The organism is Achromobacter sp. ISS7 (assembly GCF_056523125.1).
In genome coordinates this window covers 4052026-4107529 of the sequence record NZ_JAWRZD010000001.1, presented here as the reverse complement: position 1 = coordinate 4107529, position 55504 = coordinate 4052026, and the positions used below count along the sequence as shown (strand labels likewise).

53 protein-coding genes and 1 riboswitch are annotated in these 55504 nt (G+C 68.8%); of the genes, 23 read left to right on the top strand and 30 right to left on the bottom strand.

Going from position 1 to position 55504, the window contains the following annotated elements:
- Positions 1 to 11 precede the first annotated feature (11 nt).
- From AC1HFW_RS18495 to AC1HFW_RS18485, 3 genes are all read left to right on the top strand, one after another.
- Positions 12 to 926 (top strand): LysR family transcriptional regulator, encoded by a 915-nt coding sequence (locus tag AC1HFW_RS18495; protein ID WP_479284770.1) that lies wholly within the window; start codon positions 12 to 14, stop codon positions 924 to 926.
- A 159-nt stretch (positions 927 to 1085) separates the two neighbouring features.
- Complete coding sequence (locus AC1HFW_RS18490) at positions 1086 to 2075, top strand: Bug family tripartite tricarboxylate transporter substrate binding protein (RefSeq protein WP_479284769.1); 990 nt, start codon at positions 1086 to 1088, stop codon at positions 2073 to 2075.
- Positions 2076 to 2164: 89 nt separating this feature from the next.
- Complete coding sequence (locus AC1HFW_RS18485; protein WP_479284767.1) at positions 2165 to 3109, top strand: M14 family metallopeptidase; 945 nt, start codon at positions 2165 to 2167, stop codon at positions 3107 to 3109.
- A gap of 40 nt (positions 3110 to 3149) precedes the next feature.
- Here AC1HFW_RS18485 and AC1HFW_RS18480 read toward each other — a convergent pair whose 3' ends face one another.
- From AC1HFW_RS18480 to AC1HFW_RS18470, 3 genes are read right to left on the bottom strand one after another with little or no spacing between them, the layout of a single operon-like run.
- The gene (locus AC1HFW_RS18480; protein ID WP_006392592.1) at positions 3150 to 3671 is read right to left on the bottom strand and encodes a lipocalin family protein; all 522 of its coding nucleotides are present in this window, start codon (positions 3669 to 3671) and stop codon (positions 3150 to 3152) included.
- Between the two features lie 38 nt (positions 3672 to 3709).
- The gene (gshA, locus tag AC1HFW_RS18475) at positions 3710 to 5281 is read right to left on the bottom strand and encodes a glutamate--cysteine ligase (RefSeq protein ID WP_006392593.1); all 1572 of its coding nucleotides are present in this window, start codon (positions 5279 to 5281) and stop codon (positions 3710 to 3712) included.
- 32 nt (positions 5282 to 5313) lie between these two features.
- Complete coding sequence (locus AC1HFW_RS18470; RefSeq protein ID WP_479284764.1) at positions 5314 to 6207, bottom strand: lysophospholipase; 894 nt, start codon at positions 6205 to 6207, stop codon at positions 5314 to 5316.
- Positions 6208 to 6268: 61 nt separating this feature from the next.
- Between AC1HFW_RS18470 and AC1HFW_RS18465 the strand changes: the two genes are divergently transcribed.
- Positions 6269 to 6808, top strand: coding sequence for a hypothetical protein (locus AC1HFW_RS18465; protein WP_006392595.1), 540 nt, complete (start codon positions 6269 to 6271; stop codon positions 6806 to 6808).
- Here AC1HFW_RS18465 and AC1HFW_RS18460 read toward each other — a convergent pair.
- A complete protein-coding gene (locus AC1HFW_RS18460; protein WP_006392596.1) occupies positions 6798 to 7049 on the bottom strand; it encodes a helix-turn-helix domain-containing protein in 252 nt (83 codons plus the stop codon). The genes AC1HFW_RS18465 and AC1HFW_RS18460 overlap by 11 nt on opposite strands.
- A gap of 117 nt (positions 7050 to 7166) precedes the next feature.
- Between AC1HFW_RS18460 and AC1HFW_RS18455 the strand changes: the two genes are divergently transcribed.
- Positions 7167 to 8066, top strand: coding sequence for an AEC family transporter (locus AC1HFW_RS18455; RefSeq protein ID WP_479284761.1), 900 nt, complete (start codon positions 7167 to 7169; stop codon positions 8064 to 8066).
- 42 nt (positions 8067 to 8108) lie between these two features.
- On the opposite strand, the gene AC1HFW_RS18450 is transcribed toward AC1HFW_RS18455, so the two are convergent.
- The 6 genes from AC1HFW_RS18450 to AC1HFW_RS18425 all read right to left on the bottom strand — a co-directional run bounded on the left by AC1HFW_RS18450 (position 8109) and on the right by AC1HFW_RS18425 (position 13409).
- Positions 8109 to 8714 carry an SUKH-4 family immunity protein gene (locus tag AC1HFW_RS18450; protein WP_479284759.1) on the bottom strand — a complete coding sequence of 202 codons (606 nt, stop codon included), beginning with the start codon at positions 8712 to 8714 and terminating at the stop codon, positions 8109 to 8111.
- A 52-nt stretch (positions 8715 to 8766) separates the two neighbouring features.
- Positions 8767 to 9774 (bottom strand): Ldh family oxidoreductase, encoded by a 1008-nt coding sequence (locus AC1HFW_RS18445; protein WP_241069937.1) that lies wholly within the window; start codon positions 9772 to 9774, stop codon positions 8767 to 8769.
- A 30-nt stretch (positions 9775 to 9804) separates the two neighbouring features.
- Complete coding sequence (locus tag AC1HFW_RS18440) at positions 9805 to 10740, bottom strand: hydroxyacid dehydrogenase (RefSeq protein ID WP_061072592.1); 936 nt, start codon at positions 10738 to 10740, stop codon at positions 9805 to 9807.
- A gap of 13 nt (positions 10741 to 10753) precedes the next feature.
- Entirely contained in the window at positions 10754 to 11767 is a 1014-nt protein-coding gene (locus AC1HFW_RS18435) for a Bug family tripartite tricarboxylate transporter substrate binding protein (RefSeq protein ID WP_116520095.1), read from the bottom strand.
- A gap of 152 nt (positions 11768 to 11919) precedes the next feature.
- Positions 11920 to 13095 carry a UxaA family hydrolase gene (locus AC1HFW_RS18430; RefSeq protein ID WP_006392602.1) on the bottom strand — a complete coding sequence of 392 codons (1176 nt, stop codon included), beginning with the start codon at positions 13093 to 13095 and terminating at the stop codon, positions 11920 to 11922.
- Positions 13096 to 13127: 32 nt separating this feature from the next.
- A complete protein-coding gene (locus AC1HFW_RS18425; RefSeq protein ID WP_006392603.1) occupies positions 13128 to 13409 on the bottom strand; it encodes a UxaA family hydrolase in 282 nt (93 codons plus the stop codon).
- Positions 13410 to 13591: 182 nt separating this feature from the next.
- On the opposite strand from AC1HFW_RS18425, the gene AC1HFW_RS18420 reads away from it, so the two are divergent.
- The 4 genes from AC1HFW_RS18420 (at position 13592) to AC1HFW_RS18405 (ending at position 17742) form a co-directional block, all read left to right on the top strand.
- Positions 13592 to 14347, top strand: coding sequence for a GntR family transcriptional regulator (locus AC1HFW_RS18420; protein WP_479284756.1), 756 nt, complete (start codon positions 13592 to 13594; stop codon positions 14345 to 14347).
- Between the two features lie 91 nt (positions 14348 to 14438).
- Positions 14439 to 14520: riboswitch (SAM riboswitch) on the top strand.
- The gene (gene metX / locus AC1HFW_RS18415) at positions 14510 to 15781 is read left to right on the top strand and encodes a homoserine O-succinyltransferase MetX (RefSeq protein WP_035359932.1); all 1272 of its coding nucleotides are present in this window, start codon (positions 14510 to 14512) and stop codon (positions 15779 to 15781) included. (Overlaps the previous riboswitch by 11 nt.)
- Positions 15778 to 16392 (top strand): methionine biosynthesis protein MetW, encoded by a 615-nt coding sequence (gene metW / locus AC1HFW_RS18410; protein ID WP_006392606.1) that lies wholly within the window; start codon positions 15778 to 15780, stop codon positions 16390 to 16392. The genes metX and metW overlap by 4 nt, the downstream gene beginning before the upstream one ends.
- Positions 16393 to 16461: 69 nt before the next feature.
- Complete coding sequence (locus AC1HFW_RS18405) at positions 16462 to 17742, top strand: muropeptide transporter (protein WP_061074424.1); 1281 nt, start codon at positions 16462 to 16464, stop codon at positions 17740 to 17742.
- Positions 17743 to 17779: 37 nt separating this feature from the next.
- Here the strand turns inward: AC1HFW_RS18405 and AC1HFW_RS18400 are convergent, their stop codons facing one another.
- Positions 17780 to 18649 carry a universal stress protein gene (locus AC1HFW_RS18400; RefSeq protein WP_006392608.1) on the bottom strand — a complete coding sequence of 290 codons (870 nt, stop codon included), beginning with the start codon at positions 18647 to 18649 and terminating at the stop codon, positions 17780 to 17782.
- A 267-nt stretch (positions 18650 to 18916) separates the two neighbouring features.
- On the opposite strand from AC1HFW_RS18400, the gene AC1HFW_RS18395 reads away from it, so the two are divergent.
- Together AC1HFW_RS18395 and AC1HFW_RS18390 are read left to right on the top strand one after the other, a co-directional pair.
- Positions 18917 to 19555, top strand: a complete 639-nt coding sequence (locus tag AC1HFW_RS18395) for a trimeric intracellular cation channel family protein (protein WP_054433137.1) — start codon at positions 18917 to 18919, stop codon at positions 19553 to 19555.
- Positions 19556 to 19646: 91 nt separating this feature from the next.
- The gene (locus AC1HFW_RS18390; RefSeq protein WP_050813210.1) at positions 19647 to 20372 is read left to right on the top strand and encodes a GntR family transcriptional regulator; all 726 of its coding nucleotides are present in this window, start codon (positions 19647 to 19649) and stop codon (positions 20370 to 20372) included.
- 96 nt (positions 20373 to 20468) lie between these two features.
- Here AC1HFW_RS18390 and AC1HFW_RS18385 read toward each other — a convergent pair whose 3' ends face one another.
- The 4 genes from AC1HFW_RS18385 to AC1HFW_RS18370 are packed head-to-tail and all read right to left on the bottom strand — an operon-like array spanning position 20469 to position 23430.
- Positions 20469 to 21239: a LamB/YcsF family protein gene (locus AC1HFW_RS18385; RefSeq protein ID WP_479284752.1), complete on the bottom strand. Its 771-nt coding sequence runs from the start codon at positions 21237 to 21239 to the stop codon at positions 20469 to 20471.
- Positions 21236 to 22243: a 5-oxoprolinase subunit C family protein gene (locus AC1HFW_RS18380; protein ID WP_116520091.1), complete on the bottom strand. Its 1008-nt coding sequence runs from the start codon at positions 22241 to 22243 to the stop codon at positions 21236 to 21238. The genes AC1HFW_RS18385 and AC1HFW_RS18380 overlap by 4 nt, the downstream gene beginning before the upstream one ends.
- The gene (gene pxpB / locus AC1HFW_RS18375; protein WP_006392613.1) at positions 22240 to 22974 is read right to left on the bottom strand and encodes a 5-oxoprolinase subunit PxpB; all 735 of its coding nucleotides are present in this window, start codon (positions 22972 to 22974) and stop codon (positions 22240 to 22242) included. The genes AC1HFW_RS18380 and pxpB overlap by 4 nt, the downstream gene beginning before the upstream one ends.
- Before the next feature lie 24 nt (positions 22975 to 22998).
- Positions 22999 to 23430 carry a VOC family protein gene (locus tag AC1HFW_RS18370; protein WP_006392614.1) on the bottom strand — a complete coding sequence of 144 codons (432 nt, stop codon included), beginning with the start codon at positions 23428 to 23430 and terminating at the stop codon, positions 22999 to 23001.
- A gap of 141 nt (positions 23431 to 23571) precedes the next feature.
- Here AC1HFW_RS18370 and AC1HFW_RS18365 point away from each other — a divergent pair, with 141 nt between their 5' ends.
- From AC1HFW_RS18365 to AC1HFW_RS18355, 3 genes are all read left to right on the top strand, one after another.
- Positions 23572 to 24447 carry a LysR family transcriptional regulator gene (locus AC1HFW_RS18365; protein ID WP_479284748.1) on the top strand — a complete coding sequence of 292 codons (876 nt, stop codon included), beginning with the start codon at positions 23572 to 23574 and terminating at the stop codon, positions 24445 to 24447.
- 88 nt (positions 24448 to 24535) lie between these two features.
- Positions 24536 to 25108 carry an HD domain-containing protein gene (locus tag AC1HFW_RS18360; protein WP_479284747.1) on the top strand — a complete coding sequence of 191 codons (573 nt, stop codon included), beginning with the start codon at positions 24536 to 24538 and terminating at the stop codon, positions 25106 to 25108.
- A 320-nt stretch (positions 25109 to 25428) separates the two neighbouring features.
- Positions 25429 to 26346, top strand: a complete 918-nt coding sequence (locus AC1HFW_RS18355; protein ID WP_241075655.1) for a hypothetical protein — start codon at positions 25429 to 25431, stop codon at positions 26344 to 26346.
- A 174-nt stretch (positions 26347 to 26520) separates the two neighbouring features.
- Here the strand turns inward: AC1HFW_RS18355 and serA are convergent, their stop codons facing one another.
- The 9 genes from serA to phoB form a co-directional block, all read right to left on the bottom strand.
- On the bottom strand, positions 26521 to 27720 hold the full coding sequence (gene serA, locus AC1HFW_RS18350; RefSeq protein WP_006392621.1) for a phosphoglycerate dehydrogenase: 1200 nt from the start codon (positions 27718 to 27720) through the stop codon (positions 26521 to 26523).
- Positions 27721 to 27856: 136 nt separating this feature from the next.
- The gene (locus tag AC1HFW_RS18345; protein WP_479284744.1) at positions 27857 to 28330 is read right to left on the bottom strand and encodes a DUF411 domain-containing protein; all 474 of its coding nucleotides are present in this window, start codon (positions 28328 to 28330) and stop codon (positions 27857 to 27859) included.
- An 18-nt stretch (positions 28331 to 28348) separates the two neighbouring features.
- On the bottom strand, positions 28349 to 29320 hold the full coding sequence (locus tag AC1HFW_RS18340; RefSeq protein WP_479284742.1) for a copper resistance protein B: 972 nt from the start codon (positions 29318 to 29320) through the stop codon (positions 28349 to 28351).
- 18 nt (positions 29321 to 29338) lie between these two features.
- Positions 29339 to 31126: a copper resistance system multicopper oxidase gene (locus AC1HFW_RS18335; protein ID WP_479284740.1), complete on the bottom strand. Its 1788-nt coding sequence runs from the start codon at positions 31124 to 31126 to the stop codon at positions 29339 to 29341.
- 18 nt (positions 31127 to 31144) lie between these two features.
- Entirely contained in the window at positions 31145 to 31648 is a 504-nt protein-coding gene (locus AC1HFW_RS18330; RefSeq protein ID WP_035361194.1) for a cupredoxin domain-containing protein, read from the bottom strand.
- Between the two features lie 73 nt (positions 31649 to 31721).
- Positions 31722 to 33122 carry a heavy metal sensor histidine kinase gene (locus AC1HFW_RS18325; protein WP_479284738.1) on the bottom strand — a complete coding sequence of 467 codons (1401 nt, stop codon included), beginning with the start codon at positions 33120 to 33122 and terminating at the stop codon, positions 31722 to 31724.
- On the bottom strand, positions 33119 to 33805 hold the full coding sequence (locus tag AC1HFW_RS18320) for a heavy metal response regulator transcription factor (RefSeq protein ID WP_006392627.1): 687 nt from the start codon (positions 33803 to 33805) through the stop codon (positions 33119 to 33121). Before AC1HFW_RS18320 ends, AC1HFW_RS18325 begins: the two co-directional genes overlap by 4 nt.
- Before the next feature lie 64 nt (positions 33806 to 33869).
- Positions 33870 to 35177: a phosphate regulon sensor histidine kinase PhoR gene (gene phoR, locus AC1HFW_RS18315; RefSeq protein ID WP_006392628.1), complete on the bottom strand. Its 1308-nt coding sequence runs from the start codon at positions 35175 to 35177 to the stop codon at positions 33870 to 33872.
- A gap of 12 nt (positions 35178 to 35189) precedes the next feature.
- Positions 35190 to 35888 carry a phosphate regulon transcriptional regulator PhoB gene (phoB, locus tag AC1HFW_RS18310; RefSeq protein ID WP_006386862.1) on the bottom strand — a complete coding sequence of 233 codons (699 nt, stop codon included), beginning with the start codon at positions 35886 to 35888 and terminating at the stop codon, positions 35190 to 35192.
- Positions 35889 to 36049: 161 nt separating this feature from the next.
- On the opposite strand from phoB, the gene ubiE reads away from it, so the two are divergent.
- The 6 genes from ubiE to AC1HFW_RS18280 all read left to right on the top strand — a co-directional run bounded on the left by ubiE (position 36050) and on the right by AC1HFW_RS18280 (position 42041).
- Positions 36050 to 36826 (top strand): bifunctional demethylmenaquinone methyltransferase/2-methoxy-6-polyprenyl-1,4-benzoquinol methylase UbiE, encoded by a 777-nt coding sequence (gene ubiE, locus AC1HFW_RS18305; protein ID WP_006392629.1) that lies wholly within the window; start codon positions 36050 to 36052, stop codon positions 36824 to 36826.
- Between the two features lie 180 nt (positions 36827 to 37006).
- Positions 37007 to 38011 (top strand): Tim44 domain-containing protein, encoded by a 1005-nt coding sequence (locus AC1HFW_RS18300; protein WP_061072581.1) that lies wholly within the window; start codon positions 37007 to 37009, stop codon positions 38009 to 38011.
- A 195-nt stretch (positions 38012 to 38206) separates the two neighbouring features.
- Complete coding sequence (locus tag AC1HFW_RS18295) at positions 38207 to 38845, top strand: ubiquinone biosynthesis accessory factor UbiJ (protein WP_006392632.1); 639 nt, start codon at positions 38207 to 38209, stop codon at positions 38843 to 38845.
- 3 nt (positions 38846 to 38848) lie between these two features.
- Complete coding sequence (gene ubiB / locus AC1HFW_RS18290; protein WP_061072580.1) at positions 38849 to 40402, top strand: ubiquinone biosynthesis regulatory protein kinase UbiB; 1554 nt, start codon at positions 38849 to 38851, stop codon at positions 40400 to 40402.
- Between the two features lie 182 nt (positions 40403 to 40584).
- A complete protein-coding gene (locus AC1HFW_RS18285) occupies positions 40585 to 41463 on the top strand; it encodes a ferritin family protein (RefSeq protein ID WP_006392634.1) in 879 nt (292 codons plus the stop codon).
- Positions 41464 to 41552: 89 nt separating this feature from the next.
- The gene (locus tag AC1HFW_RS18280) at positions 41553 to 42041 is read left to right on the top strand and encodes an adenylyltransferase/cytidyltransferase family protein (protein ID WP_006392635.1); all 489 of its coding nucleotides are present in this window, start codon (positions 41553 to 41555) and stop codon (positions 42039 to 42041) included.
- Positions 42042 to 42053: 12 nt separating this feature from the next.
- Here the strand turns inward: AC1HFW_RS18280 and AC1HFW_RS18275 are convergent, their stop codons facing one another.
- From AC1HFW_RS18275 to AC1HFW_RS18250, 6 genes are all read right to left on the bottom strand, one after another.
- On the bottom strand, positions 42054 to 43385 hold the full coding sequence (locus tag AC1HFW_RS18275; RefSeq protein WP_035359935.1) for a TolC family outer membrane protein: 1332 nt from the start codon (positions 43383 to 43385) through the stop codon (positions 42054 to 42056).
- A 104-nt stretch (positions 43386 to 43489) separates the two neighbouring features.
- Complete coding sequence (locus AC1HFW_RS18270; RefSeq protein ID WP_006386870.1) at positions 43490 to 44170, bottom strand: protein-L-isoaspartate O-methyltransferase family protein; 681 nt, start codon at positions 44168 to 44170, stop codon at positions 43490 to 43492.
- Positions 44171 to 44395: 225 nt separating this feature from the next.
- Positions 44396 to 45238 carry a bifunctional hydroxymethylpyrimidine kinase/phosphomethylpyrimidine kinase gene (gene thiD, locus AC1HFW_RS18265; protein ID WP_006392637.1) on the bottom strand — a complete coding sequence of 281 codons (843 nt, stop codon included), beginning with the start codon at positions 45236 to 45238 and terminating at the stop codon, positions 44396 to 44398.
- A complete protein-coding gene (locus AC1HFW_RS18260; protein ID WP_006392638.1) occupies positions 45235 to 46044 on the bottom strand; it encodes a thiazole synthase in 810 nt (269 codons plus the stop codon). Before AC1HFW_RS18260 ends, thiD begins: the two co-directional genes overlap by 4 nt.
- 254 nt (positions 46045 to 46298) lie before the next feature.
- The gene (locus AC1HFW_RS18255) at positions 46299 to 47231 is read right to left on the bottom strand and encodes a cobalamin-binding protein (protein WP_479284732.1); all 933 of its coding nucleotides are present in this window, start codon (positions 47229 to 47231) and stop codon (positions 46299 to 46301) included.
- Positions 47232 to 47285: 54 nt separating this feature from the next.
- Positions 47286 to 49331: a TonB-dependent receptor gene (locus tag AC1HFW_RS18250; RefSeq protein WP_061072578.1), complete on the bottom strand. Its 2046-nt coding sequence runs from the start codon at positions 49329 to 49331 to the stop codon at positions 47286 to 47288.
- Between the two features lie 448 nt (positions 49332 to 49779).
- Between AC1HFW_RS18250 and metH the strand changes: the two genes are divergently transcribed.
- The 3 genes from metH (at position 49780) to AC1HFW_RS18235 (ending at position 55402) form a co-directional block, all read left to right on the top strand.
- Positions 49780 to 53553 carry a methionine synthase gene (gene metH, locus AC1HFW_RS18245; RefSeq protein ID WP_479284730.1) on the top strand — a complete coding sequence of 1258 codons (3774 nt, stop codon included), beginning with the start codon at positions 49780 to 49782 and terminating at the stop codon, positions 53551 to 53553.
- Positions 53554 to 53717: 164 nt separating this feature from the next.
- Positions 53718 to 54446 (top strand): FadR/GntR family transcriptional regulator, encoded by a 729-nt coding sequence (locus AC1HFW_RS18240; protein ID WP_479284728.1) that lies wholly within the window; start codon positions 53718 to 53720, stop codon positions 54444 to 54446.
- 89 nt (positions 54447 to 54535) lie between these two features.
- Positions 54536 to 55402, top strand: coding sequence for a substrate-binding periplasmic protein (locus tag AC1HFW_RS18235; protein ID WP_479284726.1), 867 nt, complete (start codon positions 54536 to 54538; stop codon positions 55400 to 55402).
- Positions 55403 to 55504 lie beyond the last annotated feature (102 nt).

Here is a 55504-nt window from a genome sequence, read left to right as displayed (position 1 = left end):
ACGGGCGCGCCATGGCCGACCTGAAACTGCTGGAAGACCTGATCGCGCTGGCGCAGAGCGGCAGTTTCGTGCGCGCCGCCGAGGCGCGGCACGTCACGCATCCGGCTTTCGGCCGCCGCATCCGCGCCCTCGAGGTCTGGGCCGGCGCGCCGCTGGTGGAGCGCCAGCGCGTGCCGGTGACGCTGACCGCCGAGGGCGAGGCGCTGCTCAAGACCGCCACCCAGGTGGTCGAGCAGATGGGGCTGGTGCGCCATCGCATCCGCAGTTCCGGCGCGGGCGGCGAGGCGGTGCTGCGCATCGCCACCGGCCGCAGCCTGTCGCGCACCGTGGTGGGCGACTGGATCGCGCGGCTGCGCCACCGCGCGCCGAAGGTGTTGGTCGAAGGCACCCAGCTGGAGATTTCCACCGGCAAGATGGAAGACATGGCGATGCGGCTGGAGCAGGGCAAGGTCGACCTGCTGTGCTGTTACGAGCACCCCGCGCTGTCGATGCAGCTCAACCCGGTGCGCTACCGCTACATGACCCTGGGCACCGACAAGCTGGTGCCGGTCAGCCAGGCCGACGGCCGTGGCCGCGCCCGCTACGTGCTGAGCGAGGGCGGCCAGGCGGTGCCGCTGATCACCTACGCCGGCGGCCTGTCGATGGAACGCATCCTGGGCGACCGGCTCGAATCCACGCCCTACGCGCTTACGCCGTTCGTGCGCATCGATTCGCTCGATGCCGCGCATGGCGCGGCGCTCAAGGGATTGGGCGTGGCCTGGTTGCCGTGGTCGATGGTGGCGGCCGACTGCCGCCGCGGCACGCTGGTGTCGCTGGGCGGGCGCAGCGACGAGATCGCCTTCGAGGTGCGGCTGTACCGCTCGCGGGCGCGGCTGGCCGATCTGGCCGAGGCGGCCTGGGAAGCCACCGCCAATCGCAAGGCCTGAGGCGCCGCGTCGCCGCCCGCACGGGCGGGTCGGGCGAGCTGAATTAGCACGGAAATGTGCCGACTCGGCACGTCATGCCGCCGGTCCACGCGCAGAATGTCTCCCGAAACTCGAACGAGACGGCGCCGCCGTCCGCCTCAGCACCCCAGGGAGAAATTCATGAAATTCGTTCCGCACGCCTTGCGCGGCGCGTCGGTCGCGCTCTGTGCCGCCGCCTCGTTGATCGCCGCGCCGGCCATCGCCGCCGGCTACCCCGACCACCCGGTCTCGTTGATCGTCGGCTATCCGGCCGGCGGCAGCGTCGACCTGACCGCGCGGCTGTTCGGCGAGGAGCTGGCCAAGCGCATCGGCCAGAGCGTGGTGGTCGAGAATGCCGGCGGCGCCGGCGGCACCATCGGCGCGCAGCGCGTGGCCCGCGCCACGCCCGACGGCTACACGCTGCTGCTGGGATCGACCAATGAAATGGTCGTCGCCCGCATGATCAACAATGCCGTCAAGTACGACGGCGCCAGGGACTTCACCGCCCTCGGCGTGATCGCCACGCAACCGATGGTGCTGGCGGCCAGCAAGAATTCCGGCGTGAAGACCGCCGCCGAATATCTGCAGAAGCTGCGCGCCACGGCGCCGGGCAGCTTCAATTACGGTTCGTCGGGCGTCGGCACCACGCTGCACCTGGCCGGCGAGATGATCAACCAGGAAACCAGTACGCGCGCCGAGCATGTCCCGTACCGGGGCGTGTCGCCGCTGGTGACCGACCTGATGAGCGGCCAGCTGGATTTCGGCATGCTGGTGCTGTCTTCGGGCCTGCCGCAAGTGCGCGCCGACAAGATCGTGGCGCTGGGCGTGACGCAGCCCAAGCGTTCGCCGGTGGCGCCGGACATTCCCGCGCTGGCCGAGACCCCGGGCTTCGAGGCGGTCGACCTCAGCATCACGTTCTCGCTGTATGGCCCGGCCGGCCTGCCGGAGCCGGTGGCCGCCAAGCTGCGCGAGGCGCTGGCGGATACGCTCAAGTCGGAACAGTTCCGCGCCAAGATGCTGGAAGCCGGCGGCGTGCTGGCGCAGCCGGGCCTGGATCCGGTGGCCTCGCAGGCCGCCGAGACGCGCAAGTACGGCGCGCTGGTCAAGGCGGCCAAGATCGAGGCGCAGTAAGCGCGATTCCTTCCCGTGCCGGCGGCCGCCCTGGAGCGGCCGCCGGCACATCCAGACCGACCCATCACCGCATCAACGCAGGCTATTCCATGGATTTCACGCTTCCCGTTCCCGACCTGGCCGCCGAGCGCCTGGGCAATACCGACACGCCGGGCGTCTGGCACTTCGACTCGGGCGTGCCCGGCCGCACGCTGATGCTGTCCGCGCTGGTGCACGGCAACGAGCTGTGCGGCGCCTGGGCCCTGAAGGACCTGCTGGCGGCGGGCCTGCGGCCGCGCCGCGGCGGGCTGACGCTGGCGTTCTGCAACCTGCCGGCCTTCGACCGCTTCGACCTGGCGCGCCATGACGCGTCGCGTTTCGTCGACGAAGACATGAACCGCGTCTGGAGCGCCGAGCGCCTGGACTCGCCCACCAGCAGCGACCGCCAGCGGGCGGCGCAATTGCGCCCGTGGGTCGAGCGCGCCGACTGGCTGCTGGACCTGCACTCGATGCACGAGCCCGGCGCGCCGCTGCTGCTGACCGGCGTCCTGCCGCGCAACATCGCCCTGGCGCGGCGCCTGAAGGCGCCGCAACACGTGATCGTGGACGCCGGCCACAAGGACGGCGTGCGCATGCGCGACTTCGCGCAGTTCGGCGATGCGGCGCGCGACACGGCCTGCGCGCTGCTGATCGAATGCGGTTTCCACGGCGACCCGGCGGCGCGCGACGTCGCGCGCGACATGGTGGCGCGCATGCTGGTCGCCTCGGACGTGGTGGATGCCGCCGACCTCCCGGCCGGCTGGCTGCGGCCCGACGCCACCGCGCAGCGCGTGCTGGAAGTGACCGACGCGGTGGTGGCGCCGTCGATGGACGTCACCTTCTCGCAGCCCTGGCAAGGCCTGGAGACGCTGGAGAAGGCGGGATCGGTGATCGGCTGGGCCGACGGCCGGGCGATCGTGTCGCCCTATGACCGCTGCACGCTGGTGATGCCGTCGCTGCGCCAGCTCAAGCCGGGCGTGACGGTGGTGCGATTGGCGCGCGACTACGCGGGTTGAATGCCGCGGGCCGCGCCGCGGGACCGGCCATGCCGCTACATCACTTCTGCGGCGTGTAGCGCAATTCGTCGAGCTGGTAACCCTGCGCCGTCGCGGCGGCCAGGGCGCGGTCCAGGTCTTCCTTGGGCAGTTGCGGCGAGCGCGACAGGATCCACAGGTACTTGCGGTCGGGGGTGCCGACCACCGCCCAGCGGTAGTCCGGATCCAGCCCGATCACCCAGTAGTCGCCCTTGATGGGCTTGAAGAACGAGACCTCGAGCTTGGCGTTGTTGCTGCCCTCGACCACCGTGGCGGTGCCCGAGGCCGAGTCGATGTCGCCGTCCTTGGTGCGGCAGCGATTGTTCACGCCGACGGTGCCGTCGGGGTGCAGGGTGTACTCGGCGGTGGTGTCGCCAACGCAGTTGCGCTGGAAGAACATCGGGAAGTTGGCGATCTCGTACCACATGCCGGCATAGCGCTTCAGGTCGACCGACTCCACGGTTTGCATGGGCGGCGGCGCGGCGTGGGAGATCCCCGCCGCGCTGGCGGCCAGGGCCAGCAATAATGTTGCGATGCGGCGCATGGGGAAAGTCTCCTGATCCAAAACCCTAACGATACGCCTTATTTGCGCGGGGCCTTCAGCGCGGCGTGATAGCGGGCGACGTAGGTGTCGAAATCGACGTCGTCGGACTGCTCCAGGCGCAGCTGTTCGGCGCTGGAGTCGAGCGCGCCCTGGCGGTATTCGGCCGCCACGTCCGCCGGCAGCGGCTGGGCGCGCAGGGCCTGCGCATGCTCGCGGCTCTGGCGCAGCGAAAAGTCATGGAACGATTCGCCGCTGGCGGTCAGCGCGGCCAGCAGGCGCGCGGACGGCGTGGCATCGGGCTGGCCCAGCTTGGCGCGCTGCGCGGCCAGGCTGTCGGCATAGGCGCTGCCGCCCAGGGCCGAGTCGTACAAGGCCGCGTAGGGCGCGATCTGGTCCAGCAGTTCCTGGCCCCACTGCGCCAGGCCGATGGCCTTGCCGTCGCGGTCCAGTTGCAGGCCGGGCTTGCGGCCTTCCTTGACCACGGTGGAGAAGTTGTCGGCGCTGCGCTGACAGTAGCCGTTGGCGGGGAAGAAGGGGCTGTCGGAGGCGGCGCAGAACAGCAGGAAGGCGTCGACGAAACGGCTGGTGTCGGCGTCGATGCCCACCGGCGATTCGGGATTGATGTCCAGGCAGCGCACTTCCACGTACTGCACGCCGCGCTCGGCCAGCGCGGTGATCGGGCGTTCGCAACGGCCGGTGGCGCGCTTGGGGCGGATGCTCGAGTAATACTCGTTTTCGATCTGCAGCACGTTGGTGTTGAGCTGGATCCATTCGCCGTCGCGATGCGTGCCGAGCTTCTGGTAATCGGGCCACGGCTGCGTGACCGCGTCGTACAGGCGGCCGAGGAAGGTATCGAGATCGTTGTAGCAGAGCTTGAGCTGCGACTGGGCCTTGTTCTGGTAGCCCAGGTCGCTCATGCGCAGGCTGGTGGCGTAGGGCAGGTACAGGGTGTGCTGGCCCAGGTGCTGCAAGCCGTGCTCGCCATCGCGCAGGAAGTCGCGCGACAGCGCCGGCGCCGCGCCGAACAGGTACATCAGCAGCCAGGAATAGCGCGTGAAATTGCGGATCAGGCCGATGTAGCCGCGCGAGCGCCGATCCTGGTCGGTGCCGGGCTGGGTATCGAGCACCGACCACAGCGCCTCGGGCAGCGAGAAGTTGTAGTGGACGCCGGCGATGCACTGCATGGTCTTGCCGTAGCGCTCGGCCAGGCCGCGGCGATAGACGTGCTTGAGCATGCCGGTGTTGGAGGTGCCGTACCAGGCGATGGGAATGTCGGCCTCGCCCGGCAGGGTGGCCGGCATGGACTGGTTCCAGATCAGCTCGTGGTCCAGCACGCTGTAGACGTGGCGGTGGGTGGCGGTCAGCTCGGCCAGCAGGGCCTCGACGTTGTCGTGCGTGCCGGTGATCAGTTCGAGCAGCGATTCCGAATAGTCGGTGGTGACGTGTTCGTTGGTCAGCGCGGAGCCGAGCCCGGCCGGGTGCGGCGTGCGGGCCAGGATGCCTTGCTCGTCGACGCGCAGGCCTTCTTTCTCGATACCCCGCAGGGTCTGGGTCAGGAGCGAGCGGTTGGCCTCTAGGCGGGCGAGGCGTTGGGCGGCGGTATCAGTCACGGAATCTTCTCGATGGGGTCTGTCGCCGGATTTTACGGGGTGCTGGCCTCCTCTGCCGAGGGAGCCAGTACTGGGGACAGGGACAATTGCGCGGCGGTGCGCGCCAGCCACTCGTCCAGGTCGGCGTAGACCGGGTCGGCGATGGGGGCGGTTTCGTTGAAAATCTCGTGCCAGGCTGTGTCGTACCAGCGCAATGTCAGCAATTCGGCGGGCGCGCGCTGGGCGAACTGGCGGCTGCCCTCGGCCGCCACGATGGAGTCGTCGCCCGCCACCATCAGCAGGGTGCGACAGGCCAGCAGGTGGGCTTCCCGCAGGGAGTCGCGCCCGCCGTCGTCGACGAAACGGGCCAGCCGGCCGGTCATGCTGCGCCGCACCAGGGGGTCGGATCGATAGGCCTTGACCACCGCCCGGTCGTGCGAGATGCGGGCCGGCGCCAAGCCGTGGGGCACCCGCAAGTCGGGCGCGTGCAGGGACATCCAGGTCAGGGTGCGGCGCACCCATAGCGGCACGTTGACCACGAAGGGCGGCGAACTGAGCACCAGGGCGTCGATCGCGGCCAGCCGCCGCAAGGCGATCCGCACCGCCACCAGGGCGCCCAGGCTATGGCCCAGCAGGATCGGCGGGCGGCCATGGGCGGCGGTCCAGTCGGCCAGGCGGGCCACGGCGTCGGTCACCAGGTCTTCCTGGTGCGCCAGGGTGGCCGGCCGGCCGCCGGAGCGGCCGTGGCCGCGGTGGTCATGGGCGCCCACGGTCCAGCCGCGGGCGGTCAGCCAGCGCGCCAGCCGGTCATAGCGCCCGGCATGCTCGCTCAGGCCATGCAGCAGGTAGATGCCGGGCGTGCCGGGGCCGATGAGCGGCGGGGGCACATTCGGGGCGGCGGACCACACATAATTGGCCAGGGGCGTGCCGTCGGGCGCTGGGGTCATCGAAATCGGCGACAATTTGGGGCTGTCCTCGAAATGAAAAGACCGTGGAGTCTTTACGGTAATGACGATTTCATCGCTGTTTCGTTTCATGTTCAAGAAAGCCGGGCTGATTCTTGTGATGGCCCTGCTGGTCAGCGCCTGCTCGCCCCGTTACAACTGGCGCGAAGTGGACGTGGCGGACGGCCGGGTGCGGGCGGCGTTCCCGGACCGGGTGCAGACCGAGACCCGCGCGCTGCGGCTGGACACCCATACGCTGTCGTTCACCCTGGCCACGGCCACCGTGGGCGAAGCGGTGTTCGCGATCGGATCGGCGCCGCTGCCGCCGGAGATCGCGGCGGACCCCGTGGCCCGGCAGGCGCTGGGCATGGCGCTGATGCGCTCGCTGTACGTCAACATGCAGGCGCCGCCGCCCACCGAGTGGCCGCCCTATGGGCAGGACATCGACGTGCAGGGCAAGGCCATGGGCAAGCCCGGCTGGCTGCGGGCGCGGGTGTGGGTGACCGACACCATGCTGATCGAGGCGGTGGCGGCGGGCACCGAAGCCAGCCTGCCCGAGGAACGGGCCCGTGAATTCCTGAGGTCGGTCGTCGTCAAGCCGTGACCGAGTACAGCAGCCCCCGCCGGATCGCCACCGCCACCGCGGCGCGGCGGCCGCGCACCTGCAGCTTGCGGCAGGCGTTGCGCAGATGGAAATTGACGGTGCTTTCGCTGATGTCCAGAATGCGGGCGGTTTCCCAGCTGGTCTTGCCGGCGGCGCTCCAGTGCAGCGAAGCCGATTCGCGCGGCGACAGCCGGACGCTGAGCGGTGCAAGCGGGGCGACGAGAATGGGGTCGGCGGACATGGCGGCGGGGACGCGGGTTCCTGGCAAAAGACAACCCATGTTCCGGCCTGTGATCGGCCGTGGACAAGCGATGATGCCGTTGCGTATCACCCTTTGAATCTCTGACGGAATAAACGGATGCTGGCCATCGCGCAGTTCTATTTGTCGGCCATCGTGCTGATGTTGCCGCTGTTGTCGTGCGTCGGCATCGGCGTCTTCTGGGGCAAGCGCGACCTGCCGTTCGGCGGCGCCTTCATCACCACCCTGGTCACGTCCGTCACCACGCCGGCGCTGGTGTTCCACACCTTCGTCACCACCCACCTGGACGACCGCGCGCTGGCCGACGTGGCGGCCGCCACGCTGCTGGCGCTGTTGCTGTGCGCGCTGGTCTGCGCCCTGCTGCTCAAGCTGGGCCGCCTGCCGGTGCGCACGCTGCTGCCGACGGCGTTCCTGCCCAATGCCGGCAACCTGGGCCTGCCGATCTCGCAACTGGCGTTCGGCGATGCCGGCCTGTCGGTGGCGGTGGCGTTCTTCGCCGTCAACTCCTTCGTCATGCACACCATCGCGGTGCGGCTGCTGCCCGGCGTCAACACCAAGGGCAGCTGGAAAAGCCCGATCCTGCTGGCCTCGGTGGTGGCCGTCGCCATGCGCCTGCTGCACATCCCGGTGCCGGCCTGGCTGATCGAGACCGCCCGCATGCTCGGCGCGGTGACGGTGCCGCTGATGCTGCTGAGCCTGGGGCACGCGCTGGCGCTGATCCCGGCCAATGGCCTGCGCGACGGCGCCAAGGTGGCGGTGATGCGCCTGGTGACGGGGTTGGGCGCGGGCCTGGCGATCGTCTGGGTCCTAGACCTGGAGCCGGTGCTGGCCGGCGCGCTGACGCTGCAGATGGCCATGCCGTGCGCGGTGGTCAGCTACATGTACGCCAAGCGCTACACCGAAATGGGCGACACGGCCGCCGGCGCGGTGCTGGTGTCGACGGTGGTGTTCCTGCTGCTGGCGCCGCTGATGCTCTGGTTCAGCCACGCGGGGACGTAGTCCGCGCGCCAGCCGTCGTCCGATCCGCGGCGCATGCCGCGACTACAGCAGTCCGTCGCGGAGCTGTTCGAGGATGCGGCGCCACCAGCCACCGGGCCGCAGGGCGGCGGCATCGTGCCGTTGCCAGGCCTGCGTGAGCAGGCCAAGCGCGGCGGGACGATCGAACGCCAGGGAGGCGGACACCGCCGCGGGTTTGGTTCGCCGCGCGAATTCACCGCGTCGCAGGGCATCGAGCCGGGCCTGCATCTCGGACTGGGTGTAGACCCGCGGACTGGAATCCTGGCGGCTGGCCTCGGCCTGGAACCGTTGCAGGGCCGCGAGGAAATGCAGAAAGTGCTCGACCCGCGTATTGATGAGCATCGGCGCGCCTTCGCCGGCGGTCACGACACGGCCGTCGGGCGCGACCGCCAGCCATAGCGCGTCGGCCCACGGTTCGCGCGCGATCACCAGCGCCGTGCCATCCGCCGATGCGTGCACGAAGGGCGGCACGAATTCGACCAGGGCCAGGGCCGGGTCGGGCCGCACCGGAAGGCCGTGGGCGAGCAGCCAGGCGCAGGCCCGCGGATCCAGGCCCGCGCCCGCCAGGGTGTCGGCCGTCAGCCGGGTGGCGCCGCCGGCATAAAGGCCGGCCAGTGCGTCGTGGTCCATGGCAGGGGCGTCCGCTGTCATCGCGCGCGGTGCGCCGGGGGCGGGTTGGGAATCACGCCGCGCCCGACATGGCGCGCAACTGCGCCATCAGCGCCTCGGGAATCTCCACCCCGTGTTTGAGCGCCTCGTCGCGCAGCTTGCGGCGGCGGTCGCCGGGCAGGCGTACGCCGTCGTCTTCCAGCATGGCGTCCACCAGCGTTTCGACGCGTTCCAGGTAGGCCTCGTTGCCAGCCAGCGCACCCGGGTCGATGGCCATGAAGGCCTGGCCCAGGCGCGCCGGGCCGCCCTCGTCGACGAAGAACGATTCGGTCTCGAAGCCGAAGTGCGAGCCGGTCAGGGCGCAGGCCAGCAGTTCGATGATCAGCGCCAGCATCGCGCCCTTGACGCCGCCGGCCGGCAGCATGCTGCCCGCCAGGCCGGCCTTGGGGTCGGTGGTGGGCTGGCCGTCGGCATCCAGCGCCCAGCCCAGCGGGATCGGCTGGTTGTCGCGCGCGGCGATCATGAGCTTGCCGCGCGCCACCTGCGACAGCGACAGGTCGATGACGATGCGGCCGCCGCCGCGCCGCGGGAACACGGCGGCGATGGGATTGGTGCCAAATAGCGGACGCTTTCCGCCCCAGGCCGGCATGGCCGCGGGCGAGTTGCTCAGCGCCAGCGCCACCAGGCCGGCGTCGGCCAGGGCTTCCAGGTGGTAGCCGGCTTCGCCGAAATGGTGGCTGTTGGCCACGCCGATGAAGGCCACGCCGTGTTCGCGGGCGCGGCGGCCGGCTTCCGCCACCGCCAATGCGCAGGCCGGAAACGCCAGGCCCGAGCCGGCGTCGATCAGCGCGGCGCCGCCGCGTTCGTGCACGATGCGCGGCACGGCGCTGCCGAGGGCGCGGCCGGCGCGCAGGTGGCCGGCGTAGAACGGCACCCGCGACAGGCCGTGGGAGCTGAGCCCCTGGCTTTCGGCGAAGACCAGCGCGCGCGCGGTGCTGTCGGCCATGGCCGGGTTGGCGCCCGCGGCGGCCAGGCTGGCCGCGGCCAGGTGTTGAAGTTCGTCCAGATAGATGTGAGCCATATCCTTCCTGTCAGCGAGGCGCGCCGCGTTTCATTGGGCGCCGCCGGTAAGCGCTATTGTCACACCGGCGGCCACCATGTCGGAAACGCGGGTGTTGGCTTCCTGCGTCAGGCCGGCGATATGTGGGGTCAGGATCAGGTTGGGGGCGCCGGCCAGGGCGCCGCCGGCGGGCAGCGGCTCCTGTTCGAATACGTCCAGCGCGGCGCCGCGCAGGTGGCCCGCGCGCAGCGCCGCCGCCAGGGCGGCCTCATCGACGATGCCGCCGCGCGAGGTATTCACCAGCACCGCGCCCGCCCGCATGGCGCCGATGCGGGCGGCGTCCAGCAGGTGGCGGGTGCCGGCGGTCAGCGGCACGTGCAGGGTGACGGCGTCGGCCTGTGCCAGCAGGTCGTCCAGTTCCAGCCGCGTGGCGCCGCACTCGGCCCAGGCCGGATGCGCCGCCGGCAGGGCCGCGTCGCAGGCGACGATGCGCATGCCCAGGCCGGCCGCCAGCCGCGCGGTCAACTGGCCGATGCCGCCGAATCCCACCACGCCCAGCGTGCGGCCGTGCGCCTCCAGCCCCTGCGACAACGCGGCGCGGGGCCATTGGCCGTCGGCCACGGCGGCGCTGGCGGCATAGGCGCCGCGCAGCAGCACGAGCAGGGCGCCGATGACGTACTCGGCCACCGCGCGGGCATTGGCGCCGGTGGCTGGCACCACCTGGATGCCGCGCGCGGCGCAGCCGGGCAGGTCGATATTGTCCAGCCCGACGCCCAGCCGGCCGACCGCCCGCAGCCGCGGCGCAGCCGCCAGCAGGGCGGCGTCGACCTGGCTGCGGTTGCGCACGATGAGGGCGTCGGCCTGGCCGGCGGCGCGCAGCAGGTCGTCGCGCTGTTCGACCAGGTCGGGGGCGTAGCGCACGTCGAAACGTTGCCGCAGGGCGTCGACCGCGGGGGCGTCCATGAACTCCGAGATAAGCACGTGCATGGGGTCTCCGGTTTCAGGCGATCTGGATGTTGGCGTCGCGGATGATCTTGGCCCAGCGATCGACCTCGGACCGCAGGTAGCCGCCGAACTCGGCCGGCCCGCGCGGCTGCGGCACGAAGCCCAGCTGTAGCAGCGCCTGCTTCATGGCGGGTTGCGAGACCTGCTGGACGATCGCGGCGCCGATGCGCTGCACCAGTTCGGGCGGCGTGCTGGCGGGCGCCATCACGCCGGTGAAGTTCTCGACGATCAGGTCGGGCAGGCCGGCCTGCGCCACCGTGGGCACGTCGGGCAGGTCGGCGCTGCGCTCGCGGGTGGTGATGGCCAGCGCGCGCAGCGAGCCGTTCTTCACGTGCGACAGCGACTCGGGGTAATTCGAGAACACCACGTCCAGGTGGCCGCCGATGAGATCGGTCAGCGAGGGCGCGCCGCCCTTGTACGGCACGTGCATCAGCGGCGCGCCGGTCAGCTTCTGGTACAGCGCCAGCGTCAGGTGCGGCGGCGTGCCGTTGCCGCTGGAGCCCGCCGCCAGCGGCTTGGCGGCGGCCGCGCGGGCCAGGTCGTCCATGGTCTTGATGGGGCTCTTGGCGTTGACCACCACCATGATGGGCGAGGACGCCAGCCCCGCCACCGGCGTCAGGTCGCGGGTCAGGTCGTAGCCGGCCTTGCCGGCGAACAGCGTGGCGTTGGCCGCGTGCGACAGCGTGATGGCCAGCCAGGTGTAGCCGTCGGGCGCGGCATGCGACACGTGGGCCGCGCCGATGTTGGCGCTGCCGCCGGGGCGGTTCTCGACCACGATGTTCCAGCGCTCCGCGTCGCTCAGCGCCTTGCCGACCTGGCGCGCGGCCACGTCGGTCAGGCCGCCGGGCGGGAACGGCACGACGTAGTTGATCGGCCGTTCCGGCCAGGCGCGCTTTTGCGCCAGGGCCTGTTGCCAGGGTGCCAGCGCACAGAGGCCGGCGGCGCCCAGCGCGCCGAGCACGCGCCGGCGCTGCGCGTCGTCGAGTGGGGGGTGTTGCTCGCGATTCATATGTCTTCCTCCTTGGGGGTGGCGCCCGGGTAGGAATGCTTACGCCTGTGCTGCCGTGGCGGCTTGCGCCCGGGTCTGCATGCTTTTGTGCGTGTGTGCTGCGAGGAACTGCGCGGGAGGGCCGGCGCGCGCGGCGCGCCGGCCGGGCGCCGTCAGGCGCTTTCGAAGATGCGTGTCAGGACGAACTCGCGGTGGCCCAGGGCCTCGGCCGCGGTCCAGCGGCCGTTGGCGGTGGCGAGCATGCATTCGAGCAGCTTGTCGCCGGCCTGGTTCAGGTCGATCTCGCGTTGCAGCAGGGCGCTGGTGTCGACGTCGACGTGTTCCGACATGGTGCGCACGGTGCGCGGGTTGGCGCAGATCTTGATGACCGGCAGGATCGGGTTGCCGATGACGTTGCCCTGGCCGGTGGGGAAGAAGTGCACCGCGTAGCCGGAGGCCGCGCACAGCGTCACCATCTCGGCGGCGGCCGAGGACGAGTCCATGAACCACAGGCCCGGGCCGTCGGGGATCTCGGCTTTGTCGATGACGCCGTCGACGCGGCACTGCTTGCCGATCTTCTGGATGTTGCCCAGCGCCTTTTCCTCGATGGTGGTCAGGCCGCCGGCGATATTGCCCTTGGTCGGCTGCGATTCGGACAGGTCGCTGGTCTTCCAGCGATCGATCATGGCCTGGTAGCGGTCGAACATGAACATGAAGCGCTCGCGCACGGCGTCGTTGGCGCAGCGCTCGGCCACGATGTGTTCGCCGCCGGTCAGTTCCGAGGTCTCGCCGAACACCAGGGTCGAGCCCAGCGCGTAGAGCTTGTCGAAGGCGTTGCCCACGGTCGGGTTGGCGCCACAGCCCGAGGTGGTGTCGGACTCGCCGCACTTGGTCGAGACCCACAGGTCCGAGATCGGACACGTGCTGCGCGTGAGCGCGGTGGCGTAATGCACGAATTCCTTGGCGCAGCGCGAGGCGCGCATGATGGTGTCGTGGTCGCCGTGCAGTTCGATGCTGAAGCCCATGACCGGCTTGCCGGTGGCGGCGATGCCGTCGACCACGCGCTTGGTCCAGCCTTCCTCGATGCCGATCACCACTACCGCGGCGACGTTGGGGTTGCAGCCGGTGCCGATGAGGGTGCGGAAGTGCAGTTCCAGGTCTTCGCCGAATTGCAGGCGGCCGTAGGGGTGGGGCAGGGCCAGCGTGCCCTTGATGTTGTTGGCGACGGCCTCGGCCGCGGCGTTGGAGATGTCGTCCACGGGCAGCACGATGACGTGGTTGCGCACGCCGACCCGGCCGTTGTCGCGGCGGTAGCCCTGGAAGGTGGTCTGAGCATTGATGACGGACATGATGGTTTCCTGTGTGGGCGAGGGGAGGCGGCTTACCAGCGCTTGGTCTTGATGTTGTGCACGTGGGCGTGCTGGCCGGCCTGGATCGGCGCGACCACGCGGCCGATGTCCACGCCGTACTTGAAGACCGTGTCGCCCACGGCCATGTCCTTCATCGCGACCTTGTGGCCGATGGGGATGTCCTGCGAGGCCCGCACGTGGACGATCTTGTCCTCGTCCATGATCCAGGCATTGAGTTCCGTTCCGGCGGTCAGGCCCTCCACCACGGCGACCGCCACCGTGTCCTTGGCATCGTGCAATACGGCGTGAATCATCGTCTTTCTCTCCAGGGTGAGCGTGCGGCGGAGTGCCGCGGGCGCTTCGGATCAACAACGTCCGGCAAATCTTATGGCTCGTTTTTCGGCATGTCAACTAAATCATATATATGAATTGTATGACTTGAGCCGAAGCGCCCCGCGTCGCTACACTGGAGGCCCCTGAATATTGCGATGTACCCATGAACACCAGCCTGTCATCGACTGTGCCTTTGGGCAGTCCCTTGTACGAGCAGGTCAAGCAGGCCGTGCTTGCCGCGCTGGCGCAAGGCGAATGGAAGCAGGGCGAGGCGATTCCGCCGGAAAAGAACCTGGCCGAACGGTTCGGCGTGTCGATCGGCACGCTGCGCAAGGCCATCGACGAATTGGCCGCCGAGAACATCCTGGTGCGCCACCAGGGCCGCGGCACCTACGTCGCGGTGCACACGCGCAACCACCATTTCTTCAAGTTCTTCCGCATCCTGCGCCAGGACGGCCACAAGTCGTATCCTGCCACCGAGCTGCTGCGCTTTCGCCGCGTCAAGGCGTCGGCCGAGGCGCGCGACAAGCTCGGCCTGCCCGCCGGCGCCTACGTGTTCGAGTTCCTCAACATGCTGTCGCTGAACGGCGACGTGGTGATGGTCGACGACATCTGCCTGCCGGAGTCGCGCTTTCCGGGCATGACCGAGGCGCACCTGCGCGAACGCGCCAGCACGCTGTACGCGCTGTACCAGGACCTGTTCGGCGTCAACGTCATCGCCACCGACGAGCGCCTGCGCACCTGCCTGGCCGACCGGTCCCATGCGCGCTGGCTCGGCGTGGCCGAGGGCGGGCCGCTGCTGGAGATCCGCCGCCTGGCGTATTCCTACAACCGCCAGCCGGTCGAATGGCGCATCTCGCGCGTCAACACCGAACGCTACGAATACCTGGGCCACGAGCCCTGGGAGGCGGGCGCCTGAGGCCCGCCCGGACGCTTGCGCCGGACGACGGCCGCGCCGGGGGCGCTTGCCGTCCCGGCCGCAAGCAGTGCTAGAATTCCTGCCGCAGTACCCAATTTTCGGCGCCGATTTGCCTGATCCGCTTGCGGGCGCCTTCCAATAAATCCAGCTAAAGAGGTCCGTATGACCACTCCTGCCCAACATTTGGCCGGTGATTCGGCCAGCGCCGCGCTCGCGACCCTGCCCGCCGCCGCCATCACTCAGTCCGACGCCGCTGATCCCGGTTCCGTCGGGCTGGTCGCTCCCGTCTTCCTGCGTTTCGACGAGCCGCTGGCCTTGCTCAGCGGCCAGTCGCTGGCTTCGTACGAGCTGGCGGTCGAGACCTATGGCACGCTAAACGCCGCGCGCAGCAATGCCGTGCTCATCTGCCACGCCCTGAACGCCTCGCATCACGTGGCCGGCCAGGCGGCCGACAGCCCCAGCGATGTCGGCTGGTGGGACAACATGGTGGGCCCCGGCAAGCCGGTGGACACCAATGTGTTCTTCGTCATCGGCGTCAACAACCTGGGCTCGTGCTTCGGTTCGACCGGTCCGGCCAGCATCAACCCCGAGACCGGCAAGCCCTGGGGCGCCGCGTTCCCGGTGCTGACGGTGGAAGACTGGGTGCAGGCGCAAGCCCGGGTCGCGGACCACTTCGGCATCGAGCGCTTCGCCGCGGTGATGGGCGGCTCGCTGGGCGGCATGCAGGCCCTGAGCTGGGCCATTACGCTGCCCGAGCGCGTGGCCAATTGCGTGGTCATCGCCAGCACGCCGCGCCTGTCGGCGCAGAACATCGGCTTCAACGAGGTGGCGCGGCGCGCCATCATCACCGATCCGGATTTCCACGGCGGCGACTACTACGCGCAGGAAACCGTGCCGCGCCGCGGCCTGTCGGTGGCGCGCATGATCGGCCATATCACCTACCTGTCCGACGACGACATGGCCGAGAAATTCGGCCGCGCCCAGCGCGAGCCGGCGGCCGATGGCGCCTACCACTACGGCTACGACGTCGAGTTCGAGGTCGAGTCGTACCTGCGTTACCAGGGCGAGAAGTTCACCCGCTATTTCGACGCCAACACCTACCTGCTGATCACCCGCGCGCTGGATTATTTCGATCCGGCCCGCAAGACGGGCGGCGACCTGGCGCGCGCGCTGGCGCCGGCCAAGGCCGATTTCCTGCTGGTGTCGTTCACCACCGACTGGCGCTTCCCGCCGGAGCGCTCGCGCGAGATCGTGCGCGCCCTGCTCAAGAACGCCAGCCCGGTCACCTACGCCGAGATCGACGCGCCGCACGGGCACGACGCCTTCCTGCTGGAAGACGCGCGCTACCATGCCGTGGTGCGCGGCTATTACGAGCGCATCGCCCGCGAGCTGGCGTTGACCGGCGCCACCCAGACCGAAGGACGCTCCGCATGACTCCTGTGACTCCCCGTCCGGCCCTCGTTGCGCTGCGGCCCGACCTGGCGCGCATCGCCAGCTGGATCGAGCCCGGCAGCCGCGTGCTGGACCTGGGTTGCGGCGACGGCGCGCTGCTGGCGCACCTGCGCGACCACCGCCAGGTGCGCGGCGCGGGCGTCGAGCTGGACGACACCTGCGTCATCGCCTGCGTGCGGCGCGGCGTCGAGGTGATCCAGCAGAACCTGGAAGACGGCCTGGCGCTGTTCGACGACAAGCAGTTCGACACCGTGGTGCTGTCGCAGACGCTGCAATCCATGCACCGCACCGAGCACATCCTGCGCGAAATGGCGCGGGTGGCGCGCCACGGCGTGGTGTCGTTTCCCAACTTCGGCTACTGGCCGCACGGCTGGGCCATCCTGCGCGGCCGCATGCCGGTGACGGGGCAGATGCCCTACCAGTGGTACAACACGCCCAACATCCACCTGTGCACGCTGCGCGACTTCGAGCAGCTGGCCGGCGAGCTGGGCCTGCGCATCCTGGAGCGCGCCACCTTCAACGAAGGGCGCGAGATCAAGACCTTCCCGAGCTGGCGCAGCACCCTGGCGGTGTACCGCTTCGCCTCGCCCTGACATTCTGCAACGCGGGCTGACGGCCCGGGCGGCAGCGCCTAAAATGCCGCAAGCCCGCCGCGCATGACCATGCGCGGCGCCGGCTCGTTCCAGGAGACCGTCATTACCGCTGTATCCAACGTCTACACCAGTCCTCGCGTCGCGCCCCTGCTGGTCCTGGGGTTCGCCAGCGGATTGCCGCTGGCCCTGACCAGCGGCACCTTGCAGGCCTGGGCCACCGTGGCCGGCGTGCCGTTGCAGCAGATCGGTTTCCTGACCCTGGTGGGCACGGCCTACACGCTCAAGTTCCTGTGGGCGCCGCTGGTGGACCGCTATGCGCCGCCGCTGCTGGGCCGGCGCCGGGGCTGGATGCTGGTGACACAGGTGCTGCTGGGACTGGCGATCATGGTCATGGGCACGCTGTCGCCGTCCTCGGCGCTGCAGACGCTGGCCATGCTGGCGGTGCTGGTGGCCTTCCTGTCGGCCACCCAGGACATCGCTTTCGACGCCTATTGCACCGACGTGCTGCGCAAGGAAGAGCGCGGCGCGGGCGCGGCCATCAAGGTCATGGGCTACCGGGTGGCGATGATCGTGTCGGGCGGCCTGGCGCTGATTCTGGCCGACCAGTGGATCGGCTGGGGCAATACCTATGTGGTGATGGGCGGCCTGATGCTGCTGTGCGCGCTGGCGACGCTGTGGGCGCCCGAGCCGGAGCACGTGGCCAGGCCGCCGCGCAGCCTGGGCGAGGCCGTGTCGGCGCCCCTGCAGGAGTTCTTCACCCGGCGCGGCGCGGTGGCGGTGTTGCTGCTGATCGTGCTGTACAAGCTGGGCGACGCCTTTGCCGGCGCGCTCTCGACCACCTTCCTGATCCGCGGCGCGGGCTACACGCCCACCGAGGTCGGCGCGGTCAACAAGGTCATGGGCATGGCCGCGACCGTGGTCGGCGCGCTGGCCGGCGGACTCATCATGTCGCGCTGGACGCTGTACCGGTCGCTGATGGTGTTCGGCCTGCTGCAGGCGGTGTCCAACCTGGGCTACTGGCTGATCGCCGTCAGCCCCAAGAGCATCTGGCTGATGGGCGCGGCGGTGGGGCTGGAAAACCTGTGCGGCGGCCTGGGCACGGCGGCCTTCGTCGGGCTCTTGATGGCCCTGTGCCGCCAGCGCTTCTCGGCCACGCAGTTCGCGCTGTTGTCCGCCTTGTCGGCCGTGGGCCGGACCTATCTGGCCGGGCCATTGACGCCGCCATTGGTCGAACACCTGGGCTGGCCCGGGTTCTTCCTGGTGACGGTGGTCATTGCGCTGCCGGGCCTGTTGCTGCTGTATCTGCTGCGCGGCCGCATCGAGGCCATGATGCAGGACGGCGACGCCTGACGCCAGGCCCGCCAGGGCCCGGCGCCAGGGCGGCGCGTCACGCCTCGTCGGTCAGGCGCACGATCAGCACGTCGCTGGGCAGCGCTTCCAGCAGGCGCTCGGCGACGCTGCCGATGGCGGTGCGCAGCAGGCCGGTGCGGCCGTGGGTGCCGGTGACGACCAGATCCGAACGGTGGTTGAACGAGTATTCCGACAGCACCGTTTCCGGCTGGCCGCATTCCAGCACCACCTTGGGCGGCGTCACGTCGGCCAGTTCCGGCGTCTCGGCGATGAATTCGCGCGAACTCTGCTCGGCCGCATGATAGAAACTGCGGGTCACGGCGTCGTCCGGCACGTTCTTGCCCTGGAACGGCACGTCGTAGGCATGGAACAGCGTCAGGTCGGCGTTGGGCACCAGCTGCAGCGCGGCGCGCAGCGCCTGGCGCGAGCCGGCCGAGAAGTCGGTGGCCACCAGCACGTCGCGATACGGCTTGCGCGGCCGGTTCTTGACCACCAGCACCGGCTGGCGCGCCTGCCGCGCCAGCTTCTCGACCGTGGTGCCGAGCAGCAGCCGGCCCAGGGTCTCGTCGCGGGCGATGCCGGCGATGATCAGCGAGCAGCCGAAGCTGTCGGCGGTTTCCATGATGCGCACCAGCGGATCGCCCGTGACCACCACGACTTCGGTGGCGACGCCGGCGTTGGCCAGGTCTTCGGCCAGCTCGCGCTCGGCCACCGACTTGTGGTCCGCGGCCAGCCGGCGCCAGACCGGGGTGGTCAGGCGCGCCGACACGCCGTGGTTTTCCATGACGTGCAGCACGACCAGCTTGGTATCGAGTTCCTTGGCCAGTTGCAGCGCGCGATCCAGGGCGCGATCGCCCCGCGCGCTGAGGTCCGTGGCCAGAAGGATGGGGCCAGGTTGTTGCGACATACGTTTCTCCCGAGATGGGGCCGGGCCGGTGACTCCCGCTAGCCCGCCGTCCGGCCGATATCGCCCTTGCGGGCACACTCCCATTGTCCCGCCGGGGCGCGGACCGGGGCTTGACCGATGTCAACGCGCTTCCAGCGTAAGGGAGACGCGGCCGTCCGGCAATGCGCCCTCCGCCGCCCGCGTCAATACAATGGGGCCTGCCGCCGACCGTCCCCCGGACCGTTCCCCGATTTCCGGGCGACCTTCGCCCCTTTTTCCGCCCGCGCCATGTTTTACGATCTTTCGCCCGCCCTGCTGCACACGCTCTACCTGGTCGCCATCGTGGCCGAAGCCATGACCGCCGCGCTATCTGCCGGCCGGCGCGACATGGACTGGATGGGGGTGTGCATCATCGCCTGCGTCACCGCGCTGGGCGGCGGCTCGTTGCGCGACGTGCTGCTGGGACACTATCCGCTGACCTGGGTGGTGCACCCCGAGTACCTGTGGATGACGGCGGGCGCGGCCCTGCTGACCGCGCTGATCGCCCCGGTGATGCGGCGCCTGCGCAGCGTGTTCCTGCTGGCCGACGCCCTCGGCCTGGTGGCGTTCACGGTCATCGGCTGCCAGGTGGCGCAGCTGATGCAGCTGCCGATCACGGTGGTGCTGATCAGCGGCATGATCACCGGCTGCGCTGGCGGCGTGCTGCGCGACGTGCTCTGCAACGAGGTGCCGCTGCTGTTCCGCAAGGAGCTATACGCCAGCGTATCGGTGGTGACCGGGGCGCTCTACCTGGGCGTGCAGGCCCTGGGGCTGCCGGCCAACGCCGCCGTGCCGATCGCGCTGGCGGTCGGACTGGCGCTGCGCCTGCTGGCGCTGCGCTTCAACTGGCAGATGCCGAAGTTCGTATACCGCGACGATTGGCACTGAGGTCTCCCCCTGCTGACGTGTATCTCTGCAACAATTTTCCTATTTGTGTTTCAATAAATTTCTAGTATCTTGTCGCTGTCGCAATACTTGCATCACGCAGTACAAGGGGAGCCGATTGGACGTCAAAGCGCCCGCCACGATTCCGTATTTCCTTCAGGAACAGATTCGTGAATTGATAGTGGATGGCACTATCAGGCCCGGGCAGCCATTGCGGGAACAGGAACTGGAGCAGCGTTTCGGCACCAGCCGCAGTCCCATCCGGGAAGCGCTGCGTCTGCTGGAACTGAGCGGCCTGGTGACGCACGTCCAACGCAAAGGCTTCCGGGTCACCCTGTACACCGAGACCCAGATCCGCCACCTGTATCAGTTGCGCGCGGAACTGGAGGCCTATTGCATCCGCCAGGTCGCCGAGATCGAAGACATCTCGCCGCTGGTGGCCGAACTGCGCAGCTATGACGAGGCGATCGCCGCGGCCATCGCCAAGCGCGACGTGCGCGCCTATATCTCGGCGCTGCGCGAGTTCTACCTGGCCGGCGCCCGTTTCACCGGCAATTCGCCGCTGGCGGACGTGCTGACCAAGCTATACGAGCAGGTCGAGCCGCTGCGCTACCTGCTGGCCAGGCAGACCATGGCCTCGAACAACCTGCAGGCCTACACCCAGGGCATCACGCAGGCGCTGGACAAGCGCGATTTCGACCGCGCCGCCGAGCTGACGCGCAATTACGTGGTCGACGTGCTGCCGGGCATCCTGCGGGCGTACCACGAGGCGTCCTTGCAGGACGCCGAAGAGCCGGCGTCGCGCTTCGGCCGCGCCTGAGTTCGCGACCGCGTCCGGCATTCGAGATGCCGGCGCGGCCCTGACCCTTCACCTTCAAGCAAGATGGTCCGCCATCCGCGTCCGCGGAGGGTGGCGTCAGGCGTGCGCGGACGGCGTGCGCACGGCGATGCCGGCGCGTTCCAGCGCTTCGCGGATGGCGCGGGCGAACACCAGCGCATTGGGCTGGTCGCCGTGGATACAGAGCGTGTCGGCCTGCACCGCCACGTCCTTGCCGTCGACCGAGCGCACCTTGCCTTCCTGGACCATGCGCACGACCTGCGCCACCGCCTGGTCGACGTCCTCGATCATGGCGCCGGCGCGGGTGCGCGGCGTGAGCGAGCCGTCGTCCTGGTAGGAGCGGTCGGCGAAGACCTCGTTGGCCGCGACCAAGCCGATGGCGCGCGCGGCGTCGACCAGCTTGCTGCCCGCCAGCCCATACAGCACCAGCGAGGCGTCCACGTCCTTGACCGCCTGGCAGATGGCGCGCGCCAGGTTCTCGTCCTTGGCGGCCATGTTGTAGAGCGCGCCATGCGCCTTGACGTGATGCAGCCGCGCGCCTTGCGAGGCGGCCACGCCGGCCAGCGCGCCGATCTGGTAGACCGTGATGTCGTAGGCCTCGTCCGGCGTGATCGGAATCGCGCGGCGGCCGAAGCCCACCAGGTCCTGCAGGCTGGGATGCGCGCCCAGCGCCACGCCCTGCTTGAGGGCGGCGGCCACAGTCTTGCGCATGGTGGCGGGGTCGCCGCCGTGGAAGCCGCAGGCGATGTTGGCCGAGCTGACGAAGGCCAGCACGGCGGCGTCGTTGCCCATGCTCCAGGCGCCGTAGCTTTCGCCCATGTCGCAGTTCAGGTCGATGCTTGTGCTCATGATGGGGTTCCTGTCTGGGCCAGCAGCGCGCGCAGCGGCGCCAGCGCGTCCAGCAATTGGGTGAAGGCGCGTTCGCGCTCGCCGTCCAGGCGTTGCGCCTCGTCGAGTTCGATCAGGGAAAAACGCAGCGTGCGCCCCGGCGCGTATTGCGCCAGCAGGGGCAGGTCGACGGTGGCGATCTGCGCGATCTTGGGATAGCCGCCGGTGGTCTGCCGGTCGGCCATGAGAATGATGGCCTCGCCGCCCGACGGCACCTGCACGGTGCCGAAGCAGGCCGCCTCGGACAGCATCTGGCGCGGCTGGCTCATGGACAGCGCCGGGCCCTGCAGGCGGTAGCCCATGCGGTCGGACTGCGGGCTGATGCGGAATTCCGAGCCGCCGAAGGCATGGCGGGTGGCTTCGGAGAATTCCTGCCACTGCATGCCCGGCAGGAAGCGGATGGTGTCGCGTTGCTTGTTGCCGAGCGCGCCGGGCAGGTAGATGCGCAGGTCCCACAGGGCCTTTTGCAAGGCGTCGAGGTCGCGGCCGTCGAGCGCCTGGCGCAGGCCGACCTGGTCGCCCTTGGCCAGCGCGCGGCCCTCGAAGCCGCCGAAGCCGCTGCGCAGGTAAGTGGTTTCGCTGCCCATCACCGGCGTCAGCGCGAAGCCGCCGTGCACCGCCAGGTAGGCGCGCACGCCGTTGGCGGGCCGGGCACCGAACGCCAGCGTGTCGCCGGCGCGGGCGATCAGGGGGCGGTGCGGCGGGATCTCCTGGCCATTGAGCGTGGCGCCCAGGTCGGCGCCCGCCAGCGCGAAGCAGGCCGGCGCATCGAAGCGCAGCGTGGGGCCGGTCAGGGTCATCTCGAGCGTGGCGGGGTCGCCGCTGTTGCCGGCGAGCGCGTTGGCCAGGCGGTGGGCGCGTTCGTCCATGGCGCCGGCGGCCGGGATGCCCTGGTGCTGGTAGCCTTCGCGGCCGCGGTTCTGGAAGCTGGACAGCATGCCCGGCTTGATGACGGCAACGCTCACGGCCGGGCCTCCCGCAGGCGCTCGAATTCGTCGGGGGTGATCGGCACGAAGCGCACCGAGTCGCCCGGTTGCAGGTAAGCGGCGGGTTCGCGCGCGGGGTCGAACATGGTCAGCGGCGTGGCGCCGATGATGTGCCAGCCGCCGGGCAGGCGGTTGGGGTAGATCACGGTCTGGCGGTTGGCGATGGCCACCGCGCCGGGCGGCACGGCGGTGCGCGGCGAGGCACGCCGCGGCAGATTCAGTTTTTCGTCGTGCACGCCCAGGTAGGCGTGGCCGGGGGCGAAGCCCAGCATGAACACCATGCTGCGCGGGCCGCTGTGCAGCGCGATGACTTCGTCGGGCGTGAGGCCGGCGGCCTTGGCGACGTCCTGCAGGTCGGGGCCGTGTTCGCCGCCGTAGCAGACGGGCACGTCGACCTCGCGGCCGGCGGCGTTGTCGGCCGCGATGCCGTCGGCCAGCAACGCTTCGATGCGCTCGGCCAGGTCGGCATAGGTGGGGCCGTTGCCCAGGCCGTCGGGCCGGTAATGCACCGCCACCGCCACGAACGACGGCACCACGTCGGTCACGCCCGGCAGGCCGGCGTCGCGCAGCTTGCGCGCCGCCGCCAGACAGGTGCGGCCGATGGTGGCGTCGATCTGGTCGCCGAACGAGACGATGAGGCAGCGGTCACCCTGGGGCTGGATGCGCCAGGAGGTTTCGGCCGGAGAAGATATGTCTGATATAGCGTTCAACGGCACGAAACCTGTAGAGACGGATTACTTGGCGAACAACGAATCCATGTTCTTGAACGCCTTGAATTCCAGCGCGTTGCCCGACGGATCCAGGAAGAACATGGTGGCCTGTTCGCCGACTTCGCCCTTGAAGCGGATGTAGGGCTCGATGACGAACTCGGTGCCGGCATCGGTCAGGCGCTTGGCCATGGCTTCCCATTGTTCCATGGAAAGCACCGCGCCGAAATGGCGCACGGGCACATTATGCGAATCGACCGCGCTGGTGGCCTTGTGGCCGCACTCGCTGGGGGCCAGGTGGGCGACGATCTGGTGGCCGTAGAAGTTGAAGTCGATCCAGTCGGGCGAGCTGCGGCCCTCCGGACAGCCCAGCTTTTCGCCGTAGAAGGCGCGGGCTTCGGCCAGGTCGCGGACCGGGAAGGCCAGGTGGAACGGCGGCAGGTTGGTTTGAGCGGTCATGAAAAGCTCCGGATAAGGCGGAAAAGGTAATTCAGAATGCGGACCGTCACCATCGGGTCGTGTCCTGAGTTGCTAGTTTATGAATTGTTTTTTTGATTGAAAAACGATATTTTTTGTGTCTTAGCATCGAAAATATTGATCGTGATCAAAGAATTCAAGACCTTCATCGCCGTGGCGCGCGACGGCACCTTCACCGGGGCGGGGGCCCAGCTGGGCCTGACCCAGTCGGCCGTCAGCGCCCAGATCAAGCGCCTGGAGGACTACCTGGGCGTGGCGCTGTTCGACCGCAGCGCGCGCGCGGCGGTGCTGAACGACCATGGCCGCGAGATGCTGCCGCAGGCCGAGGAACTGGTGGCCATGGCCGAGCGCATGGCCTCTTCGGCGGGGGCGGGCCACATCAGCGGGTCGCTGCGCATCGGCGCCATCGCCTCGGTGCAGCAGGATCTGCTGGTGCGCGCATTGGGCGAGTTCCGCGCCGGCTATCCCGATGTGCGGGTGCGGATCGTGCCGGGGGTGTCGCTGTCGCTGCTGGGACAGGTCGACGCGGGCGAGGTCGACATGGCGCTGCTGATCCGGCCGCCGTTCACGCTGCCGCCCGAACTGGGCTGGCAGCCGCTGCTGCGCGAGGAAGTGGTGCTGGCGATGCCAGCGGCGATGGCGCCGGCGCCGTGGCGCGAGGTGCTGGCCGCGCAGCCTTTCATCCGCTACGACCGCGCGTCCTTCGGCGGACGCGTGGTGGACCTGTTCCTGAAGAAGCAGCGCATCACGGTGCACGAGGCGGTGGAACTCGACGAGATCGAGGCCATCGCCAACATGGTGCGCCACGGGCTGGGCGTGGCGCTGCTGCCGCGCTTGCGCGGGCTCGACCTGGACGGGCTGCGGCTGGTGTCGCTGGGCGAGGCGGCGTTCCATCGCGAGATCGGCATCATCGGCCGCCTGCCGTTCGACGCCGGCAGCGTCGGCGGCAAGATGGCCGAGTGCCTGGCGCGGGCGGCGGGCACCACGCTGACGCCCTGAGCCTGGCTGGATGCGGCTTTCTGTCGGAAAATCCCGGGAATGCCGGCCCGCCGGCCTGACACCGACTCCCAACGCAGGACGCCCACGCATGACCCCTTTGGAAAAACAGCTGGAATTCCTCCGCGAAATCGACCGGCTCAAGACCGTGGTGCGGCAATCGCCGCTGCTGGACCGCAGCCGCAAGGAGAATTCCGCCGAGCATTCCTGGCACCTGGCGCTGTACGCGCTGGTGCTGAGCGAATACGCCAGCGGCGCGGTCGATACCCAGCGGGTCATGCGCATGCTGCTGCTGCACGACGTGGTCGAGATCGACGTCGGCGACTTCCCGATCCATGGCGGCTCGTCGGCCGCCTGGCAGGCCGAGCAGGAGGACAGGGCGGCCGAACGGCTGTTCGGCTTGCTGCCGGGGTCGCAGGGCGATGAGTTCCTGGCGCTGTGGCGCGAATTCGAGCAGGCCGAGAGCGACGATGCGCGCTTCGCCAAGGCGCTCGATCGCTTCCAGCCGCTGCTGATCAACGTGTTCACGGGCGGTGGCACCTGGACCGAGAACGGCGTGTCGCGCGAGCAGGTGCTGGCCCGCTACGGCCCGGTCATCCAGCGCGGCGCGCCGCGCTTGTGGGAGGTCTGTGAACGATGGGTGGCGGCGCATTTCGCGGTGTAGGCGTCGGCGAAGGGGCGGCACGATGGATAGGCACCGTGGGACGGTTGCCTTCAACAACACCTCCTCCATTAATTTCGGGAATCAAGGAGCGGTGCGCCGCCGCCGATGAGACTGTCCGGAAATGCTGTTCGACTGTTGACGATGGCGCATCGGAAATGGCGGCTGGCGTTGATCGGCATATAAAGTTCCTGACGAATGAGGCCGTATAGGGAATAACAACGTCGCACTGACGTTACGACCTTTGTAAGTGTGAACATCGGTTCATAGAGAACCGGGGCCACGACAGCGGTAAACCGACTTTCCGAGGAGATATCAGCGCAGTGGATACGGCAAGGGACAAATACACACTTGATCTGGTTGAGGCCGAAGAGTTGTGGGCCTTGCTAAAGGTCGATCAGGACCGCTATATCTGCCGGGGGTGTGGAGTGGGCGTATTTCCCGCGTCCTATGTCAAAGGGATAAATAGGAAACGCCCTTATTTCACCTTGGGACCAGTCAATAAGCATGCGCCGGAATGCAATGTGGATGGTGAAGAGAAGATCATCAATCGTGCAAAGACAGGTCGCATCGGGCAATCAGAGGGCTTTCCCGTGCCCTTCCCGAGCAAGTTGCTCCTGAGCGATGAACGTCCAGTTGTATCGGGTGGTGGTGCGAAATCCGGAAATCCACTCGTTGGCAGTAAAAGTCGATCGATGGGAGGATGCGCCCCTAGCCGACATCACGGGCACACAGTAAAGACCATCAGGCCCGCATGTCGGACATACATCAATTTCCCATATGATCGGGCGAGTTTGCCTCTTTCCGTCCCTGATGTTCCTGGAAAAACCTACGCCGAAATATTTTGGTATCTGGCCAGTCGGCGACCTTCTCATTTCAAGAACCCGAAACATTTGTACTTCGCTGCAATTCGCTGGAGGGTGGAGCCCGTCCTCACCGATGCATGCTGTGTGCTGACGCTGAACGTGGGGGATTGGATTGAGGAAAAAAAGGAACACGCGAGCTTGTCACGCGTCCACGTCGACTGGTCGGGATGGAGTCAGTCTCGTCGGGATGTGCTGATCAGGGAATTCGAGACGACTCGCGAGGAGGCTGCCGAGCGAGCCAAGAAAAATAGCCGGGAGAAAGGGTGGCTTTTTTTCGTAGGCAGGCAGGACTCAACAAATCCCGAAATTTTTCACGTGGACGATCATCGTCTTATCTGTTGTCTGGCAGCAGAACTGGTTTGGCCGCGTGTTTGAGGCGGGTCTGAGACTCAATGAGCTTCAGGCGATCAAGCGACTGCGTCATTTTCCGATGACCTGTCTCTGAATCGCATGTGGGGGATTACCGCGAGCATTCAAAACTCCGCTAGCGGGAGGAAGGGCGGTCACGGCGGGGATTCCCATGTGAATCCCCTGGCCACGATAAGTGCCTTACAGCCGGTCGCAGCGCACGGTGATCGGGTGATCGCGCAGCGTCGTCATGACCAGGTCGTCGACCTGGCCTTCGACGTCGGTGATCACGTAGCCGATCTGGCCCTTGGTCTGCAGGGTCTGGCTGACGATGTTCAGGCCGTGCTGCGCCATCAGGTTGTCCAGCGTGCCGAGCGCGCCCGGGGCGTTGCGGTGCACGTGCAGGATGCGGGTGGCGCCGGCCTGCTCCAGGTAGGGCAGCTCGGGGAAGTTGACCGCGCCCTTGGTGGTGCCGGCCTGCAGGAAGCGCACCAGCTTCTCGGCCACTTCGCGGCCGATGTTCTCTTGCGATTCCTGCGTGCTGCCGCCGATGTGCGGGGTCAGGATGACGTTGGGCAGGCCGATCAGCGGGCTGGCCAGCGGTTCGTCGGCGCTCTTGGGTTCGGTGGGGAACACGTCGAGCGCGGCGCCCGCCAGGTGGCCGGACTTGAGCGCGGCGTGCAGGGCGTCGATGTCGACCACCGTGCCGCGCGAGGCGTTGATGAGGATGGCGCCGCGGCGCATGCGCCCGATCGTCTCCGCATTCATGATGTTCTCGGTGGACTTGCCGCCGGGCACGTGCAGGGTGACGACGTCGGCCTGCTCCAGCAGGTCGTTGAGCGAGCCGGCCGGGCGGGCGTTGCCCAGCGGCAGCTTGGCTTCGACGTCGTGGTAGATGACGCGCATGCCGAGGCTTTCGGCCAGGGTGCTGATCTGCGAGCCGATGTTGCCGTAGCCGACGATGCCGAGGGTCTTGCCGCGGGTCTCGAAGGCGCCGGCGGCGCTCTTGTCCCAGTGGCCGAGATGGACGCGGGCGTTCTTCTCGGGGATGCGGCGCAACAGCAGGATGGCTTCGCCCAGCACCAGCTCGGCGACCGAGCGGGTGTTGGAGAAGGGCGCGTTGAACACCGGGATGCCGCGTTGCATGGCGGTGTCGAGGTCGACCTGGTTGGTGCCGATGCAGAAGCAGCCGACGACGCGCAGGTCGGGGCTGCCGGACAGCAGGGCGGCATCCAGGTGGGTACGAGAACGGATGCCCGCGACGTGGGCGCCGCGCAGGGCGTCCTGCAGCTGCGACGGCGGCAGGGCCGCGGCGTGCGTGACGATGTCGGTGTAGCCGGCGGCTTCGAAGACGGCGCGGGCGCTCGGGTGGATGTTCTCGAACAGGACGATGTGTGCCATGACTGCCAGGGGTCGGGGTGGGAAATGCGTTTTATTTATTGTGGCGCATTTTTGCTGCGGTGCAAGAGGTACCCATTGCCCTGGTGGGGATGAATTGTTTCAGGCGGCTGGCCGGGGCGGGCCCCGGCCCTGCGCCTCAACGATACGCCTGGAACACCTTGGCGCCGCCGCGCTTGTCCACCAGCAGGACATCGTGCGGGGTCTTGCGGCCGCCGTATTCGGGGCCGTCCATGCCGGGCGAGCCCAGCGGCATGCCGGGGGCGGCCAGGCCGGCGGCGTCCGGTTTCTCCAGCAGCAGGCGGCGCACGTCGCTGGCGGGCACGTGGCCCTCGATGGCGTAGCCGTCCACCACGGCCGTGTGGCAGGAGCCGTAGTCGGCCATGCCGGCATTGCGGCGCACCGCGCCGGTGTCCTGCACGTCGTGGGTGGTGACCTCGAAGCCGTTGTCGCGCATGTGCTTGACCCAGTCTTCGCAACAGCCGCAGGTGGGGGTCTTCCAGACCTGGACCTTGGGCGCCGCCTGCGCCAGGGTCGGGACCGGGGCGTACAGCGGCAGGGACAGCGCGGCCGCGAGGATCAGGCGGCGGGCGGGGGTGAAGGTTTTTTTCATGGGTCTCCGCGAGAAGGATCAGAACCAGAAGCGCACGCCCGCCAGCACGGCGGCCTGCGAGCGGCCTTGGCCGGCCTCGGACGCATAGTCCGCGGTGCGGCCGAACTTACGTTCGAAGGATACTCCGATGTAGGGGGCGAACTGGCGCGTGACCTCGTAGCGCAGGCGCAGCGACAGCGAGCCCTTGGACAGGCCCGAGCCGATGCCGCGTTCGGGGTCGTTGCGGCCGTAGGCGCTGGCCTCGATTTCGGGGGTGAATATCAGACGCTGGGTAAGCAGCAGGTCGTATTCGGCCTTCATTGCCAGCGCGGTGCGGCCCGACGGGCCGGCGTAGGCGGTGGTCTCGAACTCGATGTTGTAGGGCAGCACCCCCTCGATGCCGAGCGCGGCCCAGTTGCGCTTGGGGCCGGCGCCGAAGTCGCGGCGCGCGCCCAGCTGCAGGTCCCAGAACGGCGAGATGGCGCGGCTCCAGAATGCTTCGACCTTGGCGTCCGAGCCGCCGCCGCTTTCGCGTTCGCCTTCGCTCTTGACCACCAGCCGGTCGGTGGCGGTGCCCCACCAGAAGCGGCCGTCCCATTCCAGCGCGTTCTGGCCGTCGCGGTTGCGCGACCCGCCGAACTTGTCGAACAGCAGCCGCGACGAGGCCGCGTTGTCCATCATGTGCGGATGGATGCCGTAGCTGTCATAGCCACGCTGGCCGGCGCCGTCGCTGGACGGCAGGCTGCCGACGGGCGGGGCGGCGGAGGCGGGTGAGCCATGATCCATGCCGGGCATGGACGAGTGATCCATGGCGGGAACCGGCGTCGTTTGCGGTTTGGCGGCACCGGGGGGCATGCCGGGCATGGAACCGTGATCCATGTCCGGCATCGATCCATGATCCATGGCGGCATGGTCGTTCATGGCCTGGCCGTGGGCTGGCTGGCCGGCCATTCCCGCCAGCAGGGCGGCGGCCAGCGCGGCGTGGCGGAACGGGGGAAGGGAAGTGCGCATATTCCGGTTTCTCATCGCCTACTCCACCACGACCGCCCTGAACATGCCGGCCTCCATGTGGTACAGCAGGTGGCAGTGGTAGGCCCAGTTGCCGCGGGCATCGGCGCTGACGCGGTAGCTCAGGCGCTGCGCCGGGTTGAGCGACAGGGTGTGCTTGCGGACCTGGAAGGCGCCGTCGGGCGATTCCAGGTCGCTCCACAGGCCGTGCAGGTGGATCGGGTGGGTCATCATGGTGTCGTTGACCAGCACGAAGCGCACGCGCTCGCCGTGGCGCAGCACGATGGGCTTGGCGTCGGAGAACTTCACGCCGTTGAACGACCACATGTAGCGTTCCATGTTGCCGGTCAGGTGCAGTTCGATCTCGCGGGTTGGCGCGCGGTTGTCGTCGGGCTCGCGGATCGAGCGCAGGTCGGCGTAGGTCAGGACGCGGCGGCCGTTGTCGCGCAGGCCGACGCCGGGATCGTCCAGGCGGGTGGAGACCACGTCGGGCAGCATCGAATTGCCGGGGCCGCGCTCCTCGGGATAGGGGTGCCTGACTTCGACGATGCCGCCCTGGTCCGCGCCGCTGCCGTGGGCGCCGCCATGGTCCATGCCGGGCATGGCGCCGTGGTTCATGCCGGCCATCGCGCCAGCTGTCGTCCCTGACGCGGCGCCGTGATCCATGCCGCCCATGTCGTGCTTCATGCCCATGTCCATCATGCCGAGCAGTTGCGCGCGATCGACGGCGGGCACCTCGGCCTGCATGCCGGGCCGCGGCGCCAGGGTGGCGCGGGCGTAGCCGGAACGGTCCATGGCCTGCGAGAAGATGGTGTAGGCGCGGTCTTCGGCGGGTTCGACGATCACGTCGTAGGTCTCGGCCACGGCGATGCGGAATTCCTCCACGTCGACCGGCCGCACGTCCTGGCCGTCGGCCGCCACCACCGTCATCTTCAGGCCGGGGATGCGGACGTCGAAGTACGTCATGGCCGAGCCGTTGATGAAGCGCAGGCGCACGCGCTCGCCCGGCTTGAACAGGCCGGTCCAGTTGCCGGTCGGCGTCGCGCCGTTGGTCAGGAAGGTGTACGTGGCGCCGGAGACGTCCGCCAGGTCGGACGGGTTCATGCGCATCTGCTCCCACATCAGGCGCTCGGACAGCGCCGCCCGCCAGCCCTTCTCGCCCGCGTCGCGGATCAGGCTCTCGACGCTGGGCTGGTTGCGGTTGTAGTAGTCGGGCATGGCCTTGAGCTTGTCGAAGACCCGCATCGGGTCTTCGTCCGTCCAGTCCGACAGCAGCACGGTGTAGTCACGGTCCGCGGCGATGGGATCGCGCCGCTTCGGGTCGATGACGATGGCGCCGTACAGGCCCGTCTGTTCCTGGAAGCCCGAGTGGCTGTGATACCAGTAGGTGCCGCTCTGGCGCACGTCGAAACGGTAGGTGAAGGTCTGGCCCGGATCGATGCCCGGAAAGCTCAGGCCCGGCACGCCATCCATGTCCGTGGGCAGCAGGATGCCGTGCCAGTGGATCGAGGTCTGTTCGCGCAGGCGGTTGGTGACGTGCAGCGTCACCGTGTCGCCCTCGCGCCAGCGCAGCAGCGGCGCCGGCACCTGGCCGTTGACGGTGGTGGCGATGCGGGCGGCGCCGGTGAAGTTCACCGGCGTCTCGCCGATCTCCAGGTGGAATTCGGTGCCGCGCAGTTCGGCGGGCAGGGCGGGGGCGGCGTGCTGGCTCGCGCTGGCGGCGCGCCAGCCGCCCAGCGCCGCGAGCGCGCCGCCGGCGGCCAGCCCCTGCACGAAGCGGCGGCGGGCGGGAATGGGGAGGGCTTTCATGACGGATCCGCGGCGGCGCTACTGCACCGACACCGCGCCCTTCATGCCGGCGGCGTAGTGGCCGGGTTCCAGGCAGCCGAAGGACACGCTGCCGGCGCGGTCGAACTTCCAGACGATCTGGCCGCTCTTGCCGCCGTCCAGCGACACGGCGTTGGCCTCTTCGTGGCGCATGCCGGGGTCCTTCATCATCATGGCGTAGTGGGCCTGCAGGTCGGCGTCGGAGCCCAGCACCATCTCGTGGCGGATGCGGCCCGAGTTGCGCACGTTGAAGCGCACCGTTTCGCCGGCCTTGACCTGCACCTGGGCGGGCGTGAAGCGCATGGCGTCGGTCATGTCGATGTCGATGGTGCGGGTGACGCGGGCGGCGTCGCCAGGCGTGCCGATGGGGGCGGAGGCCATCGGCATGGCGTGGCCGGCGTGTTCGCCGTGGCTGCCGGCCGCGAACGCGGTGCCGGCGCCGAGCAGGACGGCCAGGGCCGCCTGGGCCGTGGTTCGGGTGATACGGAGCAAAGTGCCTTGCATGCTGATCCCTTCGTGGGAGTTGACCATGCGGGCACTTTAGAAAAACCGGGGTGACCCGGTTCTGTCGCCTGGATTACTTCTTTGTAATGTTGGCGGCCGGCGCCCCGGGCAGGTTGCCGCGCAGGGTGATGCCGACCACCGTGCCGGCGGCGCCGGAAGCCGCGTCGACGTCGCCGCCGTGCATGCGGGCGATGGCGCGCACGATCGCCAGGCCCAGCCCGTGGCCTTCGCTGCGGGGCGCGCGCGCCTGGCCCGAGCGGAAGAAGCGGTCGAAGATGCGCGGCAGGTCGGCGGCCGGGATCGGCGCGCCGGGGTTGCGCACCTCGACCCGCGCGCCGGCCGGTAAAGGCTGGCAGGCCAGCACGATCTCGCCGCCGCGCGGCGTGGCCTTGATGGCGTTGGAGATCAGGTTCGCGAGCGCGCGCCGCACCAGCCCGGGGTTGGCGGCGATGAGGGCATCGCCGTCGCAGCGCAGCGTGACGCCGCTGTCTTCCAGCGCCGCCTCGTAGAAGTCGGCGACGCGCCGGGCCTCGGCGGCCAGCGACACCGGCGCCAGGTCGGCGGCGCGTTCGCCGCGGTCGGCGCGGGCCAGGAACAGCATGTCGTTGACCAGCGTCTTCAGGTCTTCCAGCGTTTCCAGGTTGGATTCGAGCACGTCGCGCAGTTCGGCCGCGTCGCGGCCGCTGGACAGGGTCACCTGGGTGCCGTTGATCAGCGTGGCCAGCGGCGTGCGCAGCTCGTGCGCGACGTCGGCGTTGAAGCCTTCCATCTGCTGATAGGCGGCCTGCAGCCGTTCCAGCGTGCGGTTGAACGACAGCACCAGCTCGTGCAGCTCGCGGTCGGTGTCGCGCAGCGGCAGGCGCACGGCCAGGTTGTCGGGCTGGATGCGGGCGGCCTGTTCGGACAGCCGGCGCGTCGGCGCCATGCTGCGGCGCACGGCCCAGGCCGCCAACACCACGGTGGCGCCGACCCACAGTGCGCAGATCAGCGCCAGCGCGGTGCCGTAGGCGTACAGGAACTGCGAGCTGGTGCGGGTGCTGACCGCCACCGTCAGGTGCGCGCCCGGCAGGATGCGGTCGTCGACCGCGACGCGCAGGCCGCGCATGCGGCTGCCGTCGGCCAGTTGCAGCAGCACCTGGCGGTCGGGCAGCGTCTGCAGCGTCTCGGGCGCATCGCCGCCGTAGACGGGATGGCCCTGGGCGTCGACGATCCAGATGCCGAGCTGGCTCTGGCCGGTGCGCATGTCGTCGAACGTGGCGGCCAGGTCGTGCAGGCCGCGCGCGTTGTTCTGCATGTCGATCAGGTGGTTGATGAGTTCCAGCTTGCCGCTGACCTCGGTGATTTCCTGGCGTTCGACTTCGCGCTTGAGGGCCCAGAACAGGGTGGCGCCCGCCAGGCTGGAGACCAGCAGGGCGATCACGCCCAGCAGCAGGGTCAGGCGCGCCTGCATCGAGCGCATGCGCGGCGGTTTCATCCGCGCGCGGGCTCCGGCCGCGATTCGAGCACGTAGCCCATGCCGCGCACGGTGTGCAGCAGCTTGGCCTCGAACGGGTCGTCCAGCTTGCTGCGCAGGCGCCGCACGGCCACGTCGATGACGTTGGTGTCGCTGTCGAAGTTCATGTCCCAGACCTGCTCGGCCAGGGTGGTGCGCGACAGCACCTGGCCCTGGCGCCGCAGCAGCAGGGCCAGCAGGTTGAATTCCTTGGCGGTCAGGTCCAGGCGGCGGCCGCCGCGCGCGACCTTGCGGCGCGCCAGGTCCAGTTCCAGGTCGGCCAGGCGGAACACGGTGGGTTCCTGCGAGCGGCCGCGCCGCAGCAGGGCCTGCACGCGCGCCAGCAGCTCGGAGAAGGCGAAGGGCTTGACCAGGTAGTCGTCGGCGCCGCCTTCCAGCCCGCGCACGCGGTCTTCGACGGCGTCGCGCGCGGTCAGCATCAGGATCGGGGTGTCCTTGTTGGCGCGCACGGCGGCCAGGATGCCGAAGCCGTCCACGCCGGGCAGCATCACGTCCAGCACGATCAGGTCGTAGGCGCCTTCCAGCGCCAGGTGCAGGCCGTTGACGCCGTCGCGCGCCAGGTCGACGACATGGCTCTGTTCCGACAATCCCTTCTTGAGGTAGTCGGCCAGCTTGGGTTCGTCTTCGATGACCAGGATGCGCATGGCCGGAAATTTACCATCCGCGCCGCGATCGCGGCGCGGATGGCGCGTGATGCGTGACGCCGCCTCAGGCGGACGGGTCGACGGCGATGCGGTCCGGCGGGAAGCGCAGCGCGAACAGGCTGCCCTTGCCGGGTTCGCTGGTGATGAACAGCTCGGCGTCGTGGCGCATGGCGATGTGCTTGGTGATCGCCAGCCCCAGGCCGGTGCCGCCAACGGCGCGCGAGCGGCCGCGGTCGACGCGGTAGAAGCGTTCGGTCAGGCGCGGGATGTGGCGGGCCGGAATGCCGATGCCGGTGTCCTGCACGCTGTAGCGTCCGCCGCCGTCGGGCTCGCGTTCCCAGCGCACGGTGATGGTGCCGCCGTCGGGGGTGTAGCGCACGGCGTTGGTCAGCAGGTTCGACAGGGCCGAGGTCAGCTCGGTCTCGGCGCCGAGCACGTCGAGGGTCTCGTCGATGTGCCATTCGAGCACGTGGCGTCCGCCCGACAGGGCCTCGATCTGCTGGCGCGCTTTCTGCAGCAGCGCGCCCATGTTGACCGCGCGCGGGTCGCTGCCCGGCGACGATTCCAGCGTCGACAGCGTCAGCAGGTCCTCGACGATGGCCTGCATGCGCTGGGCCTGCTCGTGCATCATGTCCAGGTACTGCGCGCGTTGCTCGGGCGGCAGGGCGTCGGCGGGCATGTCGCGCAGCGTTTCCAGGAAGCCGGCCAGCACCGTCAGCGGCGTGCGCAGTTCGTGCGAGACGTTGGCGACGAAGTCGCGGCGCGTGGTTTCCAGGCGCTCGATCTGGGTGACGTCGCGGGTGATGAGCAGGCGCTGGTTGCTGGCGTAAGCCGTCAGCTGCATCATCATCAGCCGTTCCTGGCCGTTCTGGCCCAGGCGCACCAGGATCGGATCGGGCCAGGAGGCGCGGTGGGCGTATTCGACGAATTCCGGCGCGCGCAGCAGGTTCAGCAGGTTGTGGCCGCGGTCGGCCGGCAGGCGCAGGCCCAGGTGCTGGCGCGCCATGCGGTTGCACCAGTCGATCTGGAAGTCTTCATTGAGCGTGACCGCGCCGTCCGGCAGCGCCTGGGCGGCCGCCAGCATGCCCTGCATGGTGTCGCGGGTCTCGGTCAGCTCGCGGGCGCGGGCCCGGGTGTAGCGGTAGAGCGGGGCGAGGATGTCGTCCCACGGGCCCACCGAGGCGGGGGGAGAGGTGTCCGGGTGCCTGGCCCAATGGGAAACCAGGTGCAGGCGCCAGCTACGCCACAGCAGCATGGTGACCAGCGCGGCGCTGAACAGCACCCAACCCGCCGGATCCCCAATGAGCCATTGCGCCAATAGCGCGACCGCCGCCCACAGGGCGACCAGGATAAGAGTGCGCAGCCAGATCATCGTGCGGGAGTTTTACCGCGCCGGGACCTGTGCCGTAAACCGGTAGCCGCTGCCGCGCACCGTTTCCACGTGGGCGTCGTGGCCGCTGGGTTCCAGCGCCTTGCGCAGGCGGCGGATGTGCACGTCGACCGTGCGTTCCTCGACGAAGACGTGATCGCCCCAGACCTGGTCCAGCAGCTGCGAGCGCGAGAACACGCGTTCCGGGTGGGTCATGAAGAAGTGCAGCAGGCGGAATTCGGTGGGGCCGATCTGCAGCGACTGGCTGTTGCCCGACAGGCGGTGCGTGACGGGGTCCAGCTTGAGGCCGCCGACGTCGATCACGTCGTCGGTCAGCTGCGGCGCACGGCGGCGCAGCACGGCCTTGATGCGGGCCATCAGCTCCTTGGGCGAGAAGGGCTTGGTGATGTAGTCGTCGGCGCCGGCTTCGAGGCCGTCGACCTTGTCCTGCTCGGAACCCTTGGCGGTCAGCATGATGACCGGGACGGCGCGGGTGCGCTCGTCGTTGCGCAGCTTGCGCGCCATGGCCAGGCCGGAGGTGCCGGGCAGCATCCAGTCCAGCAGGATAAGGTCGGGCAGTTCGGCGCGGATCAGCGTCTGGGCCTGGTCGGCGTCGAAGGCGCGCAGCACTTTGTGGCCGGCGAAGGACAGGTTGACGGCGATCAGTTCCTGGATTGCGGGTTCGTCTTCGACGACGAGGATGGTGCTGGACATGGCGAATAGGGCACGCTTCGGAGCGCCGGCGCGGCGCGAACATTGCGATAGTATGGCCGCAATATTTCAGGTATGTGACCAAAGCGCGGGTTCTCGGTCCCGCAGGCGGCGTCTGGCCGGCCCCGATAGGCTACCATTGGACGATATATCGGGAATTCACCATGCAAAACCCCTCCGAATCGCAACATTCCGCGGATTCCGCCTCCCAATCGACGCATTTCGGCTTCCAATCGGTGCCGGAACACGACAAGGCCCGCAAAGTCGCCGAAGTCTTCCATTCCGTGGCCCAGCGCTACGACATCATGAATGATTTCATGTCGGCCGGCCTGCACCGCGTCTGGAAGGCCTTCACCATTGGCCGCGCGGCCATCCGCCCGGGCATGAAGGTGCTGGACATCGCCGGCGGCACCGGCGACCTGGCCAAGGCTTTCGCCAAGCGCGCCGGCCCCACCGGCGAGGTCTGGCTGACCGACATCAACGACTCGATGCTGCGGGTCGGCCGCGACCGCCTGGCCGACGCCGGCCTGCTGGTGCCCACGGCCGTCTGTGACGCCGAGCGCCTGCCGTTCCCGACGGGCTATTTCGACCGCGTCAGCGTGGCCTTCGGCCTGCGCAACATGACCCACAAGGACCGCGCGCTGGCCGAAATGACCCGCGTGCTCAAGCCGGGCGGCAAGCTGCTGGTGCTGGAATTCTCCCGCATCGCCAAGCCGCTGGCGCCGGCCTACGACTGGTATTCCTTCAACGTGCTGCCCTGGCTGGGCAAGACCGTGGCCAAGGACGAAGCCAGCTACCGCTACCTGGCGGAATCCATCCGCATGCACCCCGACCAGGACACCCTGGCGGACATGCTGCGCACCGCCGGCCTGGAGCGGGTGCAGTACTTCAACCTGACGGCCGGCATCGCCGCCCTGCATGAGGGTGTGCGCCTGGGCTGAACGTCCTGGGGTCCGATACGGCTTTTCTTCGCCTCCGGGGGAACTTGTGGGGCGACGGCTTGTCCGTTATTCTTACGTCATTCAGATTATTGTAAGAAAGTCGCGCTGAACGGCCGCACGATCCGTGCGGCTTTCCGCTGCTCGGGGCAGCGGGAAGCGCGGGTACGAGGGAGCAAATCCATGACCAAATTCTGTTTCTCGCGGTTTGTCGCCGCGGCGCTCATCGCCATTTCCGGCGCTGCGTTGGTGACGGCGTCGTTTGACGCCGAAGCCCGCCGCGCCGGCGGTGGCAGCAGCGTCGGCCGCCAATCCTCCAATGTGACCCAGCAACGCCAGGCCACCACGCCGCCGGCCGCCGCCAACAACACCGCGGGCGCCACCGCGGCGCCGGCCGCCGCCGGTGCCGCCACGGCCGGCGCCGCGGGCGCCGCCGCCAAGAGCGGCGCGTCGCGCTGGCTCGGCCCGATCGCCGGCATCGCCGCCGGCCTGGGCATCGCCGCCCTGCTCTCGAGCATGGGCCTGTCGGGCGCCTTCGCCGAATTCCTGTCGTCCGCGCTGCTGATCGCCGTGGTCGTGTTCGGCGTGATGTTCATCATCCGCCGCCTGCGTGGCGCCGCGCCGCGTCCGGCCACCCAGGGCGCCTTTGGCGGCGCCAACAACGCGTCGGGCGAGCCGCAGCAGCAGCCCATGTGGCGTGAAACGCTGAAGCCGGCCGCGCCGGCCGCGGCGCCCATCGCCGCCGCCGTCGCAGCGGCCCCGGTTGCCGCGACGCCCAAGGCGGGCGACGACAACAACTGGTTCGTGCCGGGTGATTTCGACACGCCCAACTTCCTGAAGCAGGCCAAGGACCAGTTCGTGCGCATCCAGGCCGTGTGGGACAGCGGCAGCACCGACCGCCTGCGCGACTACCTGACCGACGACCTCATCACCGAGCTCAAGCCGCAACTGGCCGAGCGTGGCGCGGCCCCCAACAAGACCGAAGTGGTCCTGTTGAACGCCGAGCTGCTGGGCATCGAGACGGTGTCCGACGGCCACCTGGCCAGCGTGCGCTTCTCGGGCATGCTGCGCGAAGCGCCGGGCGCCGAAGCCTTCCGCTTCGAGGAGGTCTGGAACCTGTTCAAGCCCGCCAACGGCGGCTGGCTGCTGGCCGGCATCCAGCAGATCCCGGTGGAATTCGCCAGCTGATCCGGCTGGCGCCATCCTCCTGCTATCGCGGCGGCCTTGCGGCCGTCCGCCACAACCGGCCCCTCAGGGCCGGTTTTTCCATGCGCGGGCGCAAACCGCGTCCAGACTGTCCGGAACACACCCGCATCCAACCCGTTACACTCCCGATTTACCCATCAACTTCGTCATCCCCGTTTCGCGGGGCCGCGGACCGTCATGTTGCCTTTTTCGTTTCTGCCCACTCCTGCACGGCTGGCCGTCGGCGCGCTCAACACCCTGTTGAAGCGTGAAGACTGGGCGCGCGAACGCCTGGCCCGCCACGCCGGCAAGACCGTGCGTTTTGCGCTGGGCGGCTTCACCCTGGGCCTGACCATCGACAGCGAGGGCCTGGCGGCCCAGGCCGATGCGGCGGTGGTGCCCGACGTGACCCTGACGGTGGCGCCCGAGAAGCTGCCGCTGCCGCGCCTGGGCGCGGGCGGCGAGGCGCCCGATTTTGCCGAGGCCACGCACATCTCCGGCGACGCCGCGCTGGCGCAGGTGGTGGCGGACCTGTCCAAGCAGTTGCGCTGGGACCCGGAAGACAGCCTGGCGCGGCTGGTGGGCGACATTCCCGCGCTGCGCATCGTTGGCGGGCTGCGCGCGGCCGCCGGCGGCGCGCGCCAGGCCGGCCAGCGCATGGCCGAGAACGTGTCCGAATACCTGGCCGAAGAAAGCGGCATGCTGCTGGGCCGCCCGGCGCTGGAGCAGTGGCGCCTGGACCTGGCCGAGCTGAACGCCCGCGCCGACGCGGTGGCGCGCTCGGCCGCCGCCCTGCAATCGCGGCTGGCCACGGCCGCCGGCAAGCGAGGCGCCTGACCCATGTTCCCCTTGCTGCGCCTGCTTCGCATCATCCTGGTTTCGCTGCGCTACGGTCTGGACGAGCTGGTGCTGTCCAGCCTGAACCATCCGCTGGCCACCTGCCTGCTGCGCGTCATCCGCCTGGGCACCCGGCCGCGCAAGCCGCGCGGCCTGCGGCTGCGCCTGGCATTGGAATCGCTGGGCCCGATCTTCGTGAAGTTCGGCCAGGTGCTGTCGACCCGCCGCGACCTCATCCCCGCCGACATCGCCAACGAACTGGCGCTGCTGCAGGACCGCGTGCCGCCGTTCCCGTCGGCCCAGGCCGCCGCCTGCATCGAGGCCGCGCTGGGCGCGCCGCCCGAAAAGCTGTTCGCGCAGTTCCAGGTCGACCCGGTGGCGTCGGCGTCGATTGCCCAGGTGCACTTCGCGGTGCTGCACGATGGCCGCGAGGTGGCGGTCAAGGTGCTGCGTCCGGGCATGCTCAGCATCATCGAGAAAGACCTGTCGCTGCTCAAGATCGTGGCCCGCATCATCGAGCGCCTGGGCGCCGATGGCCGCCGGCTCAAGCCGCGCGAGGTGGTGGCCGAGTTCGACAAGTACCTGCACGACGAACTGGACCTGGTGCGCGAGGCCTCCAACTGCAGCCAGCTGCGCCGCAACTTCGGCCCGGAGTCCGGCCGCGGCGACATGCTGATGGTGCCCGAGGTCATCTGGGAATACACCGCGTCCACGGTCTTCACCATGCAGCGCATGTATGGCGTGCCGGTGGGCCAGGTCGAGCGCATGCGCGCCGCCGGCATCGACATTCCGACGCTGGCGCGCACCGGCGTCGAGATCTTCTTCACCCAGGTGTTCACGGACGGCTTCTTCCACGCCGACATGCACCCGGGCAACATCTACGTGTCCGACCGGCCCGAGACGCTGGGCAGCTACATCGCCCTGGATTTCGGCATCGTCGGCTCGCTGTCGGAATTCGACAAGAACTACCTGGCGCAGAACTTCCTGGCCTTCTTCCACCGCGACTACCGCCGCGTGGCGCAGTTGCACATCGAGTCGGGCTGGGTGCCGCCCGACACCCGCGAGGAAGAGCTGGAGGGCGCGGTGCGCGCCGTCTGCGAACCGTATTTTGACCGGCCGTTGTCCGAGATTTCGCTGGGCCAGGTGCTGTTGCGCCTGTTCCAGACCTCGCGCCGGTTCAATGTGGAGATCCAGCCACAGCTGGTGCTGCTGCAGAAGACGTTGCTGAACGTCGAAGGCCTGGGGCGGCAGCTCGACCCCAACCTGGATCTCTGGAAGACCGCCAAGCCCTACCTGGAACGCTGGATGCGCCAGCGCGTCGGGATCAAGGGTTTGCGGCAGAGCCTGGAAAAAGAAGCCGCGCAGTGGTCGCAAATGCTGCCGGCGCTTCCCAGGCTGGTCCACGACCACCTGAATCGCCCGAACGTCTCGCCGGCCCTGCTGGCCGAGATGGTGCAGTTGCGGCGGGCCCAGGAACAGAGCAACCGGCTGATCGCGGCGCTGGTTGGCGTGCTGGCCCTGGGTATCGGGGTGGCGTTGTGGGCATTGACCCGATAGGCGGCGCGATGGTGTAAGTGCGATCCTCCTGTCATGTTTCATTCATGAAACGGTCATCATAGCTTCGCGGGAGACGGCGAAAAATAGCGCTGCGGCGGCCAATGCAGCGTCACGCCGGCAAGCGCGTGCGCCATTCATCAATTTCTATAGCCCCACTAGCGGGACGAAAACAAGGGCAGAACATGCTTTATCCTGAACTCTTCAAGACCATGGAAGCGGTGCGCTGGAACATGGCGCACGATATTCCCTGGGGCGATTTTGATCGCAGCAAGCTCTCGGACGAGCAGGCGCACACGATCAAGATGAATGCCATCACCGAGTGGGCCGCGTTGCCGGCCACCGAGATGTTCCTGCGCGACAATCGCGGCGACAGCGATTTCTGCGCGTTCATGTCGGTGTGGTTCTTCGAAGAACAGAAGCATTCCCTGGTGCTGATCGAGTACCTGCGCCGCTTCCGTCCCGACCTGGTGCCCACGGAAGAAGAGCTGCACAACGTGCGCTTCGAATTCGACGTCGCGCCCGAGCTGGAAACGCTGATGCTGCACTTCTGCGGCGAAGTGCGCCTGAACCACTGGTACCGCCGCGCCGCCGAATGGCACACCGAGCCGGTCATCAAGTCGATCTACAAGACCGTGGCGCAGGACGAGGCCCGCCATGCCGGCGCCTACCTGCAATACATGCGCCGCGCGCTGCACAACCGCGGCGAGGACACCAGCGTCCAGGCGCGCCTGGCGTTCTCCAAGATCGGCGTGCTGATGGCCTCGGCCGGCCGCACCCAGCAGGCGCTGCACCCGACCAACCTGCACGTCAACAAGGACCTGTTCCCCAACGACACGGTGCAGTCGCGCCTGCCCGAGCCGGGCTGGCTGGAGCACTGGCTGGACAGCCAGATCCGCTTCGACGGCATCTGGGAACAGAAGGTCGCCACCCGCATCCTGCACATCCTGTCCAAGCTGATGGATCGCAGCTTCGAGACGGTCAAGGACCTGAACCGCTACCGCAAGGAAATGACTGCGCTGGTCGTGCCCAAGGAAAAGGAAATCATCCTGGCCGGCGCCTGATCCGGCGGGAGGGCGGCGCGCCCCGGCCCCGACCGGGCGCGCCCGCTGACCGATGACGCCGGCCGCGGCCGCCGTCGTACAATCGCGGCATGCCAGCCGCCCGTTTCGAATCCAAAGTCCTGTCCCGCGACGACTGCGTCGCCGCCGTTGCCGCCGGCCGCCTGCCGCGGCCGCTGGTGTTCACCAATGGCGTCTTCGACATCCTGCATCGAGGCCACGCTACCTACCTGGACCAGGCCGCCCAGCTGGGCGCCACGCTGGTCGTGGCGGTCAACACCGATGAATCGGTGCGCCGCCTGGGCAAGGGCGCCGAACGTCCCCTGAACCGCATGGAAGACCGCGCCGCGCTGCTGGCGGCGCTGGGCTTCGTCACGGTGGTCACCTCGTTCCACGAGGACACGCCCGAGGCCCTGATCGGCCAGCTCAAGCCGGATCTGATCGTCAAGGGCGGCGACTACGACATGGAAAAGCTGCCCGAGACCGCCCTGGTCAAGACCTGGGGCGGCCGCGCGGTGGCGATCCCGTTCGAGTTCGAGCGCTCGACCACGGCGCTGGTCAAGAAGATCCAGGGCAACTGACCGCGCCGGCGGTCAGCGCGGCTCGCGCAGCAGCCGGTTGATGGCGTCCAGGTCGGACTCGGCCAGGATGCCGCTGGTGGCCTTCAGGCGCAGCCCCGACAGCACCGTGCTGTAGCGCGCCAGCGCCAGGTCGCGCTGGGTGGCATAGAGCTGCTGCTGGGCATTGAGCACGTCCAGGTTGATGCGCACGCCCACTTCGTAGCCGGTGCGGTTGGCCTCGACCGCGGCGCGGCTGGATTTCTCGCCGGCCTCGAGCGCCTGGATGCGCGCCAGGCCGCTGGTGACGCCGGTGTAGTACTGGCGCGCGGCCTGCACCGCCTGGCGCCGCGCCGCCTCGAAGTCGTAGCGGGCCTTCTGTTCCAGCTGCACCTTCTCGGTGACCTGCGAGGACACCCCGCCGCCCGAATACAACGGAATCGACAGCACCACGCCGATGGTGCTGTCGATCGGCTTGCCCGGCGCGGCGTTGCGCATCACCGCGTCGCTGGCGCTGCCGCTGGTGGCGCGCAGGTTCAGGGTGGGGTAGTGGCCGCTCTTGGCGATCTGGATCTGGCGCCCGGCGATGCGGGTCAGCAGCTGGGCGCGCAAGACGTCCAGGCTGGACGATTCGGCCTGGTTGCTCCAGTCGGCCACGCGGGCCGGTTGCGGGGCGGGCAGCTGCACGCCCTGCGGCAGCTCGGCCAGCGCGCCGGGCGGGCCGCCGATGATCTTGGCCAGCTCGTCGCGGCGCACGTCCAGGTCGTTCTGCAGGCGCAGTTCCTGCGCCACCACCAGGTCGTAGCGCGCCTGCGCCTCGTAGGTGTCGGTGATGGTGGCGTTGCCCAGCTCGAAATTGCGCTTGGCGGACTCCAGCTGGCCGGCCACGGCGGCTTTCTCGGCCTCGGTCGCGGCCAGGGTGTCCTGGGCGTACAGCACGTTGAAATAGGCGTCGGCCACGCGCAGCAGCAGGTCCTGGTAGGCCTGCTGCAACTGCACTTCGACGTCGGCGACGATGAGCTTGGACTGTTCGTAGTTCTGCCAGCGGCCCCAGTCGAACAGCGGCTGGGTCAGCGCCAGGTCCCAGACGCCGCGGCCGCCGCTGTAGGCCATGTTCAGGCCGCGGGTGCTGCGGGTTTCCTGGTAGGCGCCGCCGACGCCGGCCGAGACTTCGGGCAGCAGCAGGGCGCGCGCCTGCGGTTCCTTTTCCAGGCCGGCGCGGTAGTTGGCGCGGGCCGAGGCATAGATGGGGTCGTTGCCGAGGGCGGACTGCCACACCTGCAACAGATTCTGCGCGCACGCGACAGACGGGCCGACACTTGCGGCGGAGGTAAAAACCAGTAAAGCCGTAAGCAGTCGGACGCGCATGATCTGTCAGGGGGTGGGGTGTTGCTCCAGGGAGTCGGGGTCCGGTTGCCGGCCCGCGCAGGCGGGCCGCCATGGCGGGGCCGCGTGGCCGCCGCCGGGGGGACTCAGAACTTGAACTGCGACACCGTGGCGCCGCGCAGGGGCTTGATGACCGTTTCGAACAGATTGACGGTCTCGAAGCTGGCGGCGGTGGTGCGGGTGATGCGACAGGCCGTCATGACGGGGGCCTGGCCGACGACGACGACCAGGCGGCCGCCGACGCGCAATTGGTACTTGAGCGCGTCCGGCACGACCGGCACCGAGCCGGTCACCAGGATCGCGTCGTATTCGGTGGAACCCCAGCCGTTGCGGCCGTCGCCGGTCTCGACCTTGACGTTGGTGACGTTGTTCATCTGCAGGTTCTGCTGCGCGAACGTGACCAGGCGGCTGTCGATCTCGACCGAGGTGACCTGCTGCGCCAGGTAGCCCAGCAGCGCGGCCTGGTAGCCGGAGCCGGTGCCGATCTCCAGCACACAGTCGGACTTGCTCAGTTGCAGTTCCTGGGCCAGGCGGGCTTCGACCTTGGGGGCGAGCATGGTCTGGCGGGTGTTGACCGCGTTGATTTCCAGCGGCAGTTCCAGGTCGGAAAACGCCAGGGCGCGCAGGGCCGGCGGAACGAACTGTTCGCGGCGCACATCGAACAGCGCTTGCAGCACGTTGGCGTCCAGGACGTCCCACGGGCGGATCTGCTGTTCCACCATGTTGAAGCGGGCTTGTTCTACGTCGGGCAGGGTCGAAGCGTTCATGACGGTCTGAAAAAAAGCGGAGGAATCAGCTGACCATTGTACCGATTCGTAGCGTCCTGTGACGCCGGCGGGCGGAGCGGCTGGTTACAGCGGGGGAAACGGCGCCGGCGGCCCTGCGATTTCGGACGCGATGAGGGGCTTTCCCGGGAATGGCAGGGCCGCCGCCGCGATGGCGGTGCCAGGGGGGCGGGTGGCCGGCCGCGACCGGATCCCGCCCGCCGGGCGTCACCACCAGGCGTGGAAGTGGTGCACCGGGCCGTGGCCGGAGCCGACCGACAGGCGCTCGGCGTGGCGGATCGCTTCGGTCAGGTAGGCCTTGGCGCGGCGAGCGGCCTCGGGCACGTCCTCCACCTGCGGCAGCAGGGCGGCCAGGGCGGCCGACAGGGTGCAGCCGGTGCCGTGGGTGTTGGCGGTCTCGATGCGGTGGCCGGGCAGTTCGATCATGCGGTCGCCATCGTGCAGCAGGTCGATGGTGTCGTTGCCGGGCAGGTGGCCGCCCTTGACCATCACCCAGCGCTGGCCCGAGTGCGCCATCTTGTTGCGCAGGCGCTCGGCCACGCGCCGCATTTCCTTGACCGTCTCCACCGGGCGCTCTTCCAGCAGCACGCCGGCCTCGGGCAGGTTGGGGGTCAGCAGCGTGGCCTGCGGCAGCATGGCTTCGCGCATGGCGCCGACCGCGTCGCGCTCGAGCAGCAGGTCGCCGCTCTTGGCCACCATGACCGGGTCCAGCACCACGTGGGCCGGATTCCACTTGGCCAGCTTCTCGGCCACCACCTGGATCACCGGCTGCTGGCCCAGCATGCCGATCTTGACGGCGTCGATGCGCACGTCGGCGAACAGCGTGTCGATCTGCTGGCCGACGAAGGCCGGCGGCACCGGCGAGATGCCGGTGACGCCCTGGGTGTTCTGGGCGGTGAGCGCGGCGATGACGGCGCAGCCGTAGGCGCCCAGGGCGCTCATGGCCTTGACGTCGGCCAGGATGCCGGCGCCGCCGGACGGGTCGACGCCGGCGATGGTCAGCGCGTTGGGGATGGGACGGCCGCTGGCGGCCGCTTGGCGGCTGCTCATTTGGCGGCGCCGGGGGCGGCGGTGATCAGGCCTTCGGTGGGCGAGCTGGGCGCGCCGCTGTAGAGCTTCTTGGGCATGCGGCCGGCCAGGAAGGCCTCGCGGCCGGCTTCGACGCCCTTCTTCATGGCGCTGGCCATCAGCACCGGATCGCGCGCGGCGGCGATGGCGGTGTTCATCAGCACGGCGTCGCAGCCCAGTTCCATGGCGATGGCGGCGTCCGAGGCGGTGCCCACGCCGGCGTCCACCACCACCGGCACGCGGGCCTGGTCGATGATCAGGCGCAGGTTCCAGGGGTTCAGGATGCCCATGCCGGAGCCGATCAGCGAGGCCAGCGGCATCACGGCCACGGCGCCCATGTCTTCGAGCATGCGGCACTGGATGGGATCGTCGGTGCAATAGACCATGACCTGGAAGCCCTCATCCACCAGCGTCTTGGTGGCCTTGAGGGTTTCGGGCATGTTGGGGAACAGCGTGTGCGGGTCGCCCAGCACTTCCAGCTTGACCAGGGCGTGGCCGTCCAGCAATTCGCGCGCCAGGCGCAGCGTGCGCACGGCGTCGTCGGCCGAGTAGCAGCCGGCGGTGTTGGGCAGCAGCGTGAACTTGGACATCGGCACGTAGTCGAGCAGGTTGGGCTCGCCCGGGTTCTGGCCGATGTTGGTGCGGCGGATGGCGACCGTGACGATCTCCGTGCCGCTGGCGTCCAGCGCGGCGCGGGTCTGGTCGAAATCCTTGTACTTGCCGGTGCCAACGAGCAGGCGCGACGAGTAGGCGCGGCCGGCGATGGTGAGAGTGTCTTGAGTGGTCATGGCGGTGTGTCAAAGAGCGGGCGCGCGCTGCGGGACCCGCGGGGGCTGGCTGATCATCGGGCGGATCAACGGGTTGATCACGGTTAGCCGAATCATAAAGCACGGGGCGGCGTGTCAGCCCGCGCGGCGCGGCCGCGGCGTTCCAGAAATCGCGCTTGCCGCGCAGCCATGGGGCGCGCGAATGACCGGGTCGCGGACAGGGGTATCCCGGACGGCCGCGGTGGAGAGGGGGAAGAGCGCGCCTGTCGGGACGCCTAGGGCTGGCGCAGCCGGTCCAGGTCCGCGCACAGCTGTTCGGCCGCGTCGACCAGGCGCGGGCCGGGGCGGTAGAGCGCGTCGGCGTCGATGCCGTAGACGTGGCCGGCCCGCGCGGCGGGCAGGCCCATGGCGCGCCAGGCGGCCAGGTTGCGGGCGGTGTCGGCGGGCGCGGAGACGCCGGCCAGCACCGCGTCGGGGCGCGCCGCCAGCACGCTTTCCAGGCCGACCTGCGGCGCCACCACGGGGGCGTCGCCGAACACGTTGACGCCGCCGCACAGGCGCAGCGCGTCGCTGACGATGCTGGCGTGGTTCAGGGTGTAGATGGGGTCCAGGCCCGCCTGCACGAAGACCCGCACCGGCGCGCGGCCGGCGTAGCGCGCGGCCAGCGCGTCGAGCCGCGCGCGCAGGGCCCGGGCGGCGGGGCCGGCCTGCGCCTCGGTGCCGAACAGCACGCCCAGGCGCTCGACCGCGTCGGGAATGGCCGCCAGCGTCTGCGGATCGCTGTAGTAGACCGCCACGCCCAGCTTTTCCATCACGCGCGCCAGCGGCGCGGCGGCGGACGGCTGCCAGGCGATGACCAGGTCGGGCCGGGTGGCGGCCACGCGTTCGGGATCGGGTTGGGTGCCGTCGCCGATGACCGGCAGGGCGCGGGCGGCGGGCGGATAGTCGCTGCCGCGGATGGTGGCCACCAGGTAGGCGCCGGCGCCGGCCGCGTAGACCAGCTCGGTGGCGTGCGGCGCCAGGGTGACCGCGCGCCGCGCCGGGGCGGCCAGGGTCACGTCGCGGCCGCGATCGTCGCGCGCGTGGATCGCGGCGGGGGTTTCGACCGCGGTCACGGCTGGCGTCTTGGCCGAGGCGTCGGCCGCCGCCGGGCCCGGGGCGGACAGCAGCCCCAGGACGGCGAACGGAAGGGCGCGGACGAACGTCATGCGGTGGCTCGATACGGTCGGCGTGGAGGAACGCCGACTATATCGGATCGCCGCTTAGTAGCGCACCGTGAGGGACGCGTAGAAGTTGCGGCCGGGCGCGGGGTACAGGTTGTAGTTGGCAACCGGACCCAGCATCTGGAACGAGGCATCGCCGCCGCGGATGCCGTAGGTGGCGTACTTGCGGTCCAGGATGTTGTTGATGCCGAACGCGCCTTCGATGTTGCGGGTGAACTTGTAGGCCACCTTGGTGTTGAAGAGCACGTAGGCGTCCAGCTGCGTGTCGAACTGGTTGGCCTGGTCGTTGTCCATGCGCGACTTGCCCACGTATTGCGCCGACACGTTCCACAGGAACGCGTCGGTGGGACGCCAGGTCACGCCGGCGTTGGCCAGCCACTTGGGCGCCAGCGGCACGGTCTTGCCCGACAGGTCGACGCCGGCGTAGGTGCCCGAACGGAATTGCGCTTCCATCCAGGTCAGGTTGGCGTCCAGCGTCAGGCTGCTGGTCAGCTTGTGGTGGCCTTCCAGTTCGATGCCCTGGCGACGGGTCGGATCCAGGTTGGTGTTGGCGCCGGTGCCCGGGCCCCACATGCCGTCGGCCAGCGGGTTGTACTGGATCTCGTTGGTCAGGTCATAGCGGAACCACGACAGGCGGGCGCTGCTGCTGTCCGAGGCCCAGGTCACGCCCAGTTCCTTGTCGGTGGACGTCTGCGGCGCCAGCGGCGACTGCACCGACAGCGCTTCGTCGGCGTTGGGCAGGCGGAAGCTGCGGCCGACCTTGCCGTACAGGCCAAAGCCGGCGGACAGGTCCTGGCGCACGCCCAGCTGCCAGGCGGTCAGGTGGTGGCCCTTGTCCGATTCCTCGCCCGAGCCGGAAATGACTTCCAGCTTGTCGGAGGCGTACTGGCGGCGCACGCCCAGGGTGACGTAGGTGCTGTCGGTGGCGCGGATCTGGCCGTCGGCGAACAGGCCGTACTGGTGCTGGCGCGACTGCCACTTGGACGGCGTGAAGTCGTAATAGGCGTTCTGGTTGGAAGTGGTCTTGGCTTCCTGCGCGTCGGCGCCGAACACGATGCTGTGGCCGCCGTTGATCGGCAGGCGGTAGCGCAGGCTGGCCAGGTTCTCTTCCAGCTTCTGGTTGCGCAGCGTGTCGCCGAAACCGTCGTACGACAGGCCGTTGAGCTTCTTCTCGCGGGTCGACGCGTCGGCGTACAGCGTGCCGACGCCAAGCTGCTGCTCGACCTGCAGGCCGAAGGTGGTGCTGGTGGTCTTGACGTTGTCGATCTTGTTCTTGGCGCCGCGCGGGTCGCTTTCGAACTGGTTCTCGCCCGTGGTCGGGTTGATCAGGCGCGGGCCCGGCAGGTCCAGCTTCTGCGTGGTGGTGTTGCCGTACAGGCGGATCGAGCCGTTGTCGTGGCGGAAGGTGATGCCGCCGCCGCCGCCCTCGCGGCTTTCGCCGCTGTGCTCGCGGTAGCCGTCGCTGTGCAGCGACTGCATGTAGGCGTCCACGCCCACTTTCTGGTTGTTCAGGGCCACGGCGGCGTCGTACTGGCGCAGGCCATAGCTGCCGAAGGTGGCGGTGGCGCGGGCCGTGACCGGCTCCTTGGCGAAGTCCTTGCGGGTGATGATGTTGATCACGCCGCCGGTGGTGCCGCCGCCGTATTGCACCGAACCGCTGCCGCGCACGATTTCGACGCGCTCGACCTGGTCCAGCGGCACCACGCCCAGGTTGGGCGCCGACAGGTCGTTGGTGTTCTGCTTGACGCCGTCGATCATGATCAGCGTGTTGCTGGCGCCGGTGATGCCGAAGCCGCGCAGGTCGACGATGGCGTTGTCGCTGGAGCTGCTGGTGTTGACCAGGTGGATGCCGGCCTGCGTCGACAGCAGGTCCTGCATGGTGCGGGCGCTGCTGGCGGCGATGTCTTCGGCGGTGATGACCGAGATCGACACCGGCAACGTGCGGCCATCCGTCGGCACGCGCTGGGCGGTGACGGTGATGGTGTCGAGTTCGGGGGCGGGGGTGGCGGCTTGCTGGGCGGCGGACAGGGCCGGGGCGGAGCAGAGCAGGGCGCCGGCGTAGCGCCGGATGGAGCGGGATTTCATCTACAAGACCTCGATGCGACCCGCGACCCCGCAGGTCAATCACGATGGGGAGGAAACCCGGGCCACGCCGCGCCTCCTGGGGAGCGGGCGCCGGACGGGCGTCCTGGCGATCGAACTGGCCGGTATCGGGCTGCCATGGGCGCATCGCGCGCATGGGGACCGTTGCGGGGGCAGCACAGGCTGGATGTCCGGGCCGGCCGGCCTTGTGGGCGGCGGGGCGGATGTCTTCCTGTTTCCCGTTTACCTTTCGCGCGCGGACCGGCAAGTGTTGCGTTCTTGCCTGTCCCTGTGCGCCGAAAGCACCGGTTCGGGGCCGAAACTGTATCACCGCAGGGCGAAACAGGGCCCGTTTTGTTACGATCAGGGGTTGATTTTTCGGCCTTTATCGCTTTTTAGCGACATTTGCGCGGCCGCTTTCGTTGCCCAACCCCTCCCTTCGGACCTGAACGTGTCGTATCCCCGCCTGCCTTATCCGCCCGAGCGCTTCACCCGCGGCGGCGACTTCGCCCGGTTGCTCGGCCAGCGCATCCTGATCCTGGACGGAGCGATGGGCACGATGATCCAGCGCTACAAGCTGGGCGAGGCCGATTTCCGCGGCGAGCGCTTCGCCGACCATGGCAAGGACCTGAAGGGCGACAACGAGCTGCTGTCGCTGGTGCGGCCGGACGTGATCTCGGAGATCCACCGCCAGTACCTGGAGGCCGGCGCCGACGTCATCGAGACCAACACCTTCGGCGCCACCTCGATCGCGCAGGGCGACTACGACCTGCCGGAGCTGGCCTACGAATTGAACCTGGTGTCGGCGCGGCTGGCGCGCGAGGCCTGTGACCAGTACAGCACGCCGGACAAGCCGCGCTTCGTGGCCGGCGCGCTCGGCCCGCAGCCCAAGACGGCGTCGATCTCGCCCGACGTGAACGACCCGGGCGCGCGCAACGTCACCTTCGACGAGCTGCGCGTTGCCTATATCGAGCAGCTCAACGGCCTGCTGGACGGCGGCATCGACATCGTCCTGATCGAGACCATCTTCGACACGCTCAACGCCAAGGCGGCGATCTTCGCCACCGAGGAAGTGTTCGAGCAGCGCGGCATCCGCCTGCCGGTGATGATCTCGGGCACCGTCACCGACGCCTCCGGCCGCATCCTGTCGGGCCAGACCGTCGAGGCCTTCTGGAACTCGGTGCGCCATGCGCGCCCGGTCACCATCGGCCTGAACTGCGCGCTGGGCGCGGCGTTGATGCGCCCGTACGTGGCCGAGCTGTCCAAGATCTGCGACACCTACGTCTGCGTCTACCCCAATGCCGGCCTGCCCAACCCGATGGCCGAGACCGGCTTCGACGAGACGCCGGCCGACACCTCGGCGCTGCTGGAGGAATTCGCCCGCGCCGGGCTGGTGAACATGTCGGGCGGCTGCTGCGGCACCACGCCCGACCACATCCGCGCGATCGCCGACAAGGTCACGGCGCTGACGCCGCGAGTGGTGCCGGAAATCCCGGTCAAGACCCGCCTGTCGGGCCTGGAGCCGCTCAACATCGACGAGGACACGCTGTACGTGAACGTGGGCGAGCGCACCAACGTCACGGGCAGCAAGATGTTCGCGCGCCTGATCCGCGAAGAGAAATACGACGAGGCGCTGGCCGTGGCCCGCCAGCAGGTCGAGAACGGCGCGCAGATCATCGACATCAACATGGACGAGGCCATGCTGGATTCGGTGGCGTGCATGCACCGCTTCCTGAACCTGATCGCCTCCGAGCCCGACATCGCCCGCGTGCCGGTCATGATCGACAGTTCCAAGTGGGACGTGATCGAGACCGGCCTGAAATGCGTGCAAGGCAAGCCGGTGGTCAACTCGATCTCGATGAAGGAAGGCCTGGAGCCGTTCCGCCACCACGCCCGCCTGTGCCGCCGCTACGGCGCGGCGGTGGTGGTGATGGCGTTCGACGAGCAGGGCCAGGCCGACACGCTGGAGCGGCGCAAGGAAATCTGCGGCCGCGCCTACAAGATCCTGGTCGAGGAAGAGGGCTTCCCGCCGGAAGACATCATTTTCGATCCCAACGTGTTCGCGGTCGCCACCGGCATCGACGAGCACAACCATTACGCCGTCGACTTCATCGAAGGCACGCGCTGGATCCGCGAGAACCTGCCGCATGCCCGCATCTCGGGCGGCGTGTCGAACGTGAGCTTCTCGTTCCGCGGCAACGAGCCGATGCGCGAGGCCATCCACACGGTGTTCCTGTATTACGCGGTCAAGGAAGGCATGACGATGGGCATCGTCAACGCCGGCCAGCTGGGCGTGTATGCCGACCTGGATCCCAAGCTGCGAGACCTGGTCGAGGACGTGGTGCTGGACCGCGCCGAGCCGGTCGGCAAGACCGACCCGGCCGATGAGCGCACGCCGACCGAGCGCCTGGTGCAGTTCGCCGACACGGTGAAGGGCTCGGGCGCCAAGAAGGAAGAAGACCTGGCCTGGCGCAATGCCGAGGTCGAGGCGCGCCTGTCGCACGCGCTGGTGCACGGCATCACCGCTTTCATCGTCGAGGACACCGAAGAGGTGCGGCAGAAGATCGCCGCGCGCGGCGGCCGCCCGATCGAGGTGATCGAAGGCCCGCTGATGGACGGCATGAACGTGGTCGGCGACCTGTTCGGCGAGGGCAAGATGTTCCTGCCGCAGGTGGTGAAGTCGGCGCGCGTGATGAAGCAGGCCGTGGCCCACCTGATTCCCTTCATCGAAGAGGAAAAGCGCCAGATCGCGGCCGCGGGCGGCGACGTGCGCGCCAAGGGCAAGATCGTCATCGCCACCGTCAAGGGCGACGTGCACGACATCGGCAAGAACATCGTGTCGGTGGTCCTGCAGTGCAACAACTTCGAAGTGGTGAACATGGGCGTGATGGTGCCCTGCGCCCAGATCCTGGAGAAGGCCAAGGAAGAGAACGCCGACATCGTCGGCCTGTCGGGCCTGATCACGCCCAGCCTGGAGGAAATGGCCTACGTCGCCTCGGAAATGCAGCGCGACGAGTATTTCCGCAGCCGCAAGGTGCCGCTGATGATCGGCGGCGCCACCACCAGCCGCGTGCACACCGCCGTCAAGATCGCGCCGAACTACGAAGGCCCGGTGATCTACGTGCCGGACGCCAGCCGCTCGGTGGGCGTGGCCACCAACCTGATGTCCGACCAGTCGGACGCCTACCTGGCGGAGCTGGCCGAGGAATACGAGGACGTGCGCCGCCGCCACGCCAACCGCAAGGCCGCGCCGATCCTGCCGCTGGCCGAGGCGCGCGCCTCGCGGCCGCAGATCGACTGGGACAGCTACACGCCGCCGCGCCCGAAGTTCATCGGCCGCCGCACCTTCAAGAGCTACGACCTGGCCGAGATCGCCAAGTACGTGGACTGGGGCCCGTTCTTCCAGACCTGGAGCCTGTTCGGCCCGTTCCCGGCAATCCTGGACGACAAGGTCGTGGGCGAGCAGGCGCGCAAGGTCTACGCCGACGGCCTGGCCATGATGAAGCGCATTGTCGAGGGCCGCTGGCTGACCGCCAACGGCGTGGTCGGCTTCTATCCGGCCAACAGCGTCAACGACGAGGACATCGAGGTCTACAAGGACGAGAGCCGCAGCGAGGTGCTGTTCACCTACCGCAACCTGCGCCAGCAGGGCGCCAAGCGCGAGGGCGTCAGCAACAAGTCGCTGTCGGACTTCATCGCGCCCAAATCCAGCGGCAAGCTGGACTACATCGGCATGTTCGCGGTGACGGCCGGCCTGGGCATCGAGAAGAAGGAAGCCGAGTTCGAGAAGGCGCTGGACGACTATTCCAGCATCATGCTGAAGTCGCTGGCCGACCGCCTGGCCGAGGCCTTCGCCGAATGCCTGCACGCCCGCGTGCGCCAGGACCTGTGGGGCTACGCGGCCGACGAGGCGCTGTCCAACGACGACATGATCGCCGAGAAGTACGTCGGCATCCGCCCGGCGCCCGGCTACCCGGCCTGCCCGGAACACGTGGTCAAGACCGACATGTTCCGCGTGCTGGACGGCGCCGACATCGGCATGATGCTGACCGACAGCTACGCCATGTTCCCGGCCTCGAGCGTGTCGGGCTTCTACTTCAGCCATCCGCAATCGCAGTACTTCAACGTCGGCATCATCGGCGAAGACCAGCTGCAGGACTACGCCGCACGCAGCGGCCGCAGCATCGAGGACCTCAAGCGCACCCTGGCGCCGAACCTGGGCTGAGGCGGCCTCTGCCGCGCCGGGCCCGCCCGGCACCCCAGCGCCGCCCCGGCTCGTCCGGCGCGGCGCTTTGTTTTGTTCGGACGGTTTACCAAAAGGATAGTGGTAAACCATGATGTGCCAAATTGGTAAACCACATAATATTTGGTCCAACCACTTTTAACGCCATGACACTACAACTGATCCCCAAGCCCGAAGAACCCGCCACCAAGCCGGTGGCCGACCGCGCCTACCTGCGGCTGGCCGCGCAGATCCAGGCATTGGTGGCCCAGGGCGAGTTCGCGGTGGGCAAGCGCCTGCCGGCCGAGCGCGCGCTGGCCGAGCGCTTCGACGTCAGCCGCACCTCGCTGCGCGAGGCCATCATCGCGCTGGAACTGCAGGGCGTGGTGGAAGTGCGCGGTGGTTCGGGCATCTATGTCTGTGAACCCAAGCCTGGCGTGGCGCGGCTGCCGGCCGCGCAGGAACCGGGCGCCGGGCCGTTCGAGCTGCTGCGCGCGCGCTGCCTGGTCGAATCGGAAATCGCCGCGCTGGCGGCCAGCACCCGCAACGATGCCGACCTGGATCGCATCTTCGAGGCGCTGACCACCATGCGCGAGCAGATGATGCACAAGGAAGAAAACCAGGAGGCCGACCGCCGTTTCCACCTGTACATCGCGCAGTCCACCGGCAACAGCGTGCTGCTGGGCACGGTGACGGCGATGTGGGACCAGGCGCAAGGGCCCATCTGGGAAAAGATCGAACAGCATTTCCATACGCAGGAACTGCGCCAGGCCTCGCAGGAAGACCATCAGCGCATCTTCAGCGCGCTGGTGGCGCGCGATGCGGACGGTGCGCGGCAGGCCATGCGCAACCACCTCGAACGCGTGATCGGCGAATTTGCGCAGGGGTGGCGGTAAGACCAAGGCAGGACCGGCAGGCGGCCCCCGGCTGAGCGCGGAAGATACCGCGCCCCGGAATCGGGCGACATACATCAGGAGACATCAGGATGCAGCAAAGGAACAAGGGGAGCCGCGCCTGGCACAGGGCGGCGGCGATGCTGTCGGCGTGCGCGCTGGCAGCCTATGCGCTGGCGGCGCCGGCGATGGCGCAGGAAGCGCCCGCGCCGGGCCAGAGCGCGCGGATCGACGCCATCCGCAAGGCCGGCGAATTGCGCGTCGGCGTGCTGCAGAACGCGCCCTGGCTGCTGCAGGACGTGTCCGGCAAGGGCGGCGAGGGCTGGAGCGGCCCGGCCTGGCTGCTGGCCAAGGAATACGCCCGCCTGCTGGGCGTGAAGCTGACGCCGGTGCAGGTCTCGCACGAGACCAAGGTGCCGGTGCTGGCGGCCAACCAGGTCGACATGACCATCAGCCCGCTGGCCGAGACGCCGGAACGCCTGAAAGTGGTGGACTTCGTGCTGTATTCGTCCACCAGCGTCTGCATGTTCGGCCTGGCGTCCAATGCCAAGGTGGCCGCGGCCAAGTCGGTCGATGACCTGAACCGGCCCGGCGTCACCATCGCGTACTTCACCGGCGGCGCCGAAGAGGCCTGGGTCAAGCAGCGCTTCCCCAACGCGACGCTGCGCGCCGTGGCCAACTCGGGCGCCACCGCGCCGATCGAGGAAATCATGGCCAAGCGCGCCGACGCGGCGCCGATCAACCGCGTGCCATGGGTCGGCCTGAGCCGCAAGGTGCGCGGCCTGGCCGTGCTGCCCGCCGAAGCCAATTGCCAGCAGAGCACCGAAAAGGCCTCGCCGGTAGGCCTGGCGATCGACAAGAACCAGCCCGAATACCTAGCCTGGCTGCGGCAGGTGGCCACCGGCATGAAGACGCGCCTGGACGCCGACGAAATGCGCATCATCGAACAGACCCCGTAGGCCGCTCCGGCCTTTTCCCACCCCCTGGATTTTCCGACCACGCGCAAGGCGCGCGGCCCGGGCGACTGCCCGCGGCTTCGCGCGTCCGCATCCGGCGTCCGC

Coding starts and splice junctions, on each gene's coding strand:
- AC1HFW_RS18495 (WP_479284770.1), top strand. CDS start 12: ATGGCCGACCTGAAACTGCTGGAAGACCTGATCGCGCTGGCGCAGAGC.
- AC1HFW_RS18490 (WP_479284769.1), top strand. CDS start 1,086: ATGAAATTCGTTCCGCACGCCTTGCGCGGCGCGTCGGTCGCGCTCTGT.
- AC1HFW_RS18485 (WP_479284767.1), top strand. CDS start 2,165: ATGGATTTCACGCTTCCCGTTCCCGACCTGGCCGCCGAGCGCCTGGGC.
- AC1HFW_RS18480 (WP_006392592.1), bottom strand. CDS start 3,671: ATGCGCCGCATCGCAACATTATTGCTGGCCCTGGCCGCCAGCGCGGCG.
- AC1HFW_RS18470 (WP_479284764.1), bottom strand. CDS start 6,207: ATGACCCCAGCGCCCGACGGCACGCCCCTGGCCAATTATGTGTGGTCC.
- AC1HFW_RS18465 (WP_006392595.1), top strand. CDS start 6,269: ATGACGATTTCATCGCTGTTTCGTTTCATGTTCAAGAAAGCCGGGCTG.
- AC1HFW_RS18460 (WP_006392596.1), bottom strand. CDS start 7,049: ATGTCCGCCGACCCCATTCTCGTCGCCCCGCTTGCACCGCTCAGCGTC.
- AC1HFW_RS18455 (WP_479284761.1), top strand. CDS start 7,167: ATGCTGGCCATCGCGCAGTTCTATTTGTCGGCCATCGTGCTGATGTTG.
- AC1HFW_RS18450 (WP_479284759.1), bottom strand. CDS start 8,714: ATGGACCACGACGCACTGGCCGGCCTTTATGCCGGCGGCGCCACCCGG.
- AC1HFW_RS18445 (WP_241069937.1), bottom strand. CDS start 9,774: ATGGCTCACATCTATCTGGACGAACTTCAACACCTGGCCGCGGCCAGC.
- AC1HFW_RS18440 (WP_061072592.1), bottom strand. CDS start 10,740: ATGCACGTGCTTATCTCGGAGTTCATGGACGCCCCCGCGGTCGACGCC.
- AC1HFW_RS18435 (WP_116520095.1), bottom strand. CDS start 11,767: ATGAATCGCGAGCAACACCCCCCACTCGACGACGCGCAGCGCCGGCGC.
- AC1HFW_RS18430 (WP_006392602.1), bottom strand. CDS start 13,095: ATGTCCGTCATCAATGCTCAGACCACCTTCCAGGGCTACCGCCGCGAC.
- AC1HFW_RS18425 (WP_006392603.1), bottom strand. CDS start 13,409: ATGATTCACGCCGTATTGCACGATGCCAAGGACACGGTGGCGGTCGCC.
- AC1HFW_RS18420 (WP_479284756.1), top strand. CDS start 13,592: ATGAACACCAGCCTGTCATCGACTGTGCCTTTGGGCAGTCCCTTGTAC.
- metX (WP_035359932.1), top strand. CDS start 14,510: ATGACCACTCCTGCCCAACATTTGGCCGGTGATTCGGCCAGCGCCGCG.
- metW (WP_006392606.1), top strand. CDS start 15,778: ATGACTCCTGTGACTCCCCGTCCGGCCCTCGTTGCGCTGCGGCCCGAC.
- AC1HFW_RS18405 (WP_061074424.1), top strand. CDS start 16,462: ATGCGCGGCGCCGGCTCGTTCCAGGAGACCGTCATTACCGCTGTATCC.
- AC1HFW_RS18400 (WP_006392608.1), bottom strand. CDS start 18,649: ATGTCGCAACAACCTGGCCCCATCCTTCTGGCCACGGACCTCAGCGCG.
- AC1HFW_RS18395 (WP_054433137.1), top strand. CDS start 18,917: ATGTTTTACGATCTTTCGCCCGCCCTGCTGCACACGCTCTACCTGGTC.
- AC1HFW_RS18385 (WP_479284752.1), bottom strand. CDS start 21,239: ATGAGCACAAGCATCGACCTGAACTGCGACATGGGCGAAAGCTACGGC.
- AC1HFW_RS18370 (WP_006392614.1), bottom strand. CDS start 23,430: ATGACCGCTCAAACCAACCTGCCGCCGTTCCACCTGGCCTTCCCGGTC.
- AC1HFW_RS18360 (WP_479284747.1), top strand. CDS start 24,536: ATGACCCCTTTGGAAAAACAGCTGGAATTCCTCCGCGAAATCGACCGG.
- serA (WP_006392621.1), bottom strand. CDS start 27,720: ATGGCACACATCGTCCTGTTCGAGAACATCCACCCGAGCGCCCGCGCC.
- AC1HFW_RS18345 (WP_479284744.1), bottom strand. CDS start 28,330: ATGAAAAAAACCTTCACCCCCGCCCGCCGCCTGATCCTCGCGGCCGCG.
- AC1HFW_RS18340 (WP_479284742.1), bottom strand. CDS start 29,320: ATGCGCACTTCCCTTCCCCCGTTCCGCCACGCCGCGCTGGCCGCCGCC.
- AC1HFW_RS18335 (WP_479284740.1), bottom strand. CDS start 31,126: ATGAAAGCCCTCCCCATTCCCGCCCGCCGCCGCTTCGTGCAGGGGCTG.
- AC1HFW_RS18330 (WP_035361194.1), bottom strand. CDS start 31,648: ATGCAAGGCACTTTGCTCCGTATCACCCGAACCACGGCCCAGGCGGCC.
- AC1HFW_RS18325 (WP_479284738.1), bottom strand. CDS start 33,122: ATGAAACCGCCGCGCATGCGCTCGATGCAGGCGCGCCTGACCCTGCTG.
- AC1HFW_RS18320 (WP_006392627.1), bottom strand. CDS start 33,805: ATGCGCATCCTGGTCATCGAAGACGAACCCAAGCTGGCCGACTACCTC.
- phoR (WP_006392628.1), bottom strand. CDS start 35,177: ATGATCTGGCTGCGCACTCTTATCCTGGTCGCCCTGTGGGCGGCGGTC.
- phoB (WP_006386862.1), bottom strand. CDS start 35,888: ATGTCCAGCACCATCCTCGTCGTCGAAGACGAACCCGCAATCCAGGAA.
- ubiE (WP_006392629.1), top strand. CDS start 36,050: ATGCAAAACCCCTCCGAATCGCAACATTCCGCGGATTCCGCCTCCCAA.
- AC1HFW_RS18300 (WP_061072581.1), top strand. CDS start 37,007: ATGACCAAATTCTGTTTCTCGCGGTTTGTCGCCGCGGCGCTCATCGCC.
- AC1HFW_RS18295 (WP_006392632.1), top strand. CDS start 38,207: ATGTTGCCTTTTTCGTTTCTGCCCACTCCTGCACGGCTGGCCGTCGGC.
- ubiB (WP_061072580.1), top strand. CDS start 38,849: ATGTTCCCCTTGCTGCGCCTGCTTCGCATCATCCTGGTTTCGCTGCGC.
- AC1HFW_RS18285 (WP_006392634.1), top strand. CDS start 40,585: ATGCTTTATCCTGAACTCTTCAAGACCATGGAAGCGGTGCGCTGGAAC.
- AC1HFW_RS18280 (WP_006392635.1), top strand. CDS start 41,553: ATGCCAGCCGCCCGTTTCGAATCCAAAGTCCTGTCCCGCGACGACTGC.
- AC1HFW_RS18275 (WP_035359935.1), bottom strand. CDS start 43,385: ATGCGCGTCCGACTGCTTACGGCTTTACTGGTTTTTACCTCCGCCGCA.
- AC1HFW_RS18270 (WP_006386870.1), bottom strand. CDS start 44,170: ATGAACGCTTCGACCCTGCCCGACGTAGAACAAGCCCGCTTCAACATG.
- thiD (WP_006392637.1), bottom strand. CDS start 45,238: ATGAGCAGCCGCCAAGCGGCCGCCAGCGGCCGTCCCATCCCCAACGCG.
- AC1HFW_RS18260 (WP_006392638.1), bottom strand. CDS start 46,044: ATGACCACTCAAGACACTCTCACCATCGCCGGCCGCGCCTACTCGTCG.
- AC1HFW_RS18255 (WP_479284732.1), bottom strand. CDS start 47,231: ATGACGTTCGTCCGCGCCCTTCCGTTCGCCGTCCTGGGGCTGCTGTCC.
- AC1HFW_RS18250 (WP_061072578.1), bottom strand. CDS start 49,331: ATGAAATCCCGCTCCATCCGGCGCTACGCCGGCGCCCTGCTCTGCTCC.
- AC1HFW_RS18240 (WP_479284728.1), top strand. CDS start 53,718: ATGACACTACAACTGATCCCCAAGCCCGAAGAACCCGCCACCAAGCCG.
- AC1HFW_RS18235 (WP_479284726.1), top strand. CDS start 54,536: ATGCAGCAAAGGAACAAGGGGAGCCGCGCCTGGCACAGGGCGGCGGCG.